Annotated in this window: 25 protein-coding genes, 1 tRNA gene and 1 pseudogene; 8 read left to right on the top strand and 19 right to left on the bottom strand. The window is 42.9% G+C overall.

All coding sequences use genetic code 11. The features are described from left to right. Positions 1–394: 394 nt before the first annotated feature. Positions 395–2,116 (top strand): alpha/beta hydrolase family protein, encoded by a 1,722-nt coding sequence (locus OPS28_RS13345; protein WP_265609965.1) that lies wholly within the window; start codon positions 395–397, stop codon positions 2,114–2,116. A gap of 237 nt (positions 2,117–2,353) precedes the next feature. On the opposite strand, the gene OPS28_RS13340 is transcribed toward OPS28_RS13345, so the two are convergent. The 8 genes from OPS28_RS13340 to tssA are packed head-to-tail and all read right to left on the bottom strand — an operon-like array spanning position 2,354 to position 13,750. Next, positions 2,354–3,979 (bottom strand): sigma-54-dependent Fis family transcriptional regulator, encoded by a 1,626-nt coding sequence (locus OPS28_RS13340; protein WP_265609964.1) that lies wholly within the window; start codon positions 3,977–3,979, stop codon positions 2,354–2,356. Positions 3,980–4,022: 43 nt separating this feature from the next. Beyond that, entirely contained in the window at positions 4,023–6,653 is a 2,631-nt protein-coding gene (gene tssH / locus OPS28_RS13335) for a type VI secretion system ATPase TssH (protein ID WP_265609963.1), read from the bottom strand. A gap of 26 nt (positions 6,654–6,679) precedes the next feature. Beyond that, on the bottom strand, positions 6,680–7,921 hold the full coding sequence (locus OPS28_RS13330; RefSeq protein WP_265609962.1) for a type VI secretion system baseplate subunit TssG: 1,242 nt from the start codon (positions 7,919–7,921) through the stop codon (positions 6,680–6,682). Then, positions 7,921–9,708 carry a type VI secretion system baseplate subunit TssF gene (tssF, locus tag OPS28_RS13325; RefSeq protein WP_265609961.1) on the bottom strand — a complete coding sequence of 596 codons (1,788 nt, stop codon included), beginning with the start codon at positions 9,706–9,708 and terminating at the stop codon, positions 7,921–7,923. Before tssF ends, OPS28_RS13330 begins: the two co-directional genes overlap by 1 nt. Before the next feature lie 2 nt (positions 9,709–9,710). Continuing rightward, positions 9,711–10,139, bottom strand: coding sequence for a type VI secretion system baseplate subunit TssE (gene tssE, locus OPS28_RS13320; RefSeq protein ID WP_265609960.1), 429 nt, complete (start codon positions 10,137–10,139; stop codon positions 9,711–9,713). Positions 10,140–10,147: 8 nt separating this feature from the next. Continuing rightward, on the bottom strand, positions 10,148–11,629 hold the full coding sequence (tssC, locus tag OPS28_RS13315) for a type VI secretion system contractile sheath large subunit (protein WP_265609959.1): 1,482 nt from the start codon (positions 11,627–11,629) through the stop codon (positions 10,148–10,150). Between the two features lie 9 nt (positions 11,630–11,638). Beyond that, entirely contained in the window at positions 11,639–12,124 is a 486-nt protein-coding gene (gene tssB / locus OPS28_RS13310) for a type VI secretion system contractile sheath small subunit (protein ID WP_265609958.1), read from the bottom strand. 15 nt (positions 12,125–12,139) lie between these two features. Further along, positions 12,140–13,750, bottom strand: coding sequence for a type VI secretion system protein TssA (tssA, locus tag OPS28_RS13305; RefSeq protein ID WP_265609957.1), 1,611 nt, complete (start codon positions 13,748–13,750; stop codon positions 12,140–12,142). Between the two features lie 1,210 nt (positions 13,751–14,960). Between tssA and OPS28_RS13300 the strand changes: the two genes are divergently transcribed. Together OPS28_RS13300 and OPS28_RS17190 are read left to right on the top strand one after the other, a co-directional pair. Continuing rightward, positions 14,961–15,221, top strand: a complete 261-nt coding sequence (locus OPS28_RS13300; protein ID WP_265609956.1) for a hypothetical protein — start codon at positions 14,961–14,963, stop codon at positions 15,219–15,221. Further along, positions 15,215–15,544 (top strand): annotated as a pseudogene (locus OPS28_RS17190) (methyl-accepting chemotaxis protein); the annotation flags it as partial. The gene OPS28_RS13300 and the pseudogene OPS28_RS17190, both read left to right, overlap by 7 nt. A 324-nt stretch (positions 15,545–15,868) precedes the next feature. On the opposite strand, the gene OPS28_RS13290 reads toward OPS28_RS17190, so the two are convergent. The 3 genes from OPS28_RS13290 to OPS28_RS13280 all read right to left on the bottom strand — a co-directional run bounded on the left by OPS28_RS13290 (position 15,869) and on the right by OPS28_RS13280 (position 20,428). Further along, a complete protein-coding gene (locus tag OPS28_RS13290; RefSeq protein WP_265609955.1) occupies positions 15,869–16,915 on the bottom strand; it encodes an ACP S-malonyltransferase in 1,047 nt (348 codons plus the stop codon). Between the two features lie 12 nt (positions 16,916–16,927). Then, positions 16,928–19,168 carry a dehydrogenase E1 component subunit alpha/beta gene (locus OPS28_RS13285; RefSeq protein ID WP_265609954.1) on the bottom strand — a complete coding sequence of 747 codons (2,241 nt, stop codon included), beginning with the start codon at positions 19,166–19,168 and terminating at the stop codon, positions 16,928–16,930. Between the two features lie 75 nt (positions 19,169–19,243). Continuing rightward, complete coding sequence (locus OPS28_RS13280) at positions 19,244–20,428, bottom strand: acyl-CoA dehydrogenase (protein WP_265609953.1); 1,185 nt, start codon at positions 20,426–20,428, stop codon at positions 19,244–19,246. Between the two features lie 128 nt (positions 20,429–20,556). Between OPS28_RS13280 and OPS28_RS13275 the strand changes: the two genes are divergently transcribed. Continuing rightward, positions 20,557–21,381, top strand: a complete 825-nt coding sequence (locus OPS28_RS13275; protein ID WP_265609952.1) for a LysR family transcriptional regulator — start codon at positions 20,557–20,559, stop codon at positions 21,379–21,381. A gap of 837 nt (positions 21,382–22,218) precedes the next feature. Here OPS28_RS13275 and OPS28_RS13270 read toward each other — a convergent pair. From OPS28_RS13270 to dcd, 6 genes are all read right to left on the bottom strand, one after another. After that, positions 22,219–26,577, bottom strand: coding sequence for a hypothetical protein (locus OPS28_RS13270; RefSeq protein ID WP_265609951.1), 4,359 nt, complete (start codon positions 26,575–26,577; stop codon positions 22,219–22,221). Positions 26,578–26,763: 186 nt separating this feature from the next. Further along, positions 26,764–29,808 (bottom strand): hypothetical protein, encoded by a 3,045-nt coding sequence (locus OPS28_RS13265; protein ID WP_265609950.1) that lies wholly within the window; start codon positions 29,806–29,808, stop codon positions 26,764–26,766. 4 nt (positions 29,809–29,812) lie between these two features. Next, the gene (locus tag OPS28_RS13260) at positions 29,813–33,508 is read right to left on the bottom strand and encodes a hypothetical protein (protein ID WP_265609949.1); all 3,696 of its coding nucleotides are present in this window, start codon (positions 33,506–33,508) and stop codon (positions 29,813–29,815) included. Between the two features lie 544 nt (positions 33,509–34,052). Then, positions 34,053–34,129: transfer RNA gene (locus tag OPS28_RS13255), tRNA-Pro, on the bottom strand. A gap of 110 nt (positions 34,130–34,239) precedes the next feature. After that, positions 34,240–35,601, bottom strand: a complete 1,362-nt coding sequence (locus OPS28_RS13250; RefSeq protein ID WP_265609948.1) for an SLC13 family permease — start codon at positions 35,599–35,601, stop codon at positions 34,240–34,242. 21 nt (positions 35,602–35,622) lie between these two features. After that, a complete protein-coding gene (gene dcd / locus OPS28_RS13245; RefSeq protein ID WP_265609947.1) occupies positions 35,623–36,213 on the bottom strand; it encodes a dCTP deaminase in 591 nt (196 codons plus the stop codon). Between the two features lie 186 nt (positions 36,214–36,399). On the opposite strand from dcd, the gene metG reads away from it, so the two are divergent. Then, entirely contained in the window at positions 36,400–38,460 is a 2,061-nt protein-coding gene (gene metG, locus OPS28_RS13240; RefSeq protein WP_265609946.1) for a methionine--tRNA ligase, read from the top strand. A gap of 29 nt (positions 38,461–38,489) precedes the next feature. Here the strand turns inward: metG and OPS28_RS13235 are convergent, their stop codons facing one another. After that, entirely contained in the window at positions 38,490–39,140 is a 651-nt protein-coding gene (locus OPS28_RS13235) for a hypothetical protein (protein ID WP_265609945.1), read from the bottom strand. 93 nt (positions 39,141–39,233) lie between these two features. After that, a complete protein-coding gene (locus tag OPS28_RS13230) occupies positions 39,234–39,998 on the bottom strand; it encodes a methyltransferase domain-containing protein (RefSeq protein WP_265609944.1) in 765 nt (254 codons plus the stop codon). An 86-nt stretch (positions 39,999–40,084) separates the two neighbouring features. Here OPS28_RS13230 and gloB point away from each other — a divergent pair, with 86 nt between their 5' ends. The 3 genes from gloB (at position 40,085) to OPS28_RS13215 (ending at position 43,653) form a co-directional block, all read left to right on the top strand. Then, positions 40,085–40,876 carry a hydroxyacylglutathione hydrolase gene (gene gloB / locus OPS28_RS13225; protein WP_265609943.1) on the top strand — a complete coding sequence of 264 codons (792 nt, stop codon included), beginning with the start codon at positions 40,085–40,087 and terminating at the stop codon, positions 40,874–40,876. 64 nt (positions 40,877–40,940) lie between these two features. Next, entirely contained in the window at positions 40,941–42,620 is a 1,680-nt protein-coding gene (locus OPS28_RS13220; RefSeq protein ID WP_265609942.1) for a LysM peptidoglycan-binding domain-containing protein, read from the top strand. Positions 42,621–42,627: 7 nt separating this feature from the next. Next, positions 42,628–43,653: an ion transporter gene (locus OPS28_RS13215; RefSeq protein WP_265609941.1), complete on the top strand. Its 1,026-nt coding sequence runs from the start codon at positions 42,628–42,630 to the stop codon at positions 43,651–43,653. Positions 43,654–43,817: the final 164 nt, after the last annotated feature.

Raw genomic sequence — 43,817 nt, 5'->3', positions numbered from 1 at the left:
AATTCTCTTTTAGAACTTACGATAACAGTTAAGGAGGTCGTGACCTCCGTCACGATGACGACTCTGCGTAGATGCACTTGTTACGACCGCTCCTTGTCTACAGGAGCCAATCAATACCGGTCACAGGTCAGTTGTGTGCGTTTTTCGTACTGTGGACCCACATCCTTTCGAGGTTTCATTTGGGCGATAGCGGAGATCGGTGATAACTCATTATTGAGCATATATGAGCTAGAGAGCGCTAGCTCGTTTCAGATAAACAATTGTTTTTATAGGTTACTTCTAAAACTTTCTAAGGATTTAAACCTTTTTAGGTTTTGTTGCGTCCAAGTCCACATAAAACGTATTATCAACGAGTACCTAGTTAATAAGAAATTAAAATATTAAGGAAAATACGGTGAAGCATTTGCTTTTACGATTAATTACCAGCATCACGCTAGCTTTTTCGTATTCAATCTCCGCATCCGATACTTTACAGTGTGTTTCTGATAGATACATCTCTCCTGTATCACAAACAAGTGGCCTCTCAAATCCAGCAGAAATAGGTAAATATAAATACGATGTGATTACTTATGGAGAAAAACCATATTTATTTTCTATCAATAAACCAGATCTAGTATCTCGTAACGTCACGCTACCTGACTTTCTTACCGCCTATTCAAAAAGCCAAGACTACAAATATGATGCATACCATAGATTTGATAGCGAAAATTTACCTCTGGAAGCTAAAGTTTGGCTGCCACAAACTTCAGAAAAGAAGCCCGTCATTCTCATAGTTCATGGTAACTCAGCTCCGGGTTTTGATTATTTAGGAGAGATGTTTTCCAGCCGTGGCTTTGTCGTTGTTCAAGTAGATCAGACTTATCTAAATGGCTTGTGGGGAGAGAATGGTGCTCGTGGTTGGATTCTATTAGAACACCTAAAGCTACTTAGCTCGTGGAATAACCAACAGGATCATACTTTTTATAACAAGCTGGATTTAGAAAACGTTGCACTAATAGGCATGTCTAGAGGCGGAGAAGCCGTCGCCTTAGCTTCGACATTCAACAGTTGGAAAACTTTACCAAACAGTGACAAATCCACAGAGTTTGGATTTGGAATTAAATCGGTAGTGGCGTTAGCGCCTATGGACGGACAATATCAACACTCATATGGTAAAAACACCCTAAAAAACACTAATTATCTTGTATTGCAGGGTGGGCATGACGCCGACGTTTACCAATTCCTTGGGAGCCAACAGTGGCAGAGAGTTGAATATGACGACGGCAAAAATTACGTAAATCATTTAATTTATGTATATAAAGCGAATCACATAAATTTCAATCAAGACATGTCTGATGCTATTCATTGGGGAGGCAGCAAAAGGTTTTATAAAAAGCTCTTAACGGCTAAACAGCAAGAGCACCTGACCAAAGTATTTGTGTCAGCTTTTATTGAGTTAACCTTGTCCGGAAAGATAGAATATCGAGATATATTAAGAAATCCTTTAGGTACAGAGTTTGGTCTCCCCGAAGATATCTATGTATCTCGGTTCAGTACTTCAGAATTTAGGTCTATTGAAAACTTTGAAAGTTTAAAACCAGAAAACCAAAACTTTCAAGTTTGGGTTGCCAGCCAAGAAAACCTAGTTCCATTTTCAATTGAAAAGGAACGGTTAAGAGGCGGGGTGGATATACCAAATAATGTACTAAAACTGAAACTCGAGGAAAAAGTTGGAACGACTCTACAACTCGAGTTACCGACAATCGATGTTCTATCTTACGATACACAACATCTAACTTTCTCTATCGCGATATTGACTTCTGAAGAGCATGAAGCGTGCAGACCATATAACTTAGCCTCTGACATCAAAATAGAAATTCTTGATAAGCGTGGCGTGGTGATTAATAAAACGGTGAAATCTAAAGGCAGTATTCCTCCGTTACTTACATCTGACTACTCAGAGTTAGAAAATGGAGAGGTAAAATTTGCACCTACGGAACCAACGTTGCAAACAGTTGTTTTTCCAATTGAATTTTTAACTGAAATTAAACAAGAAGATAGTTTGGTCCTCAGGATAACATTCATTCCTAGCCATGATATGTCAGTCATTTTGGATGACATTGGAATTATTCGTTAAAGTTGGTACGCGCTTAAAACATGTCTTTCTGACTTGCAAAGGGGCAAAAACAAGTCAGCGGCAATGTTCGCTTCACACAGAAAGCTGTTGTCCAATTCTGGCTAGACTAATGACCGCTGCCTGTCGATATAAATCGAAACCTCCGTTCAAAAGTATTAACGCAATTTAGAACGAGGCATACGATTTATGAGAACCTTGTCCACGCGAAAGTTAGTTTAGTTGTACTCGTTCTGACCATCACCCACGCAAATTATACCGACTTATTTTGTCCACTAACGCTCTACGGGAAACGCCTAACTGTCTGGCGGTGAAACTTTGGTTCCCATGATTCTCTTTCAGCTTAGATTTGATCACCGTTGCTTCATAGTGACCCACCATGTCTTTTAAAGAAGAACTATTCATTGTGATGGCATCCCCCTCCCCCCCAGGTTCGACTTTTTCTTTTAGTTCCTGAGGCAAAATATCGTAGGAAAAAACATTGCCCTCACCCATCAAAATAACCGCCCGTTCTACAATATTTTGTAATTCTCTGACATTGCCGGGAAAGGAATAAGTTTGAAATGTATCGAGAACCTTTGGCTCTAGCTGTTTAATTTTTTTTCCATACTGCTTAGCATATTTATCAATAAAATAATGCGTTAATGCAGGTATGTCATGTTTTCTTTCTCGTAAACTGGGTAACGCAATAGGAAACACATTTAACCTATAATATAAGTCTTCTCTGAAGGTGCCTTCTTTCACCATATCAACAAGAGAACGATTGGTAGCGGCGATTATCCTCACCTGTACTTTTATGGTCTGGTTGCTGCCCAAGGGCCGCACTTCTCCTTCCTGTAACACGCGAAGGACTTTCGATTGTAATGGCAAAGGCATTTCGCCAATTTCGTCAAGGAACAAGGTGCCTAGGTGTGCTTCTTCCACCAGCCCTTTCTTATCAGTATTGGCACCGCTAAACGCACCTTTTTTATAGCCAAACATCTCGCTTTCGAGCAGGTCTGGTGGGAACGCGGCACAATTTTGTGCCACGAACTTACCTTCACGGACAGGGCTATTTTCATGGATGGTTGCTGCAAATAACTCTTTTCCGGTGCCTGTTTCACCGGTTAAAAAAATGGTGGCTGTTGATGATGCAACTTTATCAATTAGACCAAAAACTTTTTCCATTGCCGGGCCCCTACCTATGATTTTGTCTAACTGTAGGGTTTTGTAAATTCTTCCCTTAAGCTGCTGGTTCTCCACAATAAGAGAGGCATTTAGCTCTTCCTGCTGTTTAAGCAGCAGTTGTTTTTCGTTAAATAAAAGCGAGTTAGAAATAGAAATAGCAGCAATAGCGGCGACGCCACGCATCAAATTTTCCAAATCAAGTGGAAAACCTTTTATGCCATCTTTTTCGTGCAACTTATGGTTGAATAAGGTAAGGACCCCCGCACATCCGCCTTCTCTATCTGCTAACGGTAGTGCAAGTAAAGATTGGGTGCGTAAACCAGTGATCTGATCATTTAGATAAAACTCCTGAAAATTAAAACCGGTGTATTTGTAAATGTTTTCCACGTTTACCAGTTGTCCAGTAATGGCACAATACACCACTATTTCGACTAAATCAGTGGCTTTTATATTCGTGACAGAAATATTGGCTAAGTTTATTTTAGAATGATCAATGAGTTCACCTATTCGGGTGGCAGGCACAAGGAACCGGTGCGTTTTATCGAGCAAATAAACACAGCATGCCTCCGCCGAAGCCATTTTACGTGCAGCCTGAGCAATGATACTAAGCTGTTTTGTCAGCTCTCGCTCACGCGCAATAGCTTGCGTGACATCTAATACGTCATTTAAGGCAACGAGCGGGTTATCTAATTCAGTCATAAATTTCTCCCTGAAAGGCAACGCATTTTGCCGCTACAATTCATCAGGAAAACTGTGTTTCAAAGTTACCTTGTTCATCAATCTTCAAATCCAGCCTTGATATCTCGTTTTCTTCACTAAGCTTTTCTAATATTTCAGTGGCTATTTTCGGTAACATGGAACCGTTGATGATGTGATCGACATTACGTGCTCCAGAATCTACATCTGTGCATCTTGCAGTAATGGTTTTCACTACATCTTCTGAGTAATGCATATCCAGCTTTTGATTATCACGCAGCCTACTTTTTACTTTATCGAGTTTTAAACGAACAATATTGGCTATGACATCCGGTGAAAGTGTGATGAATGGGATTATTTGCATCCGCGCCAATAAGGCGGGTTTAAAGTGTGCGCTTAATGTAGGCCTTATAGCTTCGGTTACGTCTTCGATAGTGGGCGGATTTTCACTATTGCTGTACATGTCTGTAATTATATCGGTAGCTAAATTGCTAGTTAAAAACATGACTGTGTTCTTAAAATCAACCAGCTGACCTTCCCCATCGGATAACACGCCTTTATCGAACACTTGGTAGAAGAGATTTAACACTTCCAGGTCTGCCTTTTCCACTTCATCCAGTAACACCACAGAATAAGGTTTCTGGCGAATAGCTTCGGTTAACAAACCTCCTTCACCATAACCAACATAACCAGGAGGCGAACCGATCAAGCGAGACACTGAGTGCTTTTCTTGAAACTCCGACATATTCACAGAAGTGAGATACCGCTCTCCGCCAAACAACAAATCTGCGACACCTATACATGTTTCCGTTTTTCCCACTCCACTTGGTCCCACAAGAAGAAATACCCCCATGGGAGAATCAGGGTTGTTGATACCTGCTTTCGCCGTGCGTAAACCGCGATCAATGGCTTCGATCGCGTGATCTTGACCTTTGATGCGCTGCTTAAGCTCAGAACTGAAATGTAAAATCGCAGAAGCCTGATTTTTGACCATTTTGCCCACTGGGATCCCTGTCCAATTCGAAATAACTTCGCCAATTACTTGAGGGGTTACTTCGTAATGTACTAGAGGGTCATCCCCTTGCAGTTGCGCTAACTCCGCTTTTAATTCGCTAATTTGGGATTTTCGTGAGGAAACATCATCCGCTTCTTCAGTGGTATCAGACGAAGATTGTTTTAACGCAATCAATCTTTCAACAACCGCCTTTTCCTTTTGCCATCTATCGGTTAGCTGTGTCTGCTGTTCTTTCAATTCTTCCTGTTTACCTTCAAGCTCTTGAACTTGATTATCATCGGTTTTGATATCCGCCGAGATATCGCGATTGATCGAATTAAGTGCGCGTGCAATGGTAGATAGCTCTCTTTCTACATCGTCAATGCTGTCTGGTTTAGAGCTAATGCTAATTTTTACTCTTGCCGCAGCGGTGTCTAACACATCCACAGCTTTATCCGGTAACTGTCTACCATTGATGTAACGAGCTGACATCATTGCAGCGGCTTGGACGGCATCGTCCCGAATGTAAACGCCGTGTGTCTTTTCATAAATTTCGCTTAGGCCACGAATAATGGTTACTGCTTGTTCGGGGGTCGGTTCATCAAGTTTTACTAACTGGAAGCGGCGGGCCAAAGCAGGATCTTTCTCAAAATACTTTTTATATTCAGTCCAGGTTGTTGCCGCGATGGTGCGTAATTCACCTCTTGCCAAAGCAGGTTTTAATAAATTAGCTGCGTCCCCACTCCCAGCGGCGCCACCCGCGCCAATTAACGTATGGGCCTCATCAATGAATAGAATAATAGGTTTAGCCGACTGCTTCACCCCATCTATCACATTCTTAAGTCTTTTCTCAAACTCGCCTTTTACCGAGGCGCCAGCTTGCAACAGGTTCAAATCCAGGCCTAAGATTTCCACTCCTTTGAGTACTGAAGGCACATCGTCTTCCACTACCCTCAATGCAAGCCCCTCTACCACAGAGGTTTTGCCTACACCCGCTTCACCCACACAAATGGGGTTGTTTTTTCTCCTGCGCGCTAAAATATCGATCATCTGGCGAATTTCGCTGTCACGACAAAATACTGGATCTATTTTTCCGTCCCTTGCTTGCTGTGTAAAGTTGTTACAGAATTGCTCAAGTGCTGCGCTAGCTTCGCTACTTTGCGTAACTGTACCTTTGGAAAGGTTATCAGATGTATCCGACGCGGTTTGCGTTTCAGTTGAATCAGATACTATCTCTTCAAATTTACGTTTAAGTTCGTCATAGGAGATCTCACCTAACTCATCTATATATGGAGAAAGCCCATGTCTGCGAGGATTGGCAAGTATCGCTAATAAGATAGTACCTGACCGCACGTTATCTACTTTTTGTTCGAGTGAGGCTATTAACCACGCATCTTCAAGCAGGCCAATTAACGTTTTTGAAAAAACCGGTTTTTGTTTATTCCCCCGCTTTTCATTTTCTACAGCGGATTGTAATAACTTAATAAACTTTAGAATGTTGACATCGTAGTGGGCGAGTATCTGGGCCACATCGCCGGCTTGCTCGAGTAACTTTAGCAAGAAATGTTCTACACCTATTTCATAATTAGCATTATTAACAGCGAACCCTGCGGCTCCTTCCAAAGCTTGCGTGCAGAACGTGTTCAACCTGTCCACAAAGGATTTGAGTTTTATTTTGTCCATAATAGTTCTCTCGTCTTATTAATAGGTCAAATAACGACATGACGCGATTGAGTTGAAGATGGGTTTAGCCAGCTCGAATACCCTAAAAGACACGGGCTTTTTTGTTGAAGAGTAAAACCTAGCTGACTTGGCAGCCTGAGGTGTAGTGCTATTTCTACGGTTAGATTATCGGGTTTGAGAAACTCAATAATTTCTCGCAATGGTTTCAAAAGGTAAGGCTTGGATTCGAATGGATTATTAGGAAGTAAAGATTTAAATGCCTTCTCGTTGAGATTAAATAGGTTAAGGCGAAATTTTCCAGTCGTGTCAGAAATATGGGCCCCTATTGAAAAGTCGTATGCTAAACGAGCATTTTTGTTTCCTAATCGATTTTGCTGCGTGATTTCTATTTTACTTTGTCGGTGCACATGATGCTCAAGTGTGACGTCGCTTAATTTAAAGCAAAAGTATCCTGATACCACTTTGCATAAAATTTCTGCGTTGCCTCTATTAGCAGTAATCAGGCCACAGAATTGGAGCATTTTCACCCAGTTTACCGCCGATCTATTTCTTAGCGATTTACTAGGGGCACCAATAAGACTGAATAAATGTTCTATGAAATAGTCGTGTTTAACCAGCTGTTTTCGATAAGCATGATACTTACATGAAACGCCTAGATAGAGACTGATTAACCTGTGATTAAACACATCTAAAAAATCACGTTGGTTGGTTGAAGGCTTTTGGAGCAGGAAAATAACAACGTTCTTATCATGTAATTTTTTAAGTTGTTCCGCGTCCAAGACTTCCTCATAACTCTGACCTGCTTTCAACTGAGCATATTGACTAGAGGTAATAGTAAGCTTGGTGGATTCATTGTTATTTGGCTCACTGTGTCTGTATTCAGGTAGCTTTCTTAACGCTGCTAAATCTGTTCTTCCTTCAATCAGCCTGCGTAACTCAGATTCTGAATGTAAGCGAACTAAGTGATGGTCTTCTGCCTCCACCCTTATCGCTTCATCTATTATCGCCTGTGTAAAATAGTCAGGCAGAGGTGAACTCGGACCATATAAACCTAAAAAATTTACGGTAAGCTCACTTTGTTCGGATTCAGTGTATTCCAGTTTGTGAATATCAGCTGCGGGAAATCCGAACGACGGGTTCGCTCTGAATAAAATAGACTCGTCACGTGGATTAGCAAGCACTGAAAGACAGTGCTCTGTGCTTCGATTAAGTAACTCTACCATTTTCAAAAATGAATATGAGGATGGTCTTCCCGGTAATTTCTCCATTACTCGTAGTCCTCCGTAAAGAACTTATCTCCCCATCGATATTTTTCTCCGGACTCTATTGCGAGTACTTCTAAATTGTGAAAACTGTTGATACTGGCCTGCCGTGAAAGGTATTGATAAAGAACGCTGGCGAATAAATACATATTTGCTTCTCCACTGACACCTTTGGCGCCAAATTTACTCTCGCGCACATTAATAGTGGTGATAAGGCCAGCTATAGGCATCCCTTTAACTAACCGGGTTGAGTGGCGGGTCTCCAGCCGTTCGATCCCCTCCCTTATAAGCAAATTGAGTCTTTCTTTTCTTCTATCGCTCTTAGCTGGAAGGTCAAATACCTTAATTAAATTTCGAATAGCGTGAAGCGAACTGAGCGGATTATAGTTTGCCGACAATCTTGAAAGCATCGCCCACCCCTGAAAATCATTGGAAGGTGGCGCTAAGCTATAGGTGGCGCTTTCAATATTTGAAAATGTGACGAAATCAGGAGAGTTTCCCGAGTCAAAAGCGATTTGTCCTGATCGCAACTTATTTGGAAGGGACCCGTTAGTGCAGGTAAGCTGGGTGGTTACTACTTCATTTTCAAGTCCATTATCATAACCCTCGACCTGGCTATCGAAATAAAGAAAATGGTCGTATCCATCATAAATTACCGATGAACCTCGTCTATGTTTATAGAAGCTGGTAGTGTCATGTTCAAGCATTTCATCATAATGCTGGAATGTTTCGTACGGATAGTAAATTTTGTGTTGGCGTTTGCTTTTAACCCGACCCTGGACATGGTTAATTGAGAATATATCATAATGCCCTACATTGGCAGCTTCAGGTCGCAGTAGGTATTCAATCTTTTTATTATCAATACGTATCGGCTTACCTTCATTTTCAAATAAGTTAACGATAGGTGTGCAATACAATTTAAAATTGTCCTTATTTACAGAATCTACCAGTAGTTTGGAAAATTTAAAAATAAGCGTAATGTCGCTAATTTCCGTGTGGGCAAAGACTTGTTCGAATCCGCCAATTTCAATAAAGCGAAACTTTTGCTGAAATTGAAAATATTCTTGTAACAATCGATTACCCGAATATTCATAATTCGCTTCAGGCAGCAAGCTCTCCTCGTCGCCAAAGCCTGCTCGTCTGACTAAGTCGGATGGCCGATCGTTTAACACAATCGTTTGACCATCTTGCATAGTGAGATTGACATCAAAGCAATCTAAATAACGGAAAAAACAGAGATACAAGGTGTTCGAAACTTCTATTTTTTGTTCGTCATGCAAGTAGAAGCGCAAAGCACCAAGTGATATGTTTTCGCTGGCGATCCCCGCATCGAGCTTTAAACTAATCGCCAGATGGGTACGTTTTGCTTTGTTAAATATGTCTACCGATTCTACCGATAACGGGGCGACGTCTACGTTATAGCAGGTTCTAAAACGACAAGGTGTGCCGTCTACATCAACCGATTGTACTTCGGTGCCTCTTTCAATCCGCTGTTCTTCAGTAAGAACGTGTAATCGCGGGGTAAACTGTAAAATAGTCATTGCGGGTACGGGTCTTAAATAATTAGGCCACACCATATCCAATAAGGAATGCGTGAGTTCTGGACTTTCATGGTCTAATTTTTCTCGAATTCGACCGGTTAAGAATGCTACGCCTTCTAACAGTCGTTCGACGTCAGGATCATCGCCCTCTTCACCCAAAAACTTCGCCAAATTTGGATTACGGTTGGCAAACTCAGCCCCTAGCTCCCGCAGGTAGTTAAGTTCGTCCTCAAAATACCTGTTGCTTGCCATACCTACATCACCTCAACTATCCCAAGACTTGATTTCTTCGTCTGGAATTTAATTCGTTCATTTCTACCGTTTAAATAAACCTGACCCACAATTTCAAATTTCAACTCCAGTGGATTACGTTCATCCTCAATATAATTCACCCTCACCCGCTTTAAGCCAGGTTGGAAGTGCTCTATATTTAATTTTATGGATCTTATAATTTCTCTTACCGCCGTGGTAAAACCGTACTTCATATCGAGGTCGTTAAAGTCGGGTAAGCCAAAATCAGGATTTGATGCTGCATTTCCCTGACGCGTATTGAAAATAATTTGAAGGTGCTGAAGTAATGTTTGCCGATAGGCATGGCGGTCAAACACGTTACTTACCGTTCGACCTTCAGCACCTAACCTTACTCTTTCCATAAGGTAGTTTTCATTAATTGTATGTTTCATGGCGAGCTCTATTTATCGAGCTTACCCACTAATGAAAGCGTGAAATCGGCCCCCATGTATTTGAAATGCGGTCGCACTTGCATACCTACTCTATAAAACCCAGGTTCACCTTCAACATCATCCACTGTTATAGCTGCGTGTCGCAATGGTCTTCTCGCTCTTACATCAGCGCTCGCACCATCCTGATCTGCTACATACTGCTTGATCCAAGTGTTTAGCTGATTCTGAATGTCTAGCCGTTCCATTGTTGTTCCTACGTTTTCGCGCTGCAAAACTTTAATATAGTGAGCGAGGCGATTGACTACATACATGTAGGGCAATTGCGTTCCTAACTTGTAATTTGTTTCGGCTTCTTTACCTTCTTTGCTAATACCAAAGTACTTTGGCTTTTGAATTGAGTTTGCAGAGAAGAAAGACGCGTTATCACTACCTCGCCGATAGGTAAGTGGAATAAAGCCTGCCTCAGCTAGTTCAAACTCACGGCGGTCAGAAACGAGAACTTCAGTGGGAATTTTAGTTTCGATTTGCCCCATCGTTTCATATTGGTGTAAGGGTAAGTCTTCCATTGCGCCGCCGCTTTGCGGTCCTATGATATTCGGGCACCAACGATATTTTTCGAAACTATCGTTAAGCCGTGTAGCTAACGCAAAAGCGGTATTCCCCCAGCAATATTTATTATGATCTTCGTCGATGGATTCATCGTAATTGAATGATTTTACGGGATTTTCTTTGCTGTCGTAAGGCAAGCGCAACAAAAACCGCGGTAGCGTAAGCCCAATATAACGAGCATCTTCAGACTCACGCAGTGAACGCCATTTAGCATATTGCGGTCCTTCAAATATCGATGCAATATCATTTAACTTTGGCAAATCCTGAATATCGTTACAACCAAACATTTTAGGGCTCGCAGCCGCTAGAACTGGTGCATGGGCCATTGCGCCAACGCTGGCAAGTGATTGCAGCAATTTGACATCGGGGGATGAATGATCAAATTCATAGTTAGCAATAATGCTACTATAGGGTTCACCACCAAACGTTCCATATTCTTTGGTGTAGACATTTTTATAAAACCCGGACTCTGAAATTTCAGCTGCATCATCAAAATCTAAAGCTAAATCTTCTTTTGACGCGTTGAGAATATGGATTTTATTGTTTTCTCTGAAATTCGTTCGTTTACATAAAAAGTCCAAGCTCCTCCAGGCTGATTCCATTTTCTGAAACGACTCATTATGTAAGATTTCGTCAAGCTGGGTACCTAATTTTTTGTCAACTTCAGCTATCATTTCATCAATTATCGACTTCCTGACACGCTCATCTTTGTTCTCCCCTTTTAGCATTTCTATGATAAATGCCTGAACCCCTTTTTCAGCCACATCGTAAGATTCGTCTGTACGGGGAATGTTTGCTTGATTCATTATCTGGTCTAATAACGAACCACTTTCCTCCACCTCTTCTGGTGCGGCAACTTCTTGCTTTTCTAATTCTGTCATGACACTTTCCTATTTGTTCTCAATACCCAGTTCAGCCATTAGCTTGGCTCTGGCATCATCATCGCCGAGTAATCTTTCCAACTGTTTTTTAAAGGCTGGAATATTGCCTAATGGTCCTTTTAGAAACGTTAAGGCTTCTCTTAATTCAAGAAGGTTATTTAGTTCAGGTACATTTTTGGCCACATTATCTGGCTCAAAGTCATTTAGCTTTTTAAATTCAAGTGACACCGGAATTTCAGAATCGTCATCGGCAAGTTTATTATCAACAACCATATCCAGTTTTAAATTTTGCTTTTCCATGACCTCGTTGAAGTTTGTTTTATTGACCTCAATAGGATCTCTATCTTGAATATCCTCGTCCTCTTCCCGCATAGTGAAATCTCCTACTACCATCAATTTGTTTGGCAATTCGACGTCTACTGATGCATCGCCAACATGGGCTTTGTAAGTGATATTTACACGTTCTTTCGGAGCGATTGAACTTTCTCTAGCCATTTTTCTTTCCTTTCTCTATTTGCCAAACTCAGAATATTGAATCGCATCAGACGGCGAAATATTGATGAGTTCGCGCTTTAAACCTCTAATTTCGTTTAACATTTCATTGTCATAATTTTGTTTTGCTGACATTGTGCTATGTGCATCTAAATTAAGTTTTAAAACCTCCTTATAAAAAACGGGTTCCCACACATCGACTTTATGCTGTTGAAGTTCTTTTTTAAGGGTTTCTAAATTGAGAAGAGCCATGTCGATGTAACCTGTTTTAAACAGGATTTTCGCCAACTCAAAACGCCAGTACGCCAGGTCACGCATGCACTCTGCATCTCCCGAAAGACCTTCAATAAGTTTGATCGCATCGACGGTTTTTCCCTCCACCAGCATTGTGTTGGCTTCGTCTATGGCATTCTTCCACTTATTATTTTCAGCTTGAGTACGTTCTTTAGTAGTCTGTTCTTCAGCCTTGGTGGAGGAGGATTCGAGCCACAGCAGGGTTTTTGGCCCGACAAACGGAGTATCATTCGAAAATGTCAGATGAATAATGTTGGGGAAGCGGGAAACAAAATTTCGGGTCGTCGAAAGCACAACTTCTGCGGCTGCATTTTGATTGGTAGCCTTTAACGCGTTAAATACCTGTCGATGTAAATCCAGATAAAATATTGCCCCCTTTTGAAACAATTCCTCGGCAAGATTTAACAGTTCTAAGTGATTTGCGTTTTGTTCAAGCGAATCAAGATTAGATATTGATTCTTGGCTAGGTTGTTGAGGCAGCACTCCTTTTTCTGGTAACTCAGTCACCAATATCCATTTAGCTAATCGGTTAAAGTAGTAAAATTCTGCATTGCCAGTTGACTGTCGATGTACAAAGTCTGCCACATGGTTTAAAGATTTACATACCGCATTCAGCACCTTAGTCACATCTTCACTAGACGTAATATCCTGCGGATGAGTAGCTGTTACGGGAGAATGGGTAGCGGTTGGCTGAACAGTCTCGGATGTATTTATTTCCTGGGACGGTACGTCTTTTTTAGCTTGCGCGGCTGCCTCTTTCTCAGCGTGTGCTTCTTTTACTCTTTTGGCTTCTTCGGCAAAGCGTTTGAGCGATTCATTAAGTTCTGGAGACAACGGCGTTTCGCGGACCAAGTACTCATTCAGTTTTTGGTTAAGAAGCTGAAAGTTTTCAAATGCCTCATCAGCGTACAGAAGATCACTAGGCCCTTCATAGGTTTTAAGGGCAAAGTGTTTATCAAGTTTGGTTGAAAGCCAGGCAAATGGGGCAGCACGGGCCTTTTCTTGTCTTTTTTTTCTTATTGGGAAGAGGTTATCAGAATAGTCGCTGGTCACTAATCCATTTAGCAATCTGAAGCCGTTAGATAGCCCTTGAAACTGATGATTTATAAACCATGCATACGTCAGGTAATTTGCAGTACGTAGGTCTTTTGAAAACTTTGTTAAAATTTCATAAGACGTATCGATGACCGTATGCCAGTCTATGGAGACTTTGTTAAGGCCGTCCAGACTATTGATTACGTCTACTAAACGCTCATACGACTCAATAGATTGAGGATCACAACCGGCGGGTTCATCTCCCACTGGTCGCAATAGTTCATCAAGAGCCGCATCCATAAATACATTCCTTTTTTCTCTGCCACTAACTGCGTTAGTTATTAGCTAAAAAACTCACTGCATTTATCGAATTAGCTTCAATCTTAACTTTTTATTTACATACAAAGTGTAGTCGCAATTTCACAATGTAGGTATTGTAATCATGTGTCTGACACATGAACTAAAATGCGAACTACCCGTGGGTAAACACGTTCTACCACTTGTTGTTACTACGCCTCTCTAATCTGCTTTATTAGCTTATGTGCATTGGGAAGGTAGGTGTCTAATATGGCAAACCATTACTTTTCGTTTCAATGAGCACGTCAATGCAACATCCCTATGCCGCCAAGAAGGAGGATAATTATTGCATCTCCCAAATCGCTTTCGCTTCTGATTGTGAAATGTATTACTTATTACTTATTACTTATTACTTATTACTTATTACTCGTTACGGCGGTAGTTATTCTACCTATTTACACAATCTCCACCTTCGCTCTGATTATTCTGTTAGTTTTGGTGTTTGTTAATTATTAAATAAACCACATATGCTCATTTTTTCAACAATTTGTTAGATTATTTTTTTTCATGCTGGTGCTAATAGTGTAAACCACTGGGCTTTTATGGTGTGTAACTGGACTTAAAGTAACGCCTAATACCAAATGGACTAATTCTTCCATTAGGTCGCCGCACAATCTGGATCCGCATTTTTATCCAAATTTTCTAATTATTGTGCACATAACAGAGCGCTCACTCCTGTGATTCCTACGGCTCGGTGGGCAACCTAAGTCGGTTATATTTGAACGAATAAAGGGAAATGGCGAAGCCATTTGGTTACAAGCGACCTACTTTTCTGTTATTGATAGTGCAGGTATTGTTGAAAAAGTCGTAAAATAGCTTCTGATGTAACCGCTGAAAACCTCATTAAAGATGAAACGAAAGCGATATATGATGCTGTAGATCGGAGCATAGCAATTATACGTTCTAAACCCGACGGGCATATTATTAGTGCTAATAAAGACTTTTAGATACTGTCGATTATTCCTTGAATGAAATTGTAGGTCGGCATCATAAAATGTACTGTTATAACAGCTTTTAGCAGGATACCCCTCAGTTCTGGAAGCAATTTGCAGACGCTAACTTTTCCTCAGACCAATTTCATCGCAAAGATAAGAATGACCGAGACCTCTATTTAGAATCTACCTATAACCCTATTTTTGATGATACTTGAAAAGTGATTGAAGTAATTAAACTGACTACAGATATCACGCGCAAAGTAGATCATTCGTCAAAAGTGAGTGAGGTTTCTAAGAAAGCTGCCCAGTCTTCGCAAATCACATCACACAAAATATCGTATTGTGAAGAGTTGCTTGCAACGACGATGAAAGCAACGCAAGACTCAGTGAAACAGATTGAAGAGGTTAAAGCTTTATCCACTTCACTTAGCCAACAGTCCACCGTTATTGGCGATATCGTCACCACCATTAAAGCGTAGCCGACCAAACGAACCTTCTTGCGTTAAATGCGGCCACTGAGGCTGCACGTGCTGGTGTCCATGGTAGAGGCCTTGCGGTAGTAGCCGAACAAGTAAGAGACTTATCTAAACGCACATCCCAGGCAACCGGTGAAATTAAGTCTCTCGTTTCGACCACGCAAAAAATCACCGGTGATATAGCTCAAGTAATTAAAGAAGTGGAATCGTCCAGTGTACGCTCGAACGAAGATATCAGCCGAAGAGGTACAATTTTTTCAGAGCTTAAATCTGGCGCAAATAACACTGTTCAACTTATTGAAAAAGTACTAACTAAAGAAAATTGAACATTGCTGAGTTGGACTTGCGTAGGCCGAGTCTAAGCGAGAAGTCATTAATACCATCCCGCAGCGTCAAAGCTGGCTTAACAAGAGCATTGTCATTTTTGACAGAACAAATTTTGAAAACCAACAAGAAGACGAAATGAAGCGGAATGGAAACAGTTCGAAAGTGGATAAAGGGGTGGCCGGAGGAAAAAATTCATGTTGTGATCCGGTGACGGGATGAGTGAAAATTGCAACGAAAAACACATATTGAATGGTCAACATTGATTCGCAAAAACCGCCGCTAATGCGGCGATTTTTTTGCCAGACTGACGCATCCGCTATCGTTTATACAGCTAGCGACCTTTGTGTTTCCATTCCCATCGCCAGGAGAAACGGGTCAGACTGCTGTCTTTGAATAAAATCTCCTTTGCTGTTCATACCTTGCCACTTATGCTTAACCAGGCACTGGCCAATAGCGCCTCCTAATGTAGTTCCCGGGCCTGTAACGATTATCTTATCCGGAGCAAACTCTTTAATTGCCACTTCAATCGCCTTAGAAAAATCGTAAGGGGCTACCACTTGTGTCCCAAGGGTGTAGTCCCAAAGTGCCTGCGTATCTGTGGAAAATGGCTGCCAAACCCGTCCTTCGCCGTCGATTAAAGGCAATGAGGGCTTTACAAACATAGTAGACGGAAGCGCTTGTTTCGCTCTTATAGAAATATCATTCAATAGCGGTGTATGAAACGCTGCATGGTTATACAATCTCATTGGGTAGGTATCATCAACTCTGGGTAGACGGTTTTGGGCTAATGCGAGGCCTTCTTCATTTCCACCTAATACCACATAACCTCCCAATGCAATGGACAAATAAAGCGCTCCCTCCCCGCCTTCTGCACTGGCTTCTTCTAATAGTGCGCAAACCAGCTGTGCCTTTTCGCTATCATATTGCCAGTTCTCATCAGTCACCGGATAGATTAGCTGTCCGCCAATGAGACCACTTCTCATCATGGACCCCATGGTATTAATTAACGTTGCGGAGTCTGGAGCTTTGAGCGCCTGAGCAACAGCAAGTGCGATATACCAGCCCATTGAGTTGCCTGTTACCGCTACGATGTCGTACTGGTCACGATTGATGTCAGCAAAATCACAGGCTGCACACGCGTATATCAAAGACGAGGCATTTTCTCCCGCAGTATGTTTTTGCAAATTGTACCTATCCATACTATCTAGCTGCGTGATGGTCGGTTGGCCTTTTTCACGACGCTGGCCATCAATAACATCAATAATTCCCTTTTTATCTGAATGGTATCGCTTAAGGTAGCCAAGTTCCGCCTTATTGTAAGTACCACGCCCTGGGCATACGACCACAGCAGTTTGCTTAGTTTGATTCACTGATGACTACTCCTATCCTACCGAACGCAACGCTGGCGCTTTCCCTATCATTTCTAATCCACGCTCGACGATATGTTCTACCTTCGGTAATACTTCGTAACAAGCAGTACCTAAAGGAATGAAACAATCTTCTGCGGTAATCCGTTGTATATTGGGTAAAGTATCACTTGTGGATTGTGCCTCAATGATCAGGGTGGTCAGCGCTTCACTTATTGAGCCTGTTTTACGACACTCGTCTACAATTAAAATATGTTTATAGCTTTGTATTTCACTCAGAATCGCTTCTTCGTTTAAAGGCGCTAACCAGCGCAAATCAATAATTTTTATGTTCACGCCCTTTTCAGCCAAAATTTTCTCGGCTTGACGACTTAGATAATATCCATTGCCATAAGTGAGAATACAAAGATCCGTTCCATGGCCATACACGCCAAGTTCTCCCAATTCCATAGGGGTAGACTGGGCGGGCGGCACATACTCGAACGACCATAAATTATCCCCCTCCGTATGCAAATCTTTCTTCATATAAAGCGCAATAGGTTCTAAGAAAATGACTAACCGTTGCTGTTCCTGCGCAAGCCGAACCGCTGTGCGCATCATTTCTACCGCATCGGCCCCATTGGAAGGACACGCTAAGATCACGCCGGGAATATCCCTAAATACAGCAAACGAGTTGTCATTATGAAAGTGTCCGCCAAACCCTTTTTGATAGGCTAGCCCTGCGATGCGTATCACCATAGGGTTGGTGTACTGGCCGTTTGAAAAGAACGGTAACGTAGCAGCTTCACCACGGATCTGGTCTTCTGCGTTATGTACGTAAGCTAGAAACTGAATTTCCGGAATAGGAAGAAACCCATTGTGGGCTAGACCAATAGCCATTCCCAATATGGATTGCTCGTCTAATAAGGTATCAATGACTCTTCTAGGCCCAAACTTATCTAATAGCTTAGTGGTGACATTGTATACCCCCCCTTTTCGAGCAACATCTTCCCCAAATAAAACCGTATTTTCATAGCTGGCCATAATGTCCAACAGGGCCCAGTTCAACAATTTGGCCATATGTTGTTTTTTTAACAGGTTATGCTTGTCATGGGAAAACAACCCTTTACGTTGCGCATCCTTCACTTGGATTGCTGAGCTTGGTAACTTTTCGTGCGGAATGATGCTATGTTTAACCTTCGCCGCATTAGAAAGACGAGGTCTTTTTGCTGCGTCATTACTTACCCGTTCTATTCGTTTTGCTATATCTTTATACAACGAAACGATCTCTTCAGAAGTGAGGGCTTCGGCTTCTCTTAGCAGACGTGCAGTGTGTAACAACGGGTCCTGGGCTTCAATTTCACTAATGCGTTCTTCACTACGATAAACGAATTCGGCGTCTGAGCCTGCATGACCTAACAATCTGACGGTTCGCATATGTAAAAATACGGGTTTATGGTGTTTACGGGCAATATGCATCGCCCTAGCTGCTTTTTGATAGGTATCCAGTACGTTCAAACCGTCACATTGAATGTATTCCAGGCCAGGACGACCTTCAAAATTAGCTTGTATCCAACCTTTTGGTGTAGCCGTTGAAATTCCGATGCCATTGTCTTCACATAGAAAAACAATGGGCAACGGTACAGACTGAAACGCCGCCCAACTTGCTGCATTAAATGCGCCCTGAGCGGTAGAGTGATTAGCAGAAGCGTCGCCGAAATTACATATCACTACACCGTCTTGGGGAATAGTATAGAGAGCGGGAACCTTGCGCGATAGCGTTACAGAGAATGCTGCACCCACAGCCTTTGGCAGATGAGAAGCGATGGTACTTGTTTGAGGCGGAATAAATAAGTCTTTACTACCCAGCACCTTATGCCGTCCCCCCGAGACCGGATCTTCTGCGGAAGCACTAAAACTAAGTAGCATATCGTATAAAGGCGTCTGCCCAGACTTTTGCTTACTTCGCTGAATAACAAATGCGCCACTTCTGTAGTGCAAAAACGCCATGTCGCTTGGTCTAGCCGCCAATGCTACTGCGGCATTTCCTTCATGCCCGGCACTGCCGATGGTATAGAAACTGTTCCCTTCTTTTTGCATCAGCCTGGAGCGTAAGTCCAGATGACGGCTCATAGCCTGTGTTTCAAACAAATCTATCAACCTTTCTTTGGATAAACCAACCCCTTGGGAGGTTAACTGAATATTTGAGGGTGGAAATGTTTCCTTGGTAACAGCTTCAATGAATTGTTGATCAAGCCGAGCATTGCGATCTTGCATAGCTATATCCTTACAACAGTGAAAAATATGCAGGCAGCTTACGCCCGAGGGGAAAGGGCGTAAGCCTTCAGGTAATTAACCTGAAAATGCCTGCAATCCGGTTTGAGCGCGACCCAAAATTAATGCGTGCACATCATGTGTGCCTTCATACGTATTGACCGCCTCCAAATTCATAACATGTCGTATTACGTGAAACTCGTCAGCTATGCCGTTACCGCCATGCATATCTCGCGCTATTCGGGCTATCTCCAGTGCCTTACCACACGAGTTACGTTTGATTAGGCTGATCGCTTCTGGCGCGAGGCGGTTTTCATCCATCATTCGACCTGCTTGCACGCACGCCATTAAACCTATGGTGATTTCTGTTTGCATGTCCGCCAGCTTTTTCTGTATAAGCTGAGTTGCCGCTAGAGGCCTGCCAAATTGTTTGCGATCCAAACAATACTGACGTGCTGCGTGCCAACAAAATTCTGCGGCCCCTAATGATCCCCATGCGATGCCATAACGGGCCTTGTTCAGACAGCCAAAAGGCCCCCTCAAACCCGTTACCTCAGGAAACATGTTCTCTTCGGGCACAAACACATTGTCCATGACAATCTCACCTGTGATGGAAGCTCGCAAAGAAAACTTACCTTCAATTTTCGGTGCACTTAGGCCGTCCATTCCTTTTTCAAGTACAAAGCCACGGATAACGCCATCAAGCTTCGCCCACACTACAAATACATCTGCAATGGGTGAATTGGTGATCCACATTTTGGAGCCAGTGATTTTATAGCCTCCATCCACTTTAGTGGCGCGTGTGGACATACTCGCTGGGTCCGAGCCTGAATCAGGTTCGGTTAAGCCAAAACATCCCACCCATTCTCCGGTAGCTAGCTTGGGCAAGTATCGCTCGCGCTGTTCTTCGGTACCGTATGTGAATATGGGATACATAACGAGTGAAGATTGAACACTCATAGCACTGCGGTACCCACTGTCCACACGCTCAACTTCACGCGCAATCAGCCCATAGGCAACGTTATTGACTTCAGCGCAACCGTATTTGGCCGGAAGCGTACACCCCAGCAACCCCAGCTCACCCATCTCGTTCATAATTTCGCGGTCAAAACGTTCGTGACGGTTAGCTTCAAGCACACGCGTCATCAGTCTTTCCTGGCAGAATTGGTGCGCGCTGTCGCGCATCATTCTCTCATCTTCGGTCAACATGGAGTCCATTGACAACGGGTCTTGCCAATTAAATGCGGGTTTTGCTGATGCCATACTATTACCTATTGAAAAACCAGTTATTAATATGTTTTAACACGTTTTAAATGTTAAAAAAATGATAATAGCGATTATAATGCTAGAGGAATAATATTAATTAACTTTAGATGTTATAGTTTTTATCTATGGATTTACGCAATCTCAGATACTTTGTTTCTGTTTACGAAACGGGCAGCTTCAGTGCCGCCTCAAAGCGTCAATATATCGCTCAACCTTCTATTTCAGCAGCGATAAAACTACTGGAAGCAAGCTTGTCCAAACCGCTGTTCGTTCGTTATCCGCGAGGGGTGAAACCTACACAAGCGGGCCATCAACTCTACCCTTTAGCCCAACAATTGCTTGGTCAAGCCGCAGCCATAAAGTACCTGCTAAAGGAAGAAAACCCCAAACAACCATTCCGGCTGGGACTTGTTAAAGGGCTTGGGGTCGCGCGCATAAGTGATGTTCTAAAACGTTTTACCTCCCAAGTGAATGCATTGGAACTTACCTTGGTTCCTCCAGAGGAGAAGTGTGATGCAAGAATTATCAATTATGAGCTATTAAAGACCCATGAAGACTTTGTATCCATGTGGCAAGACGATTTCCAATGGGTAATGCCAATGGACCACCCTCTGAGCCTAAAAGAAGAGATAGATATATCCGATTTAGCCAACGTGGCTTTTATTCAGCGAGAGCCGTGTGAAGGATGGAACTTACTCAGAGAAGCACTTAGCCAGGCCCATATACTTCCCGACATACGCGCTCGCATCCAAACGATAGATTACGCCATTGGTTTAGTTAAAGCCGGTGTGGGCTGCGCCTTTATACCTGTAGCTGAAAATGCTGATTATCTTAATGATATTGTCTGTCGTCCAGTGAAGGGGGTGTGTTTGACACGGCATATTGGAGTGGCGTTTGAAAACCGGACGTCTGTGGTGGAAATATTAGTCCAGTTAGTTAGCGGTAGTTAAGTGAATTTATTCATCAGCTTCATATTTGGAATTCATGGTAATCCATAAATAAACCGTTCTACCGCTCGGCTTAGTTATTTCACCGAAGTTCAAGCTTCACCACATAACGATTACCATCATCGGGACGACGACTTGGAGTTTCGGGATGACGACTTGGAGTGTTGCAACGAATGTTTGGAAAATACCGTCATCGTGATGAAAATCACGATCTCCTTCGTTATACATAAAAGCTAAAAATTAACCTGCGAGTTAACGCAACCTAAGGTTTTTTTTTCGCTTTCTACAACAGTTAAGGAGGTCCCGATTGTCATCGGGATGACGATGTGGTGTTTCGGGGTGACGACCTGGTGTTTCGGGGTGACGACTTGGAGTGTTACAACGAACTTTTGGAAAATACCGTCATCGTGATGAAAATCACGATCTCCTTCGTTATACATAAAAGCTAAAAATTAACCTGCGAGTCGAAGCTACCTAATGTGTTTTCGCTTTCTACAACAGTTAAGGAGGTCCCGATTGTCATCGGGATGACGACCTGGTGTTTCGGGGTGACGACTTGGAGTGTTGCAACGAACGTTTGAAAAATCCCGTCATCGTGATGAAAATCACGATCTCCTTCGTTATACACTAAAGGTAGAAATTATCCTATGAGTCGAAGTCACCTAGGGTGTCTGCGCTTTCTACAACAGTTAAGGAGGTCCCGATTGTCATGGGGATGACGATGTGGTGTTTCGGGATGACGATGTGGTGTTTCGGGATGACGACCTGGTGTTTCGGGGTGACGACTTGGTGTTTCGGGATGGCGGCCTGGTGCATGCTTTTGTTGAAAGTTCGCTAGCATTATTTCCCAGGGGTCTCGGAACTTGCGTTTTTAAACCTGGTGGAATTTTTCAGTATCAGGGGCAATAACGTTAGCAGCGCGGTTAAAAGGCCTAGGACCGGTTCAATTGCCTCAGTAGCGCTATAGATCATCACTCCCGCCAGCACGATAATGAAAGTAAAAATCGGTATACGGGCATAGCGCCAGATACTTTCTTCAGATTCCAATAACCAACGTTTGAAAATTTCATTGCTTTCCGCAGTAAGAATGAAATTTTTAAAACTTTCACTGCCGATGCGCCATATAGCTCGTTTTATGATGTATCCTCGCCTGATTAGGTGCGATAGTGGCCCATACCCCAGCGGGTTAGCTAAGTGGTCAGTTGCCAAATTATACAGCAACATGCGTTCGTGCTTGGTACATTGTTCCCAACGATACCGGAAAATAGCGCCAGCGTGTTCGCATAAAAAATTATACAACTGTTGGGCTGACCAGTAGTGTTCTACTGATTCTTTGAACGCTGTGACCTGATAAAACGCCAACGTTTTTTCCTTCTTTTTACTTTCTTCCACCTGCTGATTGACACGTTGTTGCTCTTCAGAGCTTAAGCGTTGAGTGTAATGATACTCATAAAATTCAAATGCAATTCGCCCCATTTCCGGCCAACAGGACGTTTCATTTTCCAATATTGTCAAAATATTTGGCGATAACTTAATAGTTTGCTCTTGTGTTGGGTTCCAGTCGTAGTATTTACTGAAACGGGAAAAAATGTTTGACCACAGAATACGCTCTCCTTGCGAGGCTATTTGACCATCGACTATATTTGGATAAGCATATTGTTGGGTAAGTTTATATAAAGGCGAAACGTCAGCAAGAATGATAATACTTAAAGATGGCTGAGCCATAGCAAACTCAATAAATTGCAACGCTCGTTTTCTAAACTCTGCGTTAAAGGCTATTGCACCCAAATTTTTCAACACCAGAACATCGTGTTGGTGCACGTTATTTTGTAATCCTGTTTTAAGCCGCACTATGCTGTGTGGCTCAGAGCTCGCCCCTCCCTGCAATGCCTTTGTATCGTCACCGTTTTCGCTACTCAGGCAAAGAGAGTCATTCATCAACAAGGCATGTAAGTCGAGTACTTTTTGTTTAAATAGTCTGGGTGCTACCGAATTAAGCAACGAAGCTATGTGCTTACGTGTAGGTCGCAAAATTAACGCATGTTGGACGCCACTTCGGGGCTCAGAAAGCTTCTTTATTAAACGTTGAATGTCTGACTGTTGTTCGTAATGATACTGCCGAGAACGGAAATCATCTGACAAATCCACGCCTAAAAACCTTCGCCCGATCATTTCACGACAAATATAATAGAAAACAGCTAAAAAACTAAAGATGAACAAAAATAAGGAAATACCAGCGCTATTTAGTGAATGTTTCAATAGCGTATGTGTTGGAATTGTTATACCGGCTAACGGTGTAGCGCCCCCCTGCTCTCTAAGATAGTTAAGTACTTTTAGCTGCAAGGTATAATCTATTGCGGCGACAGCAAAATCAAATATTTCCCATTCCAGATACGCGCTTCCCTTACGCATGTTCTCCTGTCCGCCTTCCCAAAACACTGGCCACCTATCGGAAGTATCTAAATTTGGATGCAGGCACGTTTTGTCTGTCTCATTACTGTTAAAATCCTTAAATGCATTAACCACAAACTCGCATTTATTCGCAAAACCTGGGTGACCGATGTAATTAAAATATTCGTTTAGGTTTTGCAATCGTTGCTGGCTACGATGGTTCAATTCAAATTGTTCCAGGCGCGCCAGTTGTTGATAGAGGTAGTTATAATTGGTCGTAATAAAAAGCACTGCTGGCACAAAGCTAATTGCTAAGAGCAGCGCTAATATATGAAACGCATAACCTCGAATATTTTGCTTAATGTCGCGTCGTCTTGCCCGCGCCAATGATTTTTTATATTTATGGTGAAACCAGCAGAACCCGCCCCCCGTACTCAAAAGCATCAAGCATAGCGATATCCATTCCGCCTCGCTTACGCCTACCAAATAAGCTGAATCAGTTAAACGCCAAACTGCGTAGGGAATGATAACCAGCGTCGATAACACTATACCGAGACCGGTTACGCGTTTTAATCTGCGGTTAGGAAACAAATATAAACTTGCCATGCGAAGAATAATCAACAGGCTTAATAGCCCTAGGAATATATGAAGAATTAAGTCCTGAACATAAAAAATGATTACCAATTGAACGATAATCATAAGTACCACCAGCAGACTGAAGGGAAAATAAACATAGGTTTTAGTTTTACGGTATAGCAGCATACTCTGCCAAGGCATCCAGTTGAAAGTAACTCTTATCACCACAAAGGCCACTAGCATAAGTAACGTCAACAGCACCATTGCAAATAAAATCGCGATCATTGAAATGTACTGAAGCTCTTGTTTTTCATGAATAATTACCAACGTCCATGGAAGTTCATTCATGAGTTTACCTACATAATAATCAACCTCGCGGCCATGATAACTCCCTGACACTTTAAATGGGTAGGATCCCCCCCGTGAGACGTCTCGGTATTCGCTTATTGTAGTATGACCATTCCGATTACTTACAAGGAATTGTCTCAATAATGGAGAGTTGTCAGAAGCGATATAAAAGTTTTCAACTAAACTATCGGTGTCATTACTGCTATATAGCACTTCTCCCGACGGGGTGTCGAAGACCACAAATTTCATATTCCGTGGCAGTAATGGCGTTTTGAGAGATTGCAAATTAACGGAACCGCTTAACACTTTAACCTGGTTGTTCCCATTATCGAATTCATTTGGCAGGCTCCATCCAAATTGAGATGATTTACGACTATCGGCAATATTAAAAATACGCTGAATGAAAAACTGTTCGTCTTTTCTTTGTGTTTGCCCCATGTTTGGTAAGTGCCACGCTTTTTGTTCATTAATGGCCTTGAAATACTCGCGATGGGCAATATTGGGGCGGGTATTTCGCGCGAATTTCTCATGGGTCCGATAAATCAAATTAGAGATATCACCTTTCTCATTGGCCTTAAATAAGCTCTCGAGATTGGGTACGATAGGGCTGGTGGCTTGCGGACAGGGTTTGGTAAAAATCCTGTTGGTGGCAGCACTTATGTCTTTATAGTTTATGCATTTAGCATAATCACGGGCTTGCTTTGTCACTGCGATAACTTCTGTCTTGAAGTTATTTTTAATGTGCTGAAAACCAATAGCCGCGTTGTTATCTACTCGCATTGTCATTTCACGCTGAATGATTAAACTAACACCGTAGATGGCGCTAAAGCCTACCAGTAACAACAACCCAAGACTGATAAGCTGAGCGTCGGATTTTTTAAAACAGTATTTATGAGAAACAAACCGTAACTTAATTAAAGGCAACGCGACAATGACAAGCATTAAACCTACTATGATTGCAGTGGCTACCTGAGGCGGAACATATAATTTTGCGACGGAAATTTCTTGATAGGGTCGAATTCCGACTAAGTACAATTTCCCATCTACTATCTCTTCATCCTCAAGCTTAGGTGGGACATTCACAGGGGTAAAGTAAACGCGGTAGCGTACCCCTCCTATTGGGTGTTCAATAAAGGTAGAGTAGCCTTTAGTTGTAGCGACTGGCGATACCGTTTCTGTATCCTGTGCCGAGCTAGATAGGTCTTCTTTATCCGCTTCTAGCAATGGCTGCAAAAGGGCGGCGATATTATTGAACGACAGGCTATGCTGATAAGTGTCCTCTTGATTACGAAATGTACTTAACACCTGGCCACGTCTACCTACCAGCGCGACTAACGATAAGTGATTAAGTTTGGTACTGATAAAATCGTGTAAGGGTACTTTGAAGCTTAAACATCTGAACGAAGACAAAAATTGGTAACGGTTATCAGAACGGTTTTGCGTGCCTTCTGCTTTTATCAAGGAATAGCTCACTGAATCGGAGTCTATTTTTTCATTTCCTTGCTGGCAGTATCGCTCAGTCTGGATATGTCTTAAGGTAGGGCTTTCCTGCGAGATAAGGGCGAGGCCTTTGGTCTGGGCGTCAATCTGCTCCTCACAAACTTTGCGGTTTGCTTGTTGCTCCTCTGACGTATAGGTATCTAACTCGATAGGACAATTCTCTAGCAAGATTTTGTGATTCAAATCAGTCAGAGTCTGAATCTGGCTAAAGGCATTTAAAATATCGTTACTTAACAGCCCAAGCTCAGAAAAATGAAGTTGATTTTGTACAAGCTCATTCTGCTGGGTTTTAAAGTAATAGAGCGTCATCCCGATCCCTAGTGAAACAGAAATACTCACAAGAATCGCAATAAGGCCTGTGTAATTCCGTTTGGGTTGTTGCATCGGCCAACACCCCCTATTCCGTCGCTATCATAAAAAATGTAGTCGATCCTCACGCCACTGCAAATGTTTATTTATTGTGCAGGCCGCTAAACTTAACTATTGCTACATGCGCGGTTAAAAATATATGGCTCCTCCCCCTCGGTCACTACGCTTACGATATTGTCAAAAGCACTAGGTTTGTATTGTTTAGCGTCGACGTAATCCATCCCAATACGAATGCATCTCTAACGACTCGGGCACCATCGGCAAACGCCCTAACTGCATTCGGTGTCTCACAACATTGTTTTCTATGATTTCGATGACCTGATGGGCGGTAGTGTGTTCTGTTACCCCTTGTGAGGCTAACAGTTGAATTCGTTTTTTTAATACGGCGTGAAGCGTTTTTAAGCCAATAGGTTCTTCTTTAACCATACGGTTTACAAAAGTGGGATCAAAAATAAAGCGATTAGTATCGGTGGCAGCTAACTGGTTTTCAATAATCTGGGAAAAAGGTTCTGGCACCAGTTGCTGCGCGTATTCTGGGGTATACTCTTCAGGTTCAAATACGACCAGCTGATGCAGTTTGGTCGATTTGCTTCCCCGGCGTATGCCATCGAGGCTGAACTCTGGCACATAATTGTCAACGTCGTTATTAAACATGTTAATTAATTCTGCTCGAATAGTGGTTACCTCTTGCGGGGTAATCCCCTTCTTCAACAGCACAGCATGATCTAGCGCTTCTATTTTAGCCAATATTCGAGCGAAATATTTAACATCAAAACGGTGACCCACCACGATCTTATCGCGGGTTAACCAAACTGATTCATAGGTTTTACCTATTCTTCTTAGGGCTTTAGCGTGTTGGGTTGGTAATACGTGGTCGAAGTCTCTTTCAGTTATATAGACGCGATAAAGGCGTTCGCCGTTTGTGCCCCACTTTGCCCTTGGCGGCGACGATGTTGCCCAATAATGAAATTGCGTTTCAGCTTTTGGGGTTTTAAAGCCTAATTGAGTTCTCATTGATCGCTTAAACTTTACGTCAGGGGCTAGGTTTTGAAATAATCCCCGAAATCCAGAATGGCTGAAAGTAGTTGACCTTCCGGCTTCTGTTCCGCTATACCGAACCCATTGGTTGTCGCGTGTATCAGGTTCAAAGTACAAGCGCTGTTCGTGGGCATTGGTTGGAACATGGATATGTTTATACTTGTTATAGCGTTCCAATTCACGATTTTCACTATGAGACCTTACCGGCTTATTGTCCAAAGCTGAAAAGTATTTGTGAGCATCGTCTGCGTCCTTAAACTTCGACATTTTTTTGAAATGAAGCCAGAACTGGTATATATCACTGTTACTTTTAATAAGTGCTTTTAACTCTTCTTCCCGAATATGTGTATTTTGAAACTGTTTGTCGCTTTTCTTAATATTCTTGATAAAGGTATTTCTGTTAAGCGGAAAAAACTGGGAGCCTGAAGACTGATACCACTCTAAGAATTCATGCTCTGCTTCACCGGTTGACGGTATGTCTTGAGTCACATGCCGGTTTTCCTTGAGGGTCTCAGTGTTATTGCGCACTGATTTGGTAGAAAACCGCTCTGTGCGGTTAAGTGCAGAAGCTGCGACAGTTCGGGTGTGGCGCTTCAATAAATTCACGATTGAATAACTCCCACCAACCATCGTTAAACCCACCGATGCAAGTAACATTGCAATATCAATAAAGTTATTTTCAGCTTTGTCTAAGCGTTCGAGTGAAGGATGGATTACACTATAAGCTTCTTCGGCATCGCCAATACGATTAAGTTGAATAAATCTTGTCACATCATTTTTTAATTGATTTAGCTCGAATAGCCCTTGCACTTCAAGCATAACCCCGCCAATCCACACTAAACCTGCGGCGGGGGTTCCTACAAAAGGGACGGCCACAATACTCAACAGGACAACCCCCGTTAGCACCGCGTTATAGTCAATACTCTGGTCTATATTCGGCTCGTGCTTCAACCGTAAACGGTTTATCGAGAAATTAATTAGTGGACTAAGATCGGTGGCGGTTAAATTATGTTTAACCACTTTTGTCGCGTGTAACAAAATTGGCGCAGCTCGACTGAATTGACCGGTATCCATAAAAATTGCTTTCCCATCTACAGGCATTGTATCGACAATACGCAGACGGTTATAGATCGTGCGCCATAAGCATAATCCCGCTTGTGCAAACGTTTTACCATCGTTATGCAATAATTCCCAGACCTCACGAGGTGTCTTAAATAAGTGCTCTAGCCCCGCCAACATGGGATGCTTTCGGGTAATATAGCGAAGCCATAACGTGTTAAGCGATATCGCTGGTTGAGGTTGAGCGATGTTAAAGTAGTTTACTATTGGATTGTACTGTTTGGCGGGAACTTGTATAGGCGCCAGACCGTGCCATTCTCGTAAATGCTGAACCAGTGCAGAAGGCTCACTATTATATTCGCTAGGAATATGTGATAGCTGGGGTATTAGCTCATCTTTTTTCGCCAATTCATACCTGAAATTTTCTACCGAATATGCTAACGCCCCAAGTACACTTTGGGCGCTGTTAGGGTGTGTAAGCCAACCGCCACCGTGAATCGATGCCATCGTGCGAAGCGTTGGATTGGGCGTGTTAATACGCACTAATTCAGGAGGTATAGGATGAGTTGGAGGACGCGGGAATCGGCCCGACTCCATCACACCTTCGTTTTGTAATTGAAAAGGAGAGTCACTCCGTAAAGCAATATAAATGGCACAACACACGGCTAAATCAGCTTGCTCCACCGGATCTGAATAACGCTGACTTTGTTCTAATAACCAATTATGTCTTAGCTTCTCGACCTGTTTAAGTTCAACTTCAAGTTGAAATAAAATGTGTTCATCTAAAGCAAGTAGATCCAGTTCTAATAAGTCACGCGCACTTTGTTTTAATGTAGAACATTCCCGGAAGCCGACGTGCTCGGGATATACATATTCTATCGCATTATCAAGCGCTTCAATGGCGGCTGAATAGGTGGTGGCTGGCCACATGGAAACAAAGGAAGTGTGGGGGGGTGAGTAGTCGAAATCGTCTTCCAATAACCCGAGTCTTTTTTCCCATAGCGTTATATTCGTTAATAATTCAGATAGCGTAAGTGGTGTACTGTTCAGCACTTCAAAACATGCACACAATACGTTTAAACGTTTTACCGCTGCATGACGCGATAGCGCATCACTGATCAGTTTTTCGGGTTCCTTGGGAGTGCTCATACAGTCAATCTGTATTGACGTCGAGATTGGCATTTCCACCTTCAATTTTAATGGACTTATCAATGTCAGGGTCAGACATATCACCATCAATCAGGCGTTTTGCACGTCGTAACATCTCAAGCTCATTAATGCTGACGTTTACTTTGGCGTTGGCAGCGTCGTAGGCACGATGCTGTAACTTGTAATCTTCCATCACAGGATGAGAGCCAGGTAGTGATTCTATAAACAGTTCGCTGGTGGGTAACGTAATAATCTGACTGACTTGATTGGACGTACGTAACGCTTCCACGAGCCATTCAGCAACGTCGTCTTTTTCCTGTTCAGTAATCCCTTCTTGCAACCATTTGCATCGCGCAATTTTAAGCGCTTCTTCCGCTGTGGGAATATGATCGGATAAATCGGGATCAGTCAAACCAAAATAGTCGTCTAAAAAGTCTTGTAGCATATAGTGAGTAAAAGTGTTGGGTTCTTTAAGACGGTAAACGGCATAGTTGCCACGAAACCCTAATACCTTCGATAGATCTGCGACTTCATGCAACCAACGTGTTTCGTCGAAGTTTGGAACATCAACCTTCAGCTGGCCTAACAAATCAGGTAATTTGTCCTCCAAAAACTGCGTTGTTGGGTCAAGTCTCGCTTGTTTGTTTGCCCCAGGTGCAATTAAATTTCCTTCCACTTCGCTGGGCCAATCAATTTCCACATCGTATAAGCGTAAATAGCGCTTATCAGGATGCTCTTTTCGCCAGATAGCTTGCATGTAATGTAATATATTTTCTTTTATGTGCAGTATAAAATGATCAAGCTTAGTTCGACGATTTAAGCGCTTCACCACAGCGGCTGTATATTCTCGGGTTGCGCGCTCAAGGGCAGAAATACTACGTTCAAGGCCGGCTTGGGCGTTACGTAAGTCTAGTTCTACCCACTCTAAGGCCTGCTTTGCTTCTTCCTCTTCCTGCGAATCACCTAACAAATATTTAGCCAGCTCTTTACCTATCTCTTTAGGCTTGCCGGTGAAATCAGGTATGTCCGCCAGTTCTTCTGCCGCTTCTGCTAATGCTAAACGCGCTTGCTCGCGTAACATTGTATGTGCCGAAAATTGATCACGTAATTCTTCAACAATACGAAGTTGTGTGATCCACTGTTGTTCCAGTATTTCCACTGCCACTTCGTCACCGGTGAACGTGTTCGCTAACATTTGTAAAGTAGCATGAAATTGCTGATCCAATAATGCCTCTTTTAAGATCCAATCATGAGCTAATATCCAAGCCTCGTTGATTACATCAGGAGAAGGCACTGCATTAGCGACCATAATAACCGGGGTGATGTCATGTAGTCGTTCTGATACTTCAAAACGCCGTTGTAGTTCATAAAATAAATACGTTACTGAAATTTCTTCGTTGGGATTGGTTATTGTTCGCTCTTCTTCAAATGAAGTTTCGTCGGTACGTTTAGTTGATATCTCTACTTGGCGCTCTTCTTTTAATTCCTGCGCCATTTTTCGGGTGGTCTCGCGCAGGTCTTTTTTGATCTGGGTAGACGAATTACTTAAGTCGGAACCGAAATCTCCGGAGGCGGCAAAACTCCCTCCCAATATTTTCACTCCTATATTCACATTAGCGCTAATATTGGTACCAGAACGCATTGACGTATCCACCCGTTCATTAATTTCGCCCTCTAATCTCGCGGTGCTTGTCGATTCGTCGGTAAACGCCATGCTCGCTTGGGTTGATTCACTTCGGGAGTGTTCCACCTTACTGGACTTACGCACAGTAAAACGACGTGACTCGGCAGGTGCTAAAGGAATGGTGCCCACCAGGTTTCCTGCCTGATAAGCAAGCGGGGTCCACTTTTGGCGGTAATTAGTGACCAACCCAAAGTTATAACTGTTGGCGGCAAATACATCAAATTGATAAGGCGTGTCCGATCGTCGCTGCAGGGAGTTAATTAACTGTTCTGCCCGCCCTAACGAATTCACCGCTCCCCCATCTGAGGTAACCGCGTTATCTAAAATAGACTGCGCGAGTGCTTGAGCCAGATCATCTGTATGGATATCGTAAATAGAACGTTCTATTAAGTATTGGGAATCAATATGGGATAACGCCTCGATGTCCTTCGGCAAAGCCACATTTATTTCTTCCCTTCGCCAAACTACAAAAGCCGCGCCTGGTTTTTTTGCTGGGTTAAAACCATGGGGATATCGACGCAAATTTTCTAGCGCGAGCGCTAACCAATCACTCATTGGCGGCACTTCCTCTACCACATTTTCATCTATACAAACTTCTCCCCAGGTATAGACATCACTGCTATCTAATTCCGAAAATTTTTGGCTTTCGGAGTACGCCATTTGAATTTCGTTGCTGCTTAACACATAGTGTTGACGGGCATATACCATCAGTTCATAAAGGGCAGTAATATGCGCAAGATCGTCAAACGACAAAAACCGCCATTTCTCCTGAATACCATCTAGATCCCAATTGAGTATATCGGCATCCGGTTGCATCACGGCATCAGCTGACGTTATAACGCCGCTAAGCGTATTGAGCAGATGTTGAAGCTCACTTACTTCCGCGACATCGTTTTGCCCTTTTTCCTTAAGATATTCAGGCGGCACTATATCCACAACCTGATTGTAAAGCGCCTGCACATCTTTTTTCAGCGCACCATCCAATACCGCCTCCCAGGTATCCCGCCAAGCAATATGTAATACTGGGAAATCGAAAAATGCCGGAGAATCAGCTGGCCCGGAAGCGACTGGAGGTTGAAGATTTGCTTCGATATCTTTTAAGGTGGGACGCAAAGAAGGAGTTGAAGACGTGCCCATTTGTTTTACTAAGCGGGCAATTAGTTCATCAATTGATTCACTATCAACGGCTGAGGCTTCGTGAGATCTAAACTGCGCCTCGGCATTAACTTGCTGTAAGGTCACATTAGCACGTGCTTTATGGTAGCACTCATCTTCATGCCGATTGGGTACATCATAGGTTTGCCCGTGTCGGTAAGAAGACAATAAAGAATTTAGTGTATCGGCGGGAATTTTTCCCAGTTTTAGATCGTTAGTTTGTCTTAGCGTAATCCCTTTACGCAAAGGTGATTTTCGTAGTTTATCCAAACTCTCTTGCCGATTTTGTTTCGCTACATCGTCTCGTTTAGCTGAGGAAGTAACAAAGTGGGAACTTGCCGCTTTATTAATGGGTCGATTGCCTAACCAATCATTGGCAAAACGCCCAGCTTGTTCACCACGCGTGAGTACTGATTGAAGAGATTGGCGTGCTCTGTCAGCAAAGCGCTCCACCATTGTATTTCGACGGTTAAATCCGTGAATGGTTCGCTCACCAAAGGTTAAGACGTTATCTATTCCTGTAGGAGCGGTTGGGGTCTCATCATCCGATGCATTATCGTCGCCTAACTGCACACGTTCTGGTATAGAGTTTAGTGATGCATATACTTTTGAGTAAAATACAGAAGGTTCTGACTGCACTACTCTAACGACGCACAGTGCAACTTTTCCTTTTATATCAAGATCAACTTCCAGTGTAGCGCGACCTTGTTCTGAAAAGCTCGACTCGACTAACGCCTTGCTGTTAAGCATCACTTTTGGAGAAGGGTTATCATTAGTAACTTTAATAAGTCTGATGCGTAGCTCGGTTATTGAAACATCTTGAAGTAGCCGAGTATTTAATTTTATTTGTACGATCTTCATCGAAACATCCGTTTACAGATAACCCAGAGAGTTATCAAAAAATAGTCAATTGTACAAATTTTATCCAGACCGAATTTGTATACTGATTATCTTCTGCCTAGCAGATATAGCGAAAATTTCGACAACGTAAAGCTATCTAGCTCAGGCTAGCAAGTTTTTGCGTAACAATGTGTGGGTGTAGAACTCAGTGATTTGAACCCAAGTTATTTAAACTGTACGTATTCCTTCAGCACTGCCATATAAGGTAGTAGTTAGGTCTACATACCTCTAGAACTGACATGTTGAAACATGGCAATCGTTGTGCAGTATTGTCGTCACGTCCTCTTTTTCTTTAGATGGAATAACGGCATAACCGAAGGCATTAACGACAAAATAGAAATGATATGAAAAAAAGCGCTGGGCTTTTGAAACTTCGATTGCTATTGAATAAGACTAATGACCCATATCGCTAGGGAAAGGGTAATTGATCGTTGAATAGGAATACGTGCCCACCATTTATGGCGGAAGAACCAACGATTGGGGTAAATCATTGAAAAGGAGAGATTGGTCGGTGTGAGAGGATTTGAACCTCCGACCCCTGACACCCCATGACAGTGCGCTACCAGGCTGCGCTACACACCGACCGAAAGAGCGGACAAGTGTACTTATTTTTTATTACATTGCAACGAGATTTGTTACATTGGTGCCATAACCGCTTATTTGCTGAGCAAATAAGCGGTTTTTAGTTTGTTTTACAGGGTTACATAACAGACTAAGGTGGTGATACAAGCCACAATTATATTTAGCACGATACCTTCCCGCGCCATCGTTTTGATGGTGAACTTTTCAGTAGCAAAAGCAATCGCGTTGGGGGCGGTGGCTACAGGTAGCATAAAAGCACAACTGGCACTAATGGCCGCCGGGATCATTAACAATTTCGGATCGACATTTACCGCCAATGCTGCTGCGGCTAAAATAGGCATAAGTAAGGTTGCCGTTGCCGTATTGGAGGTAATTTCAGTAAGAAAGGTCACAAACAGACAAATTGAAAGAATAAGAAAAAGTATCGGCAATGTGGAAAGCCCTGTTAGCCATTCACCCATCAAAACACTTAGCCCTGAAGCTTTAAATGCTTTGGCTATACAGATTCCACCAGCAAACAATAATAACATGCCCCATGGAATGTCATTCGCCGTTTTCCAGTCGAGTAACCTGCCCTGCTTTTCTTCTCCGTTGTGAATAAGAAACATTGCTACCACGCCTGCAATAGCAATGGTACTGTCACTTACCGTGGTAAGCGCTAGCCAATTGGTCCAAAATGGACGAAAAACCCAGGCAAGCGCTACGGTACCAAACACCATTAGTACCCGTTTTTCCGCTTTGCTCCATGTGCCCGGTTTAGGTAAATCAATTTCACCTACCGACGATAATCCTCTGGATAACCATAGGGCCATAAATGGTAAGGCTAACAATACGATGGGCACTCCGGTTTTCATCCATTCAATAAAGCTGAATTGCGTGCCTTGAGTTTCCTCATAAACACTCATGAATATGATATTCGGAGGTGTCCCAATGGGGGTTCCTATTCCACCTACACTAGCTGCATACGCCACGCCTAAAATCAGTGCAATACCAAAACGTTTACTTTTCATTGCTTCAATAATGGCTAGGGCCATGGGCAATATCATCAACACGGTGGCTGTGTTGCTTATCCACATACTTAACAAAGCTGTGGTGAGCATGAACCCCATTAGCAATTTAAATGCGCTGCCGGAACCAGTTAGCCGCAGCATATAGACGGCAAAACGCTGGTGAAGATGGGCTTTTTCCAACGCCTTAGACAGCATAAACGCGCCCATCAATAAAATAATGACATGGCTCCCTAAGGAAGAGGCTGCCTCAGAATGGGTTAAAACCCCGGTTAACGGAAACGCGGCAAAGGGAATTAAGGATGTTGCAGGTATGGGTAACGCTTCTGTAATCCATAGAATAGCAACGAATAAAGTAATCGCCGCGGTGAGTGCGATATCTTTTGGTTGTTGAGCTAAAAACAAGCCTGCACCACCCCCTATCGATACCAACAGAGCAACGACAACAATACTACTTTTGCTCATATTCCATTCCCATTGTTATTATTATTTTTGTTCGTCAGATGAAATACGGCTCGCATCCGCGCCAGCTTGCCCTTTGTATTTAGCATCTAGGCGAGCGTTGTAAGGCTTTTCAGCTGGGTTGGACAGCACTTCGAAGCTTAGTGCCCCAATTTTCATTAGAGGACGTAAGGCTAGAGGAAGCTTACCACTATTGTAGAATTCCAACACAATATTGCCAGACCAACCCGGATCGATTCGATGGGCAGTAACGTGAACCATTAACCCCAACCGAGCTAAAGACGAACGACCATCCAGCCAGCCGACGATATTATCTGGTAAGGTAACTGATTCATGAGTGATAGCCAGTGCAAGTTCACCGGGATGTAAAAAGAATGCTTTTCCGTCAGCGAGCTCGATTTCGTCACTCATAACAGAGTTAAGCGCTTCTTGCACTTCAGCTTTGGGGCCACTTAAATCAATATAGGGAGCCTGGTGATCTTCAAAAACGCGAAATTTATTTCCAAGGCGGATATCTACTGTCACGCCGCTGATCTGCGAATAATCAGGAGTTGGATTGATGGCGATTTTCCCCACCTGCAAATATTCAAAAATATCTCTGTCTGACAAACGCATTATGGCTTCCTGCATAAAAGTGAGGGCTCATTATAAGGACAATATCCATCCAATCAATATGTGAGCTGACTGCTAGTCTCGTTATTTAAGTAAAAACCACCTTTAAAGCAAAATACGTAATGCAAAAACAGTGCATTTCGGCTAGTATTTGCAGCCATTTTTAACGTATTAATTTGCTTTTGTCATATGTCTGAAAACACAACGCAATCCAGTGCAGTTGCGAACCAGCGCCGAATTCTGGTTACCAGCGCACTTCCCTATGCTAATGGTTCAATTCATTTGGGTCATCTTCTCGAACATATCCAGACTGATATCTGGGTACGTTTTCAACGTCTAATTGGGAATGAATGCTATAGCGTTTGTGCGGATGATGCTCATGGTACCCCGGTGATGCTAAAAGCACAGGAGCTGGGTATTACACCCGAGCAGATGGTGGAACAAACGCGAGCAGAGCACCATCAGGATCTGAAAGATTTTAACATTCATTATGATAACTACTATGTCACCCACTCGCCTGAAAACAAAGAGCTGTGTGAAACTATCTATAAGCGATTGGATGAAGCAGGTTACATCAGCAAACGCACAATTAATCAATTGTTCGACCCCGAAAAAGCAATGTTTTTACCGGATCGTTTTGTTAAAGGCACGTGCCCAAGCTGTAAAGCAGAAGATCAAAACGGCGATAGCTGTGATGTATGTGGAGCGACGTACAGTCCCACTGAGGTTATTAATCCTCGCAGTGTTGTGTCCGGTGCAACGCCAATATTAAAAGAATCAGAACATTACTTTTTTGACTTACCACAGTTTGAAAGCATGTTAAAAACTTGGATCCGTTCGGGTGCATTGCAGGAAGAAATGGCGAACAAGCTTCAGGAGTGGTTTGAAGCTGGCCTGCAACAATGGGATATCAGCCGTGACGCGCCTTACTTTGGCTTTGAAATACCCGGCACCGACAATAAGTTTTTCTATGTATGGGTAGACGCGCCAGTAGGCTATATGGCTTCATTCAAACATTATTGTGATGAACACGATATAGCGTTTGACGACTTCTGGAACCCGGGTCATGATACAGAGCTTTACCACTTTATCGGTAAAGACATTACTTACTTCCACTGCCTATTCTGGCCGGCCATGCTAGAAGGGGCAGGATATCGTAAGCCTACTGGGGTGAACATCCACGGGTTTGTTACGGTAAATGGTGCGAAGATGTCTAAATCTCGCGGAACATTCATCAAGGGCCGCACTTATCTTGAACATTTAAATCCTGAATATTTACGCTACTACTTTGCGTCCAAGTTAAGTGATGGCGTAACTGACATCGATTTAAACTTTGAAGACTTCGCACAAAAAGTTAACGCTGACTTGGTCGGTAAGGTAGTGAATATTGCCAGCCGTTGTGCCAGCTTTATCACCAAGCGCTTTGACGGAAAGCTGTCTGATACCGTGTTGGAGCCAGCATTATTCGCTGAATTCAGTCAGGCTGCCGACAAGATTGCCTTGCATTACGAGAAGCGTAAATACCATCAGGCTGTACGTGAAATAATGGCGTTGGCAGATAAAGCTAATCAATATATTGATGCGAATGCGCCGTGGGTAACCATTAAAGACGAAAGCAAGCAACAATTTACTCATGATGTGTGCTCACTGGGTATCAATATGTTCCGCGTGTTAGTCACTTATTTACAACCTATCGTGCCCGCACTGGCCACTGACGCAGAAGCTTTTTTGAACGATAGATTGACCTGGGCTGGTACGCAAACGCCTCTTAAAGGTCATCCGATTAACAAATTTAAGGCGCTAATGCAGCGCGTAGATAAGGATAAAATTGACGCTATGGTTGAAGCATCAAAAGAAAATTTAAAAGCGACATCCACTCCTAAAGTTGACCCTGAGAGCCCGTTAGCCAAAGATCCTATCAGCGAAGAAATTACCTTTGATGATTTTGCCAAAGTTGATTTTCGTATCGCCCTCATTGCGCACGCTGAACATGTCGAAAAAGCCGATAAGCTGTTACGCCTTGAATTGGATCTGGGTGGCGAAACCCGTCAAGTTTTTGCCGGAATCAAGTCTGCATATGCGCCTGAAGATTTAATTGGCAAGCATACGGTGATGGTGGCCAATCTTGCACCTAGAAAGATGCGTTTTGGGATGTCAGAGGGTATGGTTCTAGCGGCTGGTCCAGGTGGGAAAGACTTATATATTCTAGAGCCTCACGAAGGCGCACGCCCTGGTATGCGAGTGAAATAGCCAGACTAAGGTGGCTGGCATTATGCCCGCTACCTTTTCTCAGCTAATACCTCTTTTTCCGCGTCTTCTGATTCTTCATCACCAAATTGCCATTCCTGTAACGCAGAGAAGTCTATTTTGGCCCCTTTGGCAAACGGCATCTTGTACCGGTGAATAGTGGTAAGGTCGTAACTATTCAAATGTTCATACTCAAACAGATGGCCGTAATTTTTCGGTGAAGTGGTGACTACTACCTTTCTTACATCTACATCACGTAAATCGTAGTGATAGATATAATAAACTTTCGTCGCGAACTCACTACCTTTAACCTCTTTGCTATGGGGTAACTCAACCCATTCACCGTCTTTTAAAATTAATAGTTGCGGTAAAAAAAAGCTTTTTACCTTAAGGGATAAGTTAGGATGGGACCAGATAGAAATTTGCTGCGTTCCTTGTGGAAGGTAGATCAGCTGGTAAAATTGCTTAATCCCCCTCCGCTTAATACAATTAGACTGTATCGAACCAATGTCATAGTCATAGCGGTAACCTGGCCCGACATATGAGCGATGATTTTTCTCAAACTTATCAGTACAGTACTGAGCAAGTTCATAATTCTTTTGATAATCTCGGCCTGTGCAGCCCGATAAGATTATTATCCATATTAATAGTAGTAGTCCTTTAAGATTGGTGAAGCTACGCAATCGTTTTACCTACCCTATGGTTTCAATTGTATACGCGTAAAAATACTAACATGTAAAATGAAGAAATTAAGTGAAAACGTATTCATTCTCGAGTTAGTCGCACTCTGGTTTTACTACGGAAGAAAAAGAACCTTCACGCATACTTGCCCCAACAGGATTGAATTGCGGCTGTAATTTCCATTTCGGTCTGATTGTAGTCATTGGATAAACACGCTTTTTCGCCAGAATAATATATACCGAGCTACACCATGGGCAATAATCACTTAACCACTTTTGTAACTTTGACGGATGCTTTCGACTGTAGTTAAAAAACAGCATGGAAAACAGCACTTGTCTTTGTTCTATAATTTCAAAACCCAAAAGTTGTAGCCAATCTTTGATACGTGAACTGGTAAAAAAGCGAGCATCGTGCAGTATATTCCCTCGTTTGAACGGCAAATATTTTCCAATTCCTGTAAGACTTAACGGGTTGAAGCCACTAATAATGACATACCCGCTCTGCGTAATAACCCTGTCGACTTCACGTAAAATTTGATGCGGATCCTGGGCAAAATCAAGCTCATTAGCTAACAAGAAACCATCTACACTGTTTTCAGAGTAAGGTAACTGGTGAGACTTTCCGACTAGCCCAGACCAGGAGTACGAGCTTGCGGTTTGATTAATCTGGTGGGAAATAGGGCATTTAGACAATGTTATCTGCGAACTTAGATTGCCTAGCTTAACAAAATGATAGCCAAATATTCGTTGACCATAGTCATCGCAAACATCTTGTACAGCTTGCTTGATTATATCCCCTGCTGGAAGTAACTCCCATCTTTCAGGATAGCGAGGTTCTCGCTTTTGAAAAGCTGATTTCATTAAAATAGTGGCTGATCCATTCTATTGCACTGCGGCTATGAACTTCCTATAGTATCTTATAATTTTGTTTTCTCAAGCGGGGGCTTATGTCCACAACAAGTTTACCTAGCAATGTCAGCGTTACACCTATTCCCGCTTTTACAGATAACTATATCTGGTGCTTACGTAATACCACGGATGCAGTGGTGGTAGACCCAGGAGATGCTGAGCCTGTTCTGGCGTATCTGAAAGACCACAATCTGAAGTTGGCGGGAATTTTAATTACCCATCATCACCATGATCATACCGGAGGCATTACTCGGTTAACCTCTACCCGCCCGGACATACCTGTTATTGGCCCCAGAGGTAATCATATACGGGGTATCACTAAAAGCGTTACGCAAGGTGATGCCGTACATTTGCCGATCATCAATTGCGACTTCACTGTATTAGAAATACCCGGCCATACGCTTGATCACATAGCATTTTATGGCCATGACGCTATTTTCTGTGGCGATACGCTGTTTGCAGCTGGTTGTGGAAGGCTATTTGAAGGTTCTCCAGCCCAAATGGTGCATTCGTTAAGCAAGTTAAAACGTTTACCTGACCATACCAAAGTATATTGTGGGCACGAATACACGTTAGCAAATATTTCGTTTGCTAAGGGCGTTGAGCCAAATAATCAGGCTTTACAGGAGTATGAAAATTGGGCCAAGCAACAACGCCAACAAGATAAAACCACCTTACCTTCTGATATTGCTACACAAAAAGCGGTAAATCCGTTTTTACGTTGCCACCATGAAGAAGTCCGCTCGTCTGTACAAGCAAATAGTGAGCACAAATTACGTGATGAAGTAGATGTGTTTGCCTCTTTACGCCAATGGAAAGATAAGTTTTGATGCAATTTTGGGCGCTAATACGTACAATACCTCCTCTGCAGTATCAGTACGGGGCGTTATTGTCATGTTGAAAAGCCAGTTCACCCTACTCTCAGCGTTAGTTTCTACATTATTGTTAGGAGCTTGCGCATCAACAGAAGTAGTGGAAACTCACCCGATCAAAAACGATCATCAAACCAGGCTTGCGGCCTGTGAAGTAGCCAATACCTCTATTTCTGAAGCGGAAGATTGCGCCGTAGCAAATGACGGCGTTATCGAGGTTATTCACCCTCAACAAGAGATTGCGCTGGAAATTAAGACAACTAGCCAGCCTGAAGCAAAATCCGCGGAGCCAGAGGCAGTAGTGGTAACCGACGTGTGGCAGCGCATAGGTAACCAATTAACGTTTGCGATACCAGAAAATAAGCGGGTTAAGGTTCAGCGCAATTGGTATTTAAAACATCCTGAATATATGTCACGTGTAACGAATCGTGCGCGCCCATTTCTTTACTTTATTGCGCAGGAAATTGAAAGTCGCAATATGCCGCTAGAGCTGGCGTTACTTCCAATCGTGGAGAGCGCATTCGACCCTTTCGCTTACAGCCATGGCAGAGCGGCAGGTATGTGGCAGTTTATTCCCAGTACAGCAAAACGCTTCGGAATTCATCAATCATGGTGGTATGACGGGCGTCGGGATGTTATCGCCTCTACCCAAGGCGCCCTGGACTACTTGGAATATTTACACAATTTGTTTGATGGCAACTGGTTACATGCTTTAGCGGCTTATAACAGCGGGGAAGGCCGAGTCAAGCGCGCCATTAAACGTAATATTAAAGCGGGCAAACCTACTGATTTCTGGTCACTAAACTTACCGCGAGAAACCCGTGCATATGTACCTAAGCTGCTCGCCCTTGCAGATATACTTAAAAAGAAAGATAAGTACGATTTCACCTGGCCTAAAGTCGAAAATGTAGCGGTAATTGATGTAGTAGAAATTGGGTCCCAGGTCGATTTAGCATTTGCGGCGGATTTGGCCGAAATGGATTTAGAAGCATTACAGGCGTTAAATCCCGGCTTCAACCGTTGGGCGACCGACCCTGATGGTCCCCACTACCTTGTATTGCCGTTGGAAATTGCAGACAGCTTTTCGCAGAAACTGGATGCAATTGACCAAACTGAACGTCTTAATTGGGTTCGTCATCGCGTAGAAAGAGGCGATAGCTTACTCAAACTGGCTCATCAATATCACACCACCGCGCAGATTATTAAACAAGTAAATAATTTATCTTCCAATATTATCCGTTCAGGTGATCACTTACTGGTGCCTGTAGCGCTGAAAGAGTTATCAGCCTATACGCTCTCTAATGAGCAACGTCTGGCCACCACGCAAAATAGAAAGCGTGCGGATCGCAAGTTCACCTATACGGTGCAGTCAGGTGACACCTTATGGGATATTGGGCGTAAATATAAAGTCAGTCCCCAAAAGCTAGCCAAATGGAATGGTATGGCCCCAATCGACACCTTGCGTCCCGGCATGTCGCTCGCTATTTGGCTTGATGATGACGGCTCGCAAAGCGATGCAATAATGAAAAAGCTTACCTACACCGTCAGAAAGGGTGACTCGCTTTCGCGTATCGCATCAAAATTTAATATTAAAATAAATGACATTCGCAAATGGAACGATTTACAAAAAAGTCGTTATTTGCAACCTGGTCAAAAGCTAACGTTGCATGTCGATGTAACCCGATTAAAAAATGTAAGCTAGGAGCACAATGCTAAGGATAAACTGGGCCAACTTACGGAATAGTCACGAAACACCTTGGTTTATCCTCGACTTTGTCATGCTCGGGTTGTTAACGATCAACCTGATATGGTTGCTGTTTGATGGGCTTTACGGAACAGAGTTTGTTAATCAGCAACTAGAGAACTTTTTCCCCGGATTCGAGGCCGCTTACGCGCCAGTTCACCGCAACTTTATTCTGGTGGACTTAGTTTTTATCAGCATTTTTTTTGTTGAGTTTTGTTTTCGCTGGATAGTGTCGGTGGTTCGTAAGGAGCACTTGCGTTGGTACTTTTACCCCTTTTTACATTGGTATGATCTGGTCGGGCTTATTCCATTTGGTGCCACCCGTATATTCCGTTTTCTGCGAATTTTTTCTATTTTACACAGGTTGCATAAGTACGAAATTATCGACTTAAATCATACCGCTATCTTTCGGTTTTTTACATTTTACTATGATGTGTTTGTGGAAGAGCTTTCTGACCGCATCGTAGTGAAAGTACTTACAGATGCACAAAAAGATATTGCCGCTGGCTCGCCATTGGTAGAAGACATTGGCAGACACGTGCTTGCCCCACGCCGCCCTGTTTTAACCCAATGGTTAGCGGGTGTATTAAATCATTTAGGCAATACTATTCAACATGGACACAATGGTGAGGCAATTCGCCAACACGTTAGTAAAAGCGTAGGTAAAGCAGTAAAAACAAACCCTCAGGTCAGTACACTCACATACGTTCCGGTGGTAGGCAAAACGATTGAGAAAACCTTGGAACAAGCTGTAACTGATATCGTTACCCAATCACTGGTTAACTTGTTATCAGATTTGGATGCAGAACGCGTAGATGGCTTTATCAACGCCGGACTGGAAGAATATACCCCCACCGCCGATGAATTGGACAAAGAAGTCCTACTTATAATCAATGAATGTATCGAGCTGGTTAAAACCCACGTCGCTCAGCAGCGGTGGAAATCGGAATTAATTAAGAAAGAACAGACAGTACCTGATCCCAAAGGCTAGTTAATATGTTTATTTAACCTTATTTCATTCAGAAGAATTTTCATAAAATACGTCATACCATCATCTCGCAACTATCTCTCGTCATACCATATATGGACTCCCGGTTCATTTCAAGGATATTTTTAATATAAGTTGGAAGATTGCATGCGCATATTCGGGCTCTT

Source organism: Alteromonas sp. ASW11-130 (assembly GCF_026183735.1).
Lineage (GTDB): Bacteria > Pseudomonadota > Gammaproteobacteria > Enterobacterales > Alteromonadaceae > Alteromonas.
The sequence above is the reverse complement of the archived record's forward strand: the minus strand, read 5'-3'. Positions and strand labels throughout refer to the sequence as shown.

Bases quoted from the DNA above. Each gene is read 5' to 3' on its own strand.
- OPS28_RS13330 (WP_265609962.1), bottom strand. From the start codon at position 7,921: ATGGAGAAATTACCGGGAAGACCATCCTCATATTCATTTTTGAAAATG.
- tssF (WP_265609961.1), bottom strand. From the start codon at position 9,708: ATGGCAAGCAACAGGTATTTTGAGGACGAACTTAACTACCTGCGGGAG.
- OPS28_RS13250 (WP_265609948.1), bottom strand. From the start codon at position 35,601: ATGAGCAAAAGTAGTATTGTTGTCGTTGCTCTGTTGGTATCGATAGGG.
- OPS28_RS13215 (WP_265609941.1), top strand. From the start codon at position 42,628: ATGCTAAGGATAAACTGGGCCAACTTACGGAATAGTCACGAAACACCT.
- tssE (WP_265609960.1), bottom strand. From the start codon at position 10,139: ATGAAACATACAATTAATGAAAACTACCTTATGGAAAGAGTAAGGTTA.
- OPS28_RS13220 (WP_265609942.1), top strand. From the start codon at position 40,941: ATGTTGAAAAGCCAGTTCACCCTACTCTCAGCGTTAGTTTCTACATTA.
- metG (WP_265609946.1), top strand. From the start codon at position 36,400: ATGTCTGAAAACACAACGCAATCCAGTGCAGTTGCGAACCAGCGCCGA.
- OPS28_RS13265 (WP_265609950.1), bottom strand. From the start codon at position 29,808: ATGAGCACTCCCAAGGAACCCGAAAAACTGATCAGTGATGCGCTATCG.
- OPS28_RS13270 (WP_265609951.1), bottom strand. From the start codon at position 26,577: ATGCAACAACCCAAACGGAATTACACAGGCCTTATTGCGATTCTTGTG.
- tssC (WP_265609959.1), bottom strand. From the start codon at position 11,629: ATGACAGAATTAGAAAAGCAAGAAGTTGCCGCACCAGAAGAGGTGGAG.
- OPS28_RS13260 (WP_265609949.1), bottom strand. From the start codon at position 33,508: ATGAAGATCGTACAAATAAAATTAAATACTCGGCTACTTCAAGATGTT.
- OPS28_RS13285 (WP_265609954.1), bottom strand. From the start codon at position 19,168: ATGCAAGATCGCAATGCTCGGCTTGATCAACAATTCATTGAAGCTGTT.
- tssB (WP_265609958.1), bottom strand. From the start codon at position 12,124: ATGGCTAGAGAAAGTTCAATCGCTCCGAAAGAACGTGTAAATATCACT.
- OPS28_RS13230 (WP_265609944.1), bottom strand. From the start codon at position 39,998: ATGAAATCAGCTTTTCAAAAGCGAGAACCTCGCTATCCTGAAAGATGG.
- OPS28_RS13275 (WP_265609952.1), top strand. From the start codon at position 20,557: ATGGATTTACGCAATCTCAGATACTTTGTTTCTGTTTACGAAACGGGC.
- tssA (WP_265609957.1), bottom strand. From the start codon at position 13,750: ATGGATGCGGCTCTTGATGAACTATTGCGACCAGTGGGAGATGAACCC.
- dcd (WP_265609947.1), bottom strand. From the start codon at position 36,213: ATGCGTTTGTCAGACAGAGATATTTTTGAATATTTGCAGGTGGGGAAA.
- OPS28_RS13340 (WP_265609964.1), bottom strand. From the start codon at position 3,979: ATGACTGAATTAGATAACCCGCTCGTTGCCTTAAATGACGTATTAGAT.
- tssH (WP_265609963.1), bottom strand. From the start codon at position 6,653: ATGGACAAAATAAAACTCAAATCCTTTGTGGACAGGTTGAACACGTTC.
- gloB (WP_265609943.1), top strand. From the start codon at position 40,085: ATGTCCACAACAAGTTTACCTAGCAATGTCAGCGTTACACCTATTCCC.
- OPS28_RS13280 (WP_265609953.1), bottom strand. From the start codon at position 20,428: ATGGCATCAGCAAAACCCGCATTTAATTGGCAAGACCCGTTGTCAATG.